We start from the raw sequence: 57,671 nt of genomic DNA on the forward strand, positions 1-57,671 counted from the left end.
GTACCAACACCTACCCCTACGCCAATACCAACACCTACGCCCACACCAGTACCGACACCTGAGCCTACGCCAGTACCGACACCTGAGCCTACGCCAGTACCGACACCTGAGCCTACGCCAGTACCAACACCTGAGCCTACGCCAGTACCAACACCTGAGCCTACGCCCACACCAGTACCAACACCTACGCCCACACCAGTACCGACACCTGAGCCTACACCAGTACCAACACCTGAACCTACGCCAGTACCGACACCAGTGCCGACACCTACGCCTACGCCAGTACCAACACCTACCCCTACGCCAATACCAACACCTACGCCCACACCAGTACCGACACCTGAGCCTACGCCAGTACCAACACCTGAGCCTACACCAGTACCGACACCTACGCCCACACCAGTACCGACACCTACGCCTACGCCAGTACCGACACCTGAGCCTACGCCAGTACCAACACCTCCCCCTACGCCAGTACCAACACCTACCCCTACGCCAGTGCCAACACCGACTCCTACGCCAGTGCCAACACCGACTCCTACGCCAGTGCCAACACCGACTCCTACGCCTGAAGTAAAAGCAGACTACGTCACACCATTTACCAATGCACAGCTTACCAAACCAACGTATGAGCGTAAAATTAATGCGGATTTGCAAGCCAGTCAGCCAAAACCAACCACAGGCACGCACACAGGCTATAGTACGATGGACTCTTACTATGCCGAAGTAGCACAAGACAAAGGTTTTAGTAAAAACTTAACAGAAAAATTCTATGGTGCAACCGAAGAAGCGTACGCTAAAAGTTTACAAAATTTGAGAAATACCATTGACTCACGTAATATCAGTATTGGTGTGGTGGATAGTGGTATTAATCGCAATAATAAAGGTCTAGTGGGTGCAAATGTCCATGACACCCAACTAAAACTTAATAGCTCTACTTCCGTGGGTGAGTATGCCACGACTTACGCTAGTGGTGACCACGGTTCTCAAATGGCAACCGTTGCAGCAGGTAATGATGGTTATAGCAATGCTAAAATCTATGGTAGTGATACGATTGGTGAAGGTACTAGAAATGGTAACCAATTCTTTGTAACCTCTGAGCTTAACAAACGCTATGGTGTTAAAATCTTTAATAACTCTTGGGGGTCAGATAACACTGACCAGTGGATTCGAGATGCCAAAAATTTAACCTATAATAAAGACACAGGTGCAGTCAAAGGAAACTCTAACATTATCAGCATTGCTGAACAAAACCTGCCTTATATCCACGATTTGATTCTAAATCGTGATGTCTTGATGCTAAAAGCAACAGGTAACGAGGGAAAAGACGATGCGTATGATGAAAACTTAGCCCCATTAATAAATGATAAGTTCAAACAAGGCTTTATTACCGTATCATCACCTCGAGAAGACTTTGATAAAGCCAACTATTGTGGACGTACAGCTGAGTGGTGTATCTCAGCCACTTCGACCACCAAAAATTTCAAAAACAATGGTGAATTAAGCGACTACCAAGGTACATCACCTGCGACTGCCCGTGTTACAGGTACAGCCGCACTGATTAAAGCCGCTTACCCTTGGATGAAAAATAAAAACTTAACAGAAACCCTGTTAGGAACAGCCAAAGATTTTGATGACATCATAAAAGCTTCGCCAACTTATCAAGGTGTCAGAAGAGTCAGTAATTTACCCTATAATTATCGAGATAATTACTTAACAGGCAGAGATCAAAACACAGGACAAACTTATTATCTTATTCCCGATGCGAATATGTCCTTTAAACCCCGTACTCCTGCCAAAGTTGGTGTCAATGGCAACATCAATGGTAAAAATATCACTTGGGAAAATGGCTGGGGCTTACTTGACCCAGAAACTGCCACCAAAGGCTACGGTGGTTTCTACTGGGATGACGTTGTTTTAGATACGGCAGGCACAAAAGAATCTGTATTCTACAATGACCTTAAAGGTGACAAAGGTTTTACCAAAAAAGGCGATGGTAAACTGGTCTTTATGGGCAATAACAGCTACAAAGGCGACAGCGTTATCGAAGGCGGTGTGCTCGAAGTCAATGGCAACAATGGCAACTCAGCCATGTTTATCACGGGTGGTGAACTCACAGGCTTTGGTAAAGTTAAAAGCGTCAACCAAACCAAAGGCTGGCTCAATAACGAAGGTAACCTTGCCATTGATGGGGATTATACGGTCAATGCCACTGACAAAGAAAACACAGGCTTTAAAGCCAAATTTGGCAACCTAACTACCGTCAACGGCATAGCAAGCTTGGGTGGCAAGCTTGCCCTAACAGGTGAAACCAAAGACGGTCTTATCACCGAAAAAGGCAATCGTATCACCGTATTACGAGCCAATGGTGGTATTACCAAACAATTTGATAGCCATGCCTCTATCAACCCCTTATTTGAGTTAACTAAAGTGGAATATACCCCACAAGTTAATGAGCAAGGTGAGCCACTAAATGCCAGTGACACCACCAATAAAGACGTACAAATCACTGCAAAACGTCTAAAAGCCAGCAATGTGGTTAGTAGTGTTGATAAACTAGCACCAAGCACCCAAGAAGTTGCTCAAAACCTTGACAAAGCCTTAAGTGAACTTGATGCCAAACAAGAAACTCGCACCTTAACCGACAGTGAAAAACAATTTGCCAATAATGTCATTGAGCATTTTGCAGGTAGTATTGATACTGATGCCACCCTCAAAGCAATGGCAACGAATAGTAATGCTAGCCCAGTGTTATCAGCCAAAGCCACCAATCAGCAAATTTATCAACTTGACCCAACAATTTATAGTAATAGTGCCGTCAATGCTGTCGAAGAAAGCTTTGAGCAAACCAATGACTTTAGCCAGCGTTTAGTTAAAAATGACCGTTTTTGGGCAGATACCCATCGCCAAGACTATGACCTAAAAGTTGGTGAAGCCTCAAGCAACCGTACCACCAATAACCAAACCATTGGTACAGGTCTGGCAATCAGTGACAGTATCAATTTGGCGATTCAAGCAGATATTGCTCAATTAAAAAATGACGAAGATGTGTATGGCATTCACAATACCAGTGATACCGACATGACTGCCATTACCGTGGGTATCAATAAAAACTTGAATCAAGATAGTTATCTCTTAGGTTGGGCAAAAGGAGCAACCCTTGAAACCAAAACCACACGTAGTAATACCAATAGTCACCAAGTTAGCCAAGATGGCAACTTATATGGGGCAGGTATCCAAGTAGGCAGTAATTATCAACTCAATGACCGCTTCAGCGTCAATCCGTATGCCTTGACCAGCTATCATCAATATAAAGCAGATAATATGGTCAATGATGGTGTCAACCAAATTAATGACCTTAATGTCAAACAATGGCAAATGGGTGTGGGGATGAATGCCAATTACCAAGTCAACCCTGCTTGGAAAGTCTATGGCGGACTGCAGTTCACTGAAGCTGTGGATAGAGATGCCAAACTCAATACCAACTATGTGGGTACGGAATCAGCCTTGCAATTCAAAGGCTGGGATACTGGTAAAGACAAACTCAAAGCAACAGTTGGTACATCTTACCAAATCAGTGACCGTAGTAGTGTGGGTGTAAGCTATGATTATATGGGTAGTGAGCATTCAGATAGCCAACGTGTGAACCTTGGCTTTACCAGTAAATTCTGATAAACCATCCGAAGTTGTTTAATAAAAAGGGATAATATAGATTGTCCCTTTTTTAACAATTTATATTTTTAACCATTCATTTTTGGCAATCTTTTTAACAAGATAAATAGCCAATAGTTAATCAACGCCAATAACCCAAAATCCACCAACCACACTGCCATTAAGCCCCACACTTGGCTAAAGCCGTGTTTCAAGGCGACCATGCCACTACCGCCTAGATAAATAAAAGTTATCATGCTAATCAACAGCAAGGCATAAGGGCTTTTACCTTTAACAATAAATGGCGTGGCAATAAAGGCAGGGATTAACCATAGCCCTTGCCATGCGATACCACCCACGATAGCAGGTTTGGTCGTAGTTAAAGCATAGGTCAAGATTACCACGAATAATAGGCGAAATATCAGCCACGCCCACCACACTATCTTTAGGCGTTGGTGAATGGGATACACAGGTTTTGGGGCAGAATTATTGGATTTTCTCATTATTGCAAGCCCATCAATGCGTGAGCGACTTTAGCAAGGCGTTGCCCTTGGGCTTTTGCCAAAGTTTTTTCATCAGCTGTCATCTCTTTATCATGGCTTGCCCCACTGACATGACTTGCCCCATACGGTGTGCCACCGCTTGTGGTGTGGTTAAGTACCGATTCGCTATACGGAATCCCCACGATGACCATGCCATGATGTAACAGCGGTGTCATCATACTGGTGAGCGTGGTTTCTTGTCCGCCGTGCATCGTGCCTGTACTGGTAAACACGCAAGCAGGTTTATTTTGCAAATTGCCTGCCAACCATAGCGTCACCGTATTGTCCCAAAAATACTTCATCGAAGCCGACATATTGCCAAAATGCGTTGCCGAACCCACCGCTAGCCCAACACAGTTTTTTAAATCATCCATCGTGGCGTACAAATCACCCTCATCTGGAATCGTAGGGGTAGTCTGCTCCGCCACGCTACTGACTTTCGGTACGGTGCGAATGCGAGCAGTAATATTCGTGCCACTTTCCTCAATGCCTTGAGCGATTTGGTAGGCAAGTTCTTTGGTCGAGCCGTTTTGGCTATAATATAAAACAAGGATATAAGGGGCGACTGACGTTGACATAATTGGTGTTCCATTTTTGGGGGATTTTTATATTAAACAATAGTTAAAACTAACAAAATTCCATCACAATTAACGCTAAATGAATAATTTAAATTGGCGAATATGATACCATACTTGCATTTAGCCATCGGCATTTTTTAAATCTCCCCCAACCCCCTCTTTACGAAAGAGGGGGCTTAAAATTAGAAGATTTACCCCACTACATTTTAACGGATTATCACAGTCGAATTATGAACGAATTACTTGCAAAATTAAAGAAACTGCCATTTCTACAATATAAATGGGTGCAATTTTTGGTGTATTTGGTCAAAAATTTTATTGATGATAACTGCACCCAAAAAGCCTCTGCCCTAACTTATACCACGCTGTTATCTATCGTGCCGATTTTAACTTTGGTGGTGGTGATTTTATCGTCCGTGCCAGAGCTTGCCAAGTTTAAAGAGCAAATCCAAGCATTGATTTTTAGTAATTTACTGCCCTCGACAGGCAGTCAAGTCAGCAAATACATCAATCAATTTGCCAGTAATTCATCCAATTTGACCTTGATTGGTGTGGGGATTTTGTTTTTTACCACTATCAGCACTTTGGTGACGATTGAAACCGCCTTTAATCAAATTTGGCGAGTGGATAAAAAAGAAAGTAGTTGGCTCAATTTACTTCGCTATTGGGCGATTATTACCCTTGCTCCTTTGATGCTTGGCACGGCATTTATTATCTCAAGCACCGTGCAAAGTTTGAGTTTTTTAAACCAAAAAATTGGTGGTTACGGGATTGATTGGGCGATTTGGGTGCAGATTGCATCCATCGGTGTGATGATGATGGGCTTAGTGGCGATGTATTGGTTTATTCCTCGTTGCCAAGTGCGGTTCAAACACGCCTTGATTGCAGGGGTAACAGTCGGCATTATTTTTGAGCTACTCAAGCTGTCATTTGGCTTAATTGTGGATAATTTCACCAGTTATAAAGCCGTGTATGGGGCGTTTGCGATTTTGCCGTTGTTTTTATTGTGGGTATATATTTCGTGGAATGTGATTTTATTGGGTGTACAAATCAGCTATTGTTTGACCATTTTTGAAACCAAAGAAGTCCATCCTCGCCATGCGTTGTTCAGCTTGATGGATATGCTCAACGTCATGTACCGTGAGCATAAAAAAGGCAATGCCGTGACCGAGGCTGGCTTGCGTGATGTATTGGGTCGGCAAGAAATGCCAAATTGGTACACTTATATCAGCTTTTTACAAGACAATAATTTGATTGCCACCAGTGAAAAAGATGAATATGTACTAAAACGCTCACTGAATGACTATAGTTTTTGGGATTTTTATAAAAACTTGCCCTACCCGTTACCGCATGAAAAAGACCTGCGAAAACTCAAAAATCACGCCCCTTGGACAGCCGATTGGATTACCACCTTAGCCAATGGCGAAGCGATGTTAAAGCATAATTTTGATATACCAATGTCAAATATCTTTGACCAAATCGCCCCACGCCAAACCCCAAATCCGCAAGATATCGAGCCGAATACAGGCAAAATCGGCAAAGGCAATCAGCTTGCCAGTAGCCGTGAAAAGTCAGGCTTATCTGGTGGTCAAGTCAGCGATGTGGTGAATGAAGATAAACGCATCAAAGAAACCGATGTCGAACAAGCCACTGGCTTTGATGGAACGCTAGATTTTAAAGGGCATGGCGGTAATGCTCAACCGATGGCTGGCAGTGATTTTAACCAAATCGGTAGTCATAACCATCAGCAAAATCAGCTTCAAAATAATCAGCAAAACCTTAATCAAAACAATAGGCAAAACAGCGGTCAAACCATCCATGCCTACCACCGTAGCAATCTTGGTAAACTAACGGCTACTGGCGTTGATATTGATGACAGCTTGAATAATGATAGCTTTGATAATGAATTGAAAAATGAGCATTTGGTGCAAGTGAAAAATGCTAATTTTGATAAAGTAGAACATGGTGATAATACAGGGACAATGGCAAAAATCCGCCAAATCGTCCCTGAAGCGGTGTTAAACAGTCGATTTAATCCGTTTAACATTATTAAAAATAAAATCAATCATCGTCTTGGAAATAAAGACCCTAGAATTATCACCGATAAAGATAAAACTTAGGCTAAATATAGTGGTTTAAAGTAAAAATAACACCGTTTGGTTGGGGCGTAATGCTTACGCCCTGTTTGAAATTTTAGACATTGGGCTTATGCCTTGCGAAACAGTGTTTCTCACCTACAATACGATATTTATTGGGATTGGGATTGGTATTAAACCAACTGTTTTTGCTTCATATTACGATACACAATAAACACGATGATGACATTCAGTACAAACAGTATCAAATGCACCCAGTCAAACGGCTTGGCAATGAGGTAATACAATTCCAACGGCAAAAACAACCCATAGCCTAAGACGCTCAACCAATAAGCCCAAATCTTATCTCGATATAAGCCATACGCCTCCACAAACCGCAATGACGCATAGCCTAACACCATCGCCAACATCGCCACCCAGTCTTGGTTGGCACGATTGGCAAGGGCATTGAGCGTGTCGATTTGGGTCGCCAAAAAACTCCCCATCACCTCATGCAAAAAATGGGTAAAGCGTCCAATCAACTGGGGTAATTGCTCATGCCAAACCGCTACCATCAAGGCAAACAATAAGGCAAAGCCTCCCTTTACCACCTCATAGATGGCAACCATCACGATGGATTGATTGGCGTGTGACGTGTGCGAAGCTTTAGTCAAAGAACACCTTTTCTACTTTACCCATCAATTCACTGTTGATAAATGGCGTATTTTTACCTTGAGAACCCATGTTTTCTTTAGTTACCGTCCAAGAAACTTTAGGATTTACCAATACCGCACCGCCTTTTTCGGCATAAAAATCGCCCATTTCACCATTCGATAAACCTGCGATTTTGGCAGGGTTTAGGCAGATTTTTTCGACCAGTTGTTCAGCGGTCAATACGCCATCTTTTACCAACTGGCACGCCAGCCCCATAAAGGTATCGAAGTTGCTAATGCCCGCTTTACACTCGGCAAAGGGGGCTTGTTTGGCGGTTTTGGCAAGTGGTTCGTGGTGGCTACAAATCGCATCAATCGTGCCATCCGCCAAGCCCTCGAGCAAGGCTTTTTTATCGGTATTGGAGCGTAATGGCGGTAGCACATACGCCAACGAATTAAAGCCAATCAAGGCATCATCTGTCAAATGCAACTGGTGCATGGCGACATCGCAGGTCACAGGCAAGCCCTTTTGCTTTGCCCATCGCATCAGGTCAATCGAGGATTTGGTGGTAAGTTGGCTAAAGTGGGCGGATACGCCTGTTTCTTCGACAATCAGCAGTTGCTTAGATAAAGCGACCGTTTCGGCAATCCACGGAATCCCTGCCAAACCATGATACGAGGCGATATAGCCGTCATGGGCTACGCCATTTTTGGATAAGCTTGGCTCGTCTGGGTAAAAAAACACTTTAATATCAAAGGTCGAGGCGTAATCAAGGGCTTGAAGCAGTACATCATCATTGGCAAATGGCTTGCGAGCATTACTCACGCCAATCGCACCACCTTGTTTTAGCCCTGCCATATTGGCGGGCATTTCACCTTTTAAGCCTGCGGTCATTGCCCCCAAAATTTGTAGGTGAATCCCTGCGTCATGGTAGGCACGTTCTTTTAAGCCTTTGAATAATGAACCGTTCTCTAACACAGGGTCGGTATCGGGTGGCATGACAACGTGCAAAAAGCCGTTTTGGTAGGCACTACTGCCTTCGGATTTGAGTGTGCCGTGGGATTGATGCCCCGGTTCACGCAGTCTAGCACATAAATCGACAAGGGGCGGTAATAGCCATTTGTCATTGGTGTCAATGTCGTCTAATTGGGTGAGGTCAAATTGCCAGTTGGGGGGGAGTAAATTTTTCATGGGTTGCCTTTTGATTTTCATTGATTTTTTAAATAGATTTTTCGTGTAGGTTGGGTAGAGCAAAGCGATACCCAACTATTTTACATTTTGAGTCCAACAGTTAGGGAGCATTTTCTACCCAACTTACGATATCATTTTGTTATAACATCACCTGCCCAATCGAGGTCAAGCACACCATTTCTAACATATTGATGAAACGAGGAATATTGCCAATCTTTGACTTGTTTCACCAAACCATGTTTAACAGGATTAATATGCACATAATTTACATGATGAAAATAATCAGCGTCATTTTTTATTTGGTGTTCCCAAAATCTTCTTTGCCAACCCCCTCGTTCATTTTTGGATTGTCGTGATACAATAATAGCCAAAAATTAAAATAGAATGTTGGGTATCGCTTTGCTCTACCCAACCTACAACCGTTATTTATCGGGTTTGAAATTATTTTTAATTCTCTCTCGCTTGTCTTTGCCCCTGCATTGCCAACGCCATCACCGCCATCCGCACGGCAATGCCATTATTTACCTGTTTTAAAATCACCGATTGCTCACCATCCGCCACACTGGAGGCGATTTCCACGCCACGATTCATCGGGCCAGGGTGCATCACAAGTGCATCCGATTTTGCCAATGCCAATCGCTCTGGGGTAATGCCATAGGCTTTGAAATATTCACTAGTTGACGGCAATAACGGCGAGCCAATTCGCTCATTTTGAATACGTAATCCGATAATCACATCGCAGTCTTTGACACCCTCATCAATATCGTTATATACGCTCACGCCATAGCGTTCGATACCTTTGGGTAGTAAGGTCTTGGGTGCGATGACACGGATATCCTTGACCCCAAGCGTCTGCAATGCCGAAATATCTGAGCGAGCAACTCGGCTATGCTTAATATCGCCAATAATCGCCACGCTTAAATCTTCAAATGGACGAGGACATTCACGGTAAATGGTCAGCATATCGAGCATGGCTTGGGTGGGGTGAGCGTGCCAGCCGTCACCGCCATTGATAATAGCGATATTGGGCGTGACTTCGGTCGCCATAAAGTGAGCCGCCCCACTCGCTGAGTGACGTACCACGAAGATATCAGCGGTCATGGCTTCAAGATTCCAAAGCGTATCACGGAGGCTTTCGCCTTTTGAGGTACTTGATTTGGCGATATCAAGGCTGACGACATTCGCTCCAAGACGTTTGGCAGCGACTTCAAAGGTGGTGCGGGTGCGAGTGGAATTTTCAAAGAACAGATTCATCACGGTACAGCCGTCAAGCTCATTACTGTTGCGGATTCGGCTTGGTTGTCCGTCTGGGGTGTTTTCGATATAGCCGTTGGCTTTTTCGATAATTGCCATGAGTTGGGCTTTGGTTAGCCCCTCGACACCGATAAAATGGCGAATACCGTCATTGGCTTTTTCGGGTTTTGCCATGGCTTGGTCGAGTTTGGTTTTGAGTTGGTCGTTGCTGAGGGTTTGGGTGGTGAGGATGTTCATGTTTTTACGCCTAAAAAAACAAATTAAGCTATTTTACCCCAAAATTCCGTTTTTTCACATTAAAAAAAGCACGCTCAACAAGCCCCCCAAAACGTGCTACAATCGCCTAAAATATTGACAGCTAACAGCAAGAACAGGACGAATGCCATGCAAATCAACCTAACCACCCTCACCGACTACCTCAACCACCAATGCCCTAACAAAGCCGTTGCCAGCACCATCAACACGGTTGCTAAAGTCGGTATCGAAATCAGCGAACTGCTCCGCCGTGGGGCATTAGCCGACATCCTAGGCGAGGCAGGCAACGAAAACGTACAGGGCGAAGAACAAAAAAAATTAGACGTGATTGCCAATGACCTCTTACTTGACCGTCTTAGCCAAAACCCTGTATGTGCAGGGGTCGCCAGTGAGGAACTAGACAACTCAACCCCAGCCAATAAAGACGGTGAAGTGTTGGTATTATTCGACCCACTAGACGGCTCATCAAATATCGACATTAATATGGCAGTGGGAACGATTTTCTCGATTTTGCCTTACCAAAATCAAGGTCAAACCGCCACTGACAGCGACTTTTTGCAAAAAGGCACTCAGCAACTGGGGGCAGGTTATGTCATTTATGGCACATCGACCATGCTCGCCTTGACCATTGGTAATGGCGTGGTAATGTTTAGTTATGACCCAAGTATTCATCAGTTTATCTTAATTAAAGACGGCGTTACCATCTCACCAGATACCAAAGAGTATGCGATTAATGCCTCAAATTATCGCTACTGGCTACCACCGATGCAACGCTATATTGATGAGTTTATCGCTGGGACAAATGGCGTGCGTGGCAAGGATTTTAATATGCGTTGGGTGGCGGCGATGGTGGGTGATGTACATCGAATTTTGGTGCGTGGTGGCGTGTTTAGCTATCCGTTTGACACCAAGCATCCTGACAAGGCGGGCAAACTTCGCTTGATGTACGAAGCCAATCCGATGAGTTTGTTGATTGAGCAAGCAGGTGGGGCGAGTACCGATGCGGTGAATCGTATTTTGGAGATTGAACCGACCAATATTCATCAGCGTGTGCCAGTGGTGTTGGGGGCGAAAAATGAAGTGGATTATGTCAAAAAATTGCATGAAGAAATGTTGTAATTAATGGAAACTCCCATAAAAAAGCCCAATCTATTAAGAATGGGCTTTTTAACTTTTATTAACCAATTACCAATTACCACGGCGATGGTTTGTTACCCAACGGTGCATACCTAAAACATTCAAGGTTTTCATGTTATTGAAGTTCGTCCAACTTTGTACTTCTGGACTAAATTTGACGTTACGATATAGTTGGTCCCAACTCATGCCTTGGCGAGTTAAATCCGTCACTTGTTGATGCAAATCGACCATATAACGGCGTAATGCCACTTGTTGCTCACGATTTGACAAACCATAATGTCCCACGTCAATTACATCCACATCTTGAGCAATAACCCAATCCAAAGTTTCAATCCAACCATCATAATAAAAATCTAAAAAATCATTGTATGGCATGGTTTTATTTTGACAAACATCGGTACATTGCAATGCTTTTTGGCGAGGGAATAATACCATCGTCATGCTATTTGAGTGGCTTGGTTCAACACGGTGTAACTGAACGACTTCATCACCAAGTTTAATTGTCATGTCTTTATCAAAAATCTTGTCAGGCAAGGCATATGGTAGTTTTTCACCAATAATTGGCTCAACGGCACGTTGATTGGCGACCACAATCGCTCCATGTTTTTGCCAAATTTCCGCCCCTGCAATATGGTCAGCGTGAGCATGGGTCAATACCACATACTTAATTGGTACATTAAAGCGTTTTTTGATTTCTGCCTCTAGCCAAGGGGCTGAACAAGTCGCTCCAGAATCGACCACTAATGCCCCTTCTTTGGTAATCATCACAAGACCGCTATGCGTAGCCAAGCCTTTGCCATTGGTATGGCGATACAGGTTATCTTTGATAAGTGTCAAAGTCGGTTGAGCTTCAGGCTCATCACACATATGTGCGGTAAAATCAGGCAAGGTTTCACGGTTGGCATATTTGGTGCGGTCAAACGCCGTGCCATCATCCCATGCACCGTGTGCCATTGAAAGTGACATCAATGTTCCCAACGCTAATCCAAATTTTAGCGAGGCTTTTTTAACATCTGCTTTTAGAGTCATACATTTTATCCTTATGAAATAAATAGTAAGTTGGTGTTACAAAACAATGGTAAAGTAGTTATAACGTTGTAATAATAACATAAAGGTTTTACTCATAAATATTAAAAAATGTGTAAAATATTTGTTTATTTTTAAATTTAATTAAAAAAATTGCTACACTTGACTAATTATAAGTAAAAATTTTTTATCATTGAGGCTTTTAGACTAAGCTTAGGATTAAAATCATTGATAATACAGAAATCGAATGGCAAAATGACATTAAATATCTTTACCCTTTAGTAATAACTTTTCCCCCATTAGAAAACCCATTAGCATAGAAGAAAACAATGACCTTATACAGCCCCACCATCACCTCAAAAGATAATCCCACCATTAAGACCGCCCACGCCCTACTCACCCAAGCACGGCAACGCAAAAAACTCGGACAAACCGTTCTTGAAGGTACGCACCTAATCGAAGCCTACCTGAACGCCAACCTCACCCCAAATACCATCATCATCAGCGAGGGTGGCTGGCAAAATAGAGAAATTAACATCCTACTCACTCGCCTTAAAAACGTCAAAACCGTAACCATTAGCGATAGTCTATACAAAGAAATCCGCAGTCTAGGCGAAGGGCTATCCATCATGGCAATCATTGACATTCCCTCACCTGCCTTGCCAAACGCCATCACCAGTGATTGCCTTATTATCAATGGCGTACAGGACAATGGCAATCTCGGCACGCTGTTACGCACCGCTTCTGCCGTTGGGGTGAAGACGATAATTTGTACCGCAGATAGCCACACAGCGACTGCTTCGGCTTGGTCGCCTAAGACCTTACGAGCAGGAATGGGGGCGAATTTTGGCGTGACGATTTATGAGGGTGTGACAGTTGAGCAAGTGCTTGAGGTAGTGAAAGTGCCACTATTTGCCACCAGTAGCCATACCGATACGCTGATTTATCAAACGGATTTAACACAGCCATTGGCGTTAATCATGGGGCATGAGGGACAAGGCGTGGATGATAGCCTAATGAGCCAAGCCATCCCTATCGCCCTACCCCAACCCAATGGGCAAGAAAGCCTAAATGTGGCGATTGCAGGGGCGTTGTGTATGTATGAAGTGTTACGGCAACGACACTACGTATAGAAAATGGCATAAAATGAATCGTAGAAAATTATTACTCGCAGGTCTAACGCTACCGTTGTTAATATCCTGTAGCAAACCTAAAAACGCCAAAATCCCAAGCGGAAGCAAAGTGATTGCGTTAGGTGATTCGCTCACCTTTGGCTATGGGGCAACGCCTGAAACCGCCTACCCTACTGTGTTGGCAAACAAAACGGGTTGGGAAGTCATCAATGAAGGGGTAAGTGGCGATACTTCTGAGGGCGTGTTAAAACGCCTTGATAAGGTAATTGAGGTAAATCCCAAATTGTTACTACTCGGCATTGGTGGCAATGATGTACTCCAACGAGTCGCACCCACCACAACAACTAGCAACATCAACCAAATTATTGATAAACTCAAATCCGCCAATATTCCGATGGTGTTAATCGCTGAACCGTACTTTAGCACCAGTGCATTGTTGGGCGTGGCAAGTGACAATCCGATTTATGAGCAGATTGCCAAAGATAAAGACGTTATTTTATTTGCCAAAGGGGATGGCGGTTGGTCAAAGATTTTATCCGATGAAAAGCTAAAATCCGACCAAATCCACGCCAACGCTGAGGGTTATGCCAAATTTGCTGAGAATTTATATGCGTTCTTAAAAGAACTAGGGTTTGTTTGATAAAACTCTTGCTAGACCTATTTTTTGACACAACATATCGTGGGTTACGCTGTGCTAACCCACGCTACTTAGGCGGTTAGAAAACGGTTTAATCTTTCTTTTTATCGTCACTGTCGCCTGGAATGATGGCTTTACCAACGGCGATTGTGCCTTTCGCCAACGCTTTGGTGGTTTTGTAGGCGACTTTGACAGGCACGGTGACGATTTTATGAACACAGCCTTGTAAGATAAAAGCGGTGGTAATAATAAGGGCTAAAGTGGTAAGTTTTTTCATTGATTAGCTCCGATAATCCGCATTAATTTTGACATATTCATACGACAAGTCACAGGTATAGACGGTGTCACTCGCCTGCCCTTGCCCAAGCTCAATATGAATGGTAATCTCAGGACGCTTCATCACCTCTGCCCCACGCTCTTCGGTGTAGCCATCCGCCAATCCGCCACGCTCACAAATCCGCACGTCATCAAGCGATACATTAACTTGGCTTTGGTCAAGCTCAATCCCTGCATAGCCCACCGAAGCCAAGATTCTGCCCCAGTTAGGGTCACTGGCAAAAAATGCCGTCTTCACCAATGGCGAATGAGCCACCGCATAGGCGATTTTGGCACAGTCGTCCGAGGTTTTGCCCCCAGTCACTTTGACGGTGATAAACTTGGTCGCCCCCTCACCATCACGCACAATCAACTGGGCGATACGCACCATCACTTTTTCAATGGCTTGATAAATAGCGGTATAGTGCGGATGATTTTCGCTATCTATCACTTCGCTACTAGCTTGACCTGTGGCGATAAGCGTACAGCAATCGTTGGTCGAGGTGTCACCATCAATAGTAATGCGATTAAAGGATTTATTGACCGTTTTAAGCAAAATATCCTGCAACACGGCTTTATCAATATTGGCATCAGTCGCCACAAAACCCAACATAGTCGCCATATTTGGGCGAATCATGCCTGCCCCTTTACTGATACCTGTCACCGTGTAAGTTACACCATCAATGTTAACTTGCTCGCTATGACCTTTTGGCGTGGTGTCGGTGGTCATAATGCTATGGGCGGAATTTAACCAATTATCTTCGCTTAAATTTGCCAACGCATTGTCTAACCCTGCGATAATCCGCTCACTTGGCAAGGCTTCACCAATCACGCCTGTCGAGTATGGCAACACAGATTCAACGTTTACCCCTGTTTTTTCGGCTAACGCTTGACACGTGGCGAAGGCTCGGTCTTTGCCATCTTGCCCTGTAGCGGCATTGGCGTTGCCTGTGTTGATGAGTAAATAGCGTGGGCTTTCGGCTTGGATAAATTCACGCACCAACTGCACAGGGGCAGCACAAAATTGGTTTTGGGTGGTGACGATGGCGGTATTGGCGTTTTCGCAGATTTCAAAGACGGTTAAATCTTTACGGTTTGGGTAGCGGACATGGGCTTCGGTGATACCGATTTTGATGCCTTTAATGGGTAACAATGGGACGAGGGTGACATTTCCGACTGGCATAGCGAACTCCTTGTTAACAGATTTTTGCAAGTTTACGCCTTTTTACCCCCCTAATACAAGGTCGATTTTGACAAAATCCTGCTTTGATTGGCACTCAACGATGAGATTTTAGCGTTGCCCTTAGCCAATCATAAAGCCAATAAAAGACAAACCCATACGCCAAAATCAGCACGGTTAGCCCAATATCCATCAGCAATGCTTGCCAAAACCCAATCTGCAACACCCACATCATCAAAGGCAAGGTAAACAGCAATAGCCCACCCTCAAAACCCACAATATGCCCCACTCGAAGCCATACCGAACGAGTCAATTTATCCCCTGTAAAAATCCTATCAAAGCCAAGGTTATAAATAAATGTCCATACCATCGCCACCAACGAAATCACAATCAGCATTGCCAACACTTTGCCAGTTGGTGCGACCACTGTATCGCTGTGATGGCTAAAAATTCGCACAAAAAAAGCCGAGAGTATCACGGCGATACTTTCAAACAACACGGCTTGAAAAATACGCTCTTTGATACCCATCGGCTGAATGGGTTTAGCAGTCGTGAACTTGGTATCTGTTAAATTAGCATCTAAATTAGCATCTAAATTGGCATCTGACAGTTTAGGCAACAAAATCCTCACCCAAATATACTTTTCGTACTTGCTCATGCTCAAGAATATGGCTTGGTGTGCCTTCGGCAATAATCGCCCCCTCTGACACAATGTAGGCTTTTTCACAAATTGCCAAAGTTTCTCGGACGTTATGGTCGGTAATCAATACGCCAATGCCTCGCTGTTTTAGCTTGGTAATGACGTCTTTAATATCGCCCACCGAAATGGGGTCAACCCCTGCAAATGGCTCATCAAGTAAAATAAATTTGGGATTCGATGCCAAACAACGGGCGATTTCACAACGCCTGCGTTCACCGCCTGACACGCTCATCCCCAACGAATGACGCACATGACCCAAGTTAAAATCCAATAATAATTGCTCTAATGCCTGTTGTTGTGCGGATTTATTCAGGTCAGCACGAGTTTGTAAAATGGCAAGGATATTTTGCTCGACTGTCAATTTACGAAAAATCGAGGCTTCTTGTGGTAGGTAGCCGATACCGACTTTGGCACGCTCGTGCATGGCAAGGGGCGAAATATCACGGCTTCCCAAATGAATTTGCCCTTTATCCATATTGACCAATCCCACCACCATATAAAAACTGGTGGTCTTGCCTGCCCCATTCGGTCCTAAAATACCGACCACTTGCCCTTGCTCAACGGAGAAAGACACGTCTTTGACCACCCAACGTTTACCATAACGTTTGGCGAGGTGTTGCATGACAAGATGTTCTGGGGCAGACATGAATGCTCCTTTATTAGTTATTAATTACGAATGCCAATACGGTTGCTACTTTGCGGTGGGAAGACCAATTCGACACGTTGGCTATTGCCTGCGGTGGCTTCGACATCGCCCATTTTTAGGCTATAACGAATGACATTGCCCGAAAAACTGCCCCCATTTTGGGTCAAACGGGCATTACCTGTGAGGGTCACAATGCCTGTTTTGACATTATAATCAATGCGATTGGCTTGACCTTTAGCAAGCCCTTTTTCTTGGGTCACGATTTGCTGAATAGTAGCAGGTCGCCCTGTGGCAACAGCACTGGCGATATCACGGCTGGGCGTGAGGTTGACGGTTAAATTATCCGCCGCCATTTTTAGCGTGCCTTGGGTGATGGTGACATTACCAGAATAAGTCGTCACGCCTGTGCTTTCGCTATAAGTGGCTTTATCGGCAAGCAGTCGGATGGATTGGTTTGCGTCTGATGGTAAGGCGTTGGCTAGCTCACTGGTGGTCGCTAATCCCAACAAGGCAACACTCACCACACCCACACGGCGAAGTGTGGCACGATTGAGCAAATGCGTGTTAAAAGAACCATTGCCTAAAAAAGATGCTTGTAAAGTGTTTTGTAAAAAAGAAATCTTCATCCATATTCCTTAATTGCTACAAGTGGGCATAAACGTCATACTCACTCGGTTAAATTGATAATCCCCAGTTGCCATATTGGCGGTTAATTGTTGGGATTCAAAGCTATTTTGCCCTTGCACCACGCTGACAGGCTGGTCACTGGTCACCATGTTAGTGGATAAATTACCGATAAAATCTTGCCCTTTGAGCGTAATTTTGGGGGCAGGACTGGACGTGGTTTCACTGGTCATTACCACATCATCTTTTAGGGTAACGATTTGTTTAACTTCATCAAGTTGAGCATTTTTTGCCACCAAAGTCACAGCTCGGTCAGCTTGGGGTCGCCACAAAATTTGGGCATTTTGCATCACGGCAGTTTTGGCATTAAGATAATGGGTGACTTTATCTGCGGTCAATTGATAATCGACTTGCCCTTGCTCATTGGTTTGCAGGGCTTTGACAGCCGTGGCTTGATAATCAATATCTGAGGGTTTGAGGTTGGGCTGGGTCAGTTTGGCATCGTTACTGGCATAAAAATATGCCGACACCAAAATACATACCAAACCCAAGACCATCAATACTTTGGTTGACACGAGTGTTTACACCTAATTTATTATCATTTTATGTTAAATATAGTTCGCCAACATTTTATCATAATGTCCTGTGGCTTTAAGAATCAAATCACACACTTCACGCACTGCCCCTTGCCCGCCTTGGCGAGTAGTGACCATCTGCACACGTTTAATCACTTCATTATGAGCATTGGCAACGGTTGCCGAAAATCCCACCGCTTGCAACGCTCGAATATCAGGTAAATCATCGCCAATATAAGCACAGTCTGCCAGCGTCAAGTCAAGATTGGCTAATAGCTCGTTTAAAGCAACGAGTTTATCCTCTCGCCCTTGCACGATATAATCAATACCCAATTCTTTGGCACGATTTGTCACAATGGTGCTATTTCGTCCTGTAATGATAGCGGTTTTGATACCAAATTGCTGTAAGCGTTTGATACCAAATCCATCTTGTACATGAAAACTTTTGGTTTCGACCCAATTGGCATCATAGGTGATTTTGCCATCGGATAGCACACCATCGACATCCATCACCAACAGCTTCACGTTTTTGGCTTGATTTAATAAACTTTGCATAATTATTTGACCCCTGCTTGCAACAAATCGTGAATACTTAACACCCCTGCCAACGTATTATCCGCATTTTCAATCAATAATTGGCTAATTTTCAATTCATTCATCAAACTTAACGCATCTGAGGCTCGCATAGTGGCTTTGACTGTTTTGGGATTTTTTGACATCACTGAATGAATGGGGCTGGTTAATGGTAATTGTTTTTCAAGGCTACGGCGTAAATCACCATCAGTAAATACCCCAACCACTCGCTTCTCATTATCCAAAATCACCGTCATGCCCAAACGTCCACTGGTCATGCTAAACAAGGCTTCATTGAGCGTGGCTTGCTCATCAATCACAGGCAAATCACTGACGTGCATCAAATCTTTGACTTGGGTCAACAATCTACGCCCCAACGCCCCAGCAGGGTGCGATAAGGCAAAATCTTCTGAGGTAAAATGCTTGCTATGCACCAACGCCACTGCCAACGCATCACCCAAAGCGAGGGTTGCTGTGGTGCTTGAAGTCGGTGCTAGCCCAAGCGGACAAGCCTCTTCGGATGCTCCCAAGGTCAATGCCACATCTGCTGATTTTGGCAACATCCCTCGTCTATCTCGGCTAATGCTAATCAGCGGAATGTTAAGCTGTTTGACCACAGGTAATAACATGCGGATTTCGTCCGATTCGCCAGAATTGGAGATTGCCAATAACACATCGCCTTCCACCAACATCCCCAAATCACCATGCCCTGCTTCTCCGGGGTGCATAAAAAATGAAGGTGTCCCTGTCGAAGCAAAGGTGGCGGCGATTTTTCGTCCAATGAGTCCTGACTTACCCATACCAGTGACCACCACACGACCTTGACAGTTTTCAATCAACTGGCATGCCATAACAAAACGCTCATCCAATTGCTCAATTAGCAAATCCAACGCTCGCTGTTCGGTGCGAATCGCCTCGATGGCATGGGTCAAATAGTCCACGGTTGGCGATTGTTTTGCTGTTGGTAACGGTGGTGTGGTAAGCTCTAACACGCTCATATTGTTATCCATCCTGTTAATGATGCCCTTATCATACCCTAAAACCCATATAATAAAAAACCCATCATGACAGATGGGTTAATTTTTAACGTAGGGTCACTAAGTGCTTAATTTGCCCTTAATTTTAGTCTTCTGATGGCTCATCATCAAATTTTTGTGGTTCGGCATGCGGTTCAAAGCCACGCTCATTGTCATAGCCATCAAAGCCACGCTCACCAAAACCACTGCGGTCAAAGCCATTGCCTGCAAAGCCGTTACTGCGTTGTTCTACGCCATAACCACGCTCACCTTCATAGCCACCGCCAAAACCAGCACGCTCTGCACCAAAACCAGCACGGTTAGGGAAGCCACCTGTTCTCGCCACGCCTGCACCATAGCCCTGAGGTTGGTCAAAACCACTTGGACGCTCAAAGCCCATATTACTAACTTGACCAAATCCGCCTGTCGCTGGCATTGTGCCTGCTGAACGAGGATTGCGAGCAGGAACAACGGTTGAAATGGCGTGTTTATACACCATTTGGCTCACGGTGTTTTTTAGCAATACCACATATTGGTCAAATGATTCGATTTGACCTTGTAGCTTAATGCCGTTGACCAAGAAAATAGACACAGGAATGCGGTCTTTGCGTAGTGAATTCAAAAAGGGGTCTTGTAAAGTTTGACCTTTTGACATGCTATATCTCCCAAAAATAATTGCATTAATTATTATCTAAATGATAAATGCCTAAATTAAAAAACCATTAAATTAACTATAATTATCCGTAAGGGTTTATTCTGCCTTTACTTGATTATGCCCGTCAAGCTTAGTTTAATTTTTTATATAATACTATGATGAATAGCTTATTATTTAAGCAGTTTTTTTACGTCACCAACACTAGACAATATTTGGATTTTGATTTTAGGTTGGGTGATTAACCGCCGTAACCATGTATATTGTCGTTTTGCTAGTTGCCTTGTGGCATATAATGCCTCATTTTGCATTGTTTGTCTAGCCGTCTGCCATTGAGGGGCGTTAAGATTTCGTTGTAGCTGTGTCATGGGTTGTTGCATAAAGTCATTAAATGTAAGGTTTTCGTCATTTTTTTGCCAAACTTCCGTTAAAAAATTCCATACTTGACGATAGCCAACACACCGCATGGACGGCATCTCTGCATGAAGCGGATATAGTTGCATCAAGCCAATCACCTCTGCAACAAAGCCTTGCTCCCACATCATTTGCAAACGTAAATCAATACGTTGATGAAGCCATGCTCTATCTGGCATAATGGCAAAAACCTGCCAATTCTGGACAGGATTATCAGCTAGAGCGACTAACGGTTTCTCGTGCCACTTGCTTAGGGGATTTTCCGTTTGGATAAATACTTCTACCGCTCGTCCGATACGTTGGGTGTCATTGGATTTTAGGCGTTCGGCAGTGATGGGGTCAATTTGGTGTAAGTATTGATGGACACGCTCAATCCCATCATTGGCTATCATCGCCATGACTTGCTCACGCACCTGTGGCTCAGTGGCAGGAATGTCATTCATACCCTCAAGCAACGCCATGTAATACATCATCGTACCACCGACCAATAACGGTGTTTTGCCAATACGGTGGGCAAAATCGATTTCACGCTCTACATCTTTGACAAACTGAGCCACACTGTAGCTTTCGGTGGGGTCGATGATATCAACAAGGGCATGGGGATATTTTGCCAACTCCTCAACGGTAGGCTTGGCTGTACCGATATTCATGTTACGGTAAATAAGAGCAGAATCGACCGAAATCAGATGATAGCGACCTGTGTCGTAAAGCTCGTAAGCGAGGGCGGTTTTTCCGCTGGCAGTGGGGGCGATTAGGCAAATAACGTCTTGTTTCATGGTTAAAGGCGATAGCAATAGAATCATCATATGATACTTGCTAAACCGCTTTATTACCATACAAAAACACAAACGCCTTTCATGGAAAGGCGTTTTTTTATGCAATTTTTTGGGTATAATGCCACCGTCATTTTTACTGTGAAAATGATGGCGGTTAAAGTTAGATTTAACAGAGCCGTTGGGCTGAAACCCCAAAACAGCAAAAAATCTTATTTAAAAGATTTTTTCTTGCGAGCCTAAAATTGCAATGCAGTTTTTTAACGGCTCTCAGGAGAAGAACCATGCGTCACTTCAAAGCCATGATTCTTGTATTACTGTTGTTAGTGGCGGTTAACGCTTATTAACAACACACCTAAGGGTTATTCGCAGTAACCTATGGTGCGGTTAAGGGAAACCTTAACCCTCTCCTTATCCATTATGTTATAAAATTTTGCTGGCAAAATCAATGTTTGATTGTAAACGCTCGTAGTGTCATGTAGGCAAAATCACATGATAAACCCATGTCACGGTAAAAGTGGTAAGTTTTAAAACATCCAACGTAAGGTGCGTTCCACGCACCCTTCAAAATCAACATCTTCAATTGGTGCGTATGCCGCACCTTACACTTGTCAAAACTTACTGTTGATACCCTACCAAATCCATCATTAATTTATCAGAATTTTTTAATAAACTTTCAAACTTATTTTTATCTTCCAAAACTGCTTTTGTAATCAAAACCAATTCCACCAAATAAAAATCCTCTTGCCAAAAAATCAGCCCTTGTGTGCCGTTTTCCATAAGTTTTAAAAACTTCGGTGAATCGTCAAATAACTGGGTTGGGGAAAATTGGCTTTCTTTAAAATCATCAAACTGATAATCAAATTGACGCTCATTAACCCCATGATTTTTTTCTATACCATTTGGATACGGTAAATTTTCTGCATTGTTAAATGCTTGAAATGGTGCATTTTTTGATGGTTTTTGGACAATATTTTTGGATGATGAAACTGTAGTTTGAAATTGTGGTTGTTGCAGGTCGCTTGCTTGCGATTTTGCTTTTAAGGTATCCACTACCGCTTGATTAAGCCACGCCAGCATATTGGTAAGCGGTTGGATTTTGACCTGTTGCTTACTGGGGTGAATATTGATATTTATCCACTCGTTTGGCAAATCAAAAAACAACGCATAGCCCAATCCCTCAACATCCGCTTGCCGTGCTGACTTTGACAAGGCTTGGCTAATCGCAAAATCCGTCACCAAGCGTTGATTGATATATAAAAGGCGTGGCACAGTTTGGTTAAAATACTGCGGAATAAACAACCAACCATTAATACTCGCTGATTGTTGATTGTCGCTTTTTTGTAGGTCATTAGCGGTTTGTAGTGGTTGTAATGATAAATAAAAATCATGGGCTATCGGCTGTAATTCGGTGTTTAACGCTTGTTCAAGCCGTGTTAAAGCAGTGGTGTTTTTGGTTTCAGAAATAGCGTTACTGCTTAGGCTAAATCGTAATTTATTTTGATGATACAGGCTGATTTCGACATGGGCAAAGCTAATGGCGATTTTTTGAATCACCTGCTCAATATGGCTAAACTCAGTAGCAATCGACTTGAGATGGCTACGTCTAGCAGGAATGTTAAAGTACAAATCTCGCACGCTGACGGTCGTGCCACGGTTTTTTACCACAGGTGTGATGGTGGCATGGCTGGCATCGCTACCGCTCAATGCTAATTGCCGACCTATGCCACTGTCATCATGGCTACTGGTAAGGGTGAGATGCGACACCGCACAAATACTGGCAAGTGCTTCCCCTCGAAAGCCAAGGCTGTCAATGCCTGTGAGTTCACTGACATCGGCAAGTTTACTGGTAGCGTGGCGAGTGACGGCAAGGGTCATGTCGTCTGGGTGAATGCCTTGTCCGTTGTCGATGACTTGAATCAGCCCCAGTCCGCCTTGCTCTATATACACGCTGATGCAGTCTGCCCCTGCGTCAATGGCGTTTTCGATAAGTTCTTTAACGACTGAGGCAGGGCGTGTGACGACCTCGCCAGCGGCGATTTGATTGATGATGAGGGGGGATAATTTGGCAATTCGATTTTGCATTAACTAATTGAAACTTCTCTATCGTCATTATCAAGGCGTTTGATATCAATGGTGATATTCGGTTTTGGCAAATAACCTTCCGCTCGGCTCGCCCACTCAATAATCACTAAACTATTTGGCTCATCAAAATACTCATAAAACCCCATTAATTCAAGCTCTTCAGGGTCATTGAGCCGATACAAGTCCGCATGAAACACAGGCTTGAACGTACCGTCATTTTGGGCGATGGCATACGGCTCGACAAGGGTAAAAGTCGGGCTTTTCACCGCCCCTGTATGTCCCATTGCTTGCAATAGATAGCGTGTGAGCGTGGTCTTGCCTGCCCCCAAATCGCCCGATAGCCATAAACTGCCTGTTAAATTCATATCGGCAAGCTGTTTGGCAAGGGTTTGGGTGTCGGTTTCGGATTTTAAAATTAAAGTTTGATTTATCATGTGGAATTTTCGCTACAGACCGTAGGCTGGGCTTTAGCCCAGCTTTTGAAATATTATACAGTTTATGCTGGGCTAAAGCCCAGCCTACAAGTGATAGGAATTTTAAATGCTAGACCAAAATCACAACACATAAACCAACAATTAATCATAATCCAACTTAATTAAGGCAGGAGAAACACCACCTCCCCAATCTTCATCGTAAATACCTTGTTGTACAAATCGATGAAAAGTTGAAAATTGCCAGTCTTTGGGTGAAAGTGAATAGCCATGTTTGACAGGGTTATAATGAATATATTCAACATGATGCAAAAAATCGACATCATCACGAATTTTATGTTCCCAAAATCGCCTTTGCCAAATACCGCTTTCTCTCTTTTTTTGTCGTGAATGTGAAGCGTTTGAATCAAAGTTTAATAAATTCATTTGCCTTGAAAAATGACTTTTTAGGCTTGAAACAATGACAGAAAAATTATCACTGTCTTTTGCCAAAGTTATCATTAAATGAATATGGTCTGGCATTAATACCATTGCTTCAAGTGTAAAATCATGATTTTGCTTGGTAATTTTGTAGGCATTACGAAATAAACCCACATTTTCAATCAATATGTTTGATTGGCGGTTTTCAAGACATAACGTCAAAAAATAGCAACCGCCTTTGGTTTTATCTCGGATGTACGTTCGCATAGTTTTTGCTAATTTTTTTAAAAGGCTTTAGTCCAGCTTTTTAGATTTCATAATTTTGCTGGGCTAAAGCCCAGCCTACATCATACCCTATCAAAGTTTATTTGACTTGCAAAACCACATTCGGATTGACAAATTTTTCCCCTTTTATCAATTTTTCATACATCAAAGGGTCGTGCCATTCCGCTTTTACCTGCTCACTAAAATCAAAGTCCACCAACCTTAACGTCCCCATTTGCTCATTTTCCACGTCCTCAAGGAAGCATTGAGCATAGCCAGTCGCCGTTTCGTGAGCAATCACCGAATACACCCGCACATCCGCCTCACCATTTTGCATTTGGGTTTGCTTTAAGATTTCATTCGCCCAAAAGAAAATAACCCGACTAAACTGCTCGGCAGAGGGCGATACAGGCAGACTTATCCAACGGCTACTGAATTTTTTGCACGCCTCGATATACTCAGGGTCGTCTTTATCCCAAAAGCAAATCGCATGGTCAAAACTGTCAATGATGTCCTTAATGGACGATTTTAACAGCCCAAAATCATACACCATTTGACCGTGGTCAAGGCGATTGGCTTCAAGGATTAACTCAATTTGGTAACTATGCCCATGAATGGAAAATTTGCAACGGTCAGAGCTACAGTTGCGGACGATATGGGCGTTTTCAAATTTAAACAGTTTTCGGATTCGCATAATTTGCCATAATTTCAATCTTTTAATGAAAGGCTATTATAAAGGGTTTGGGGAAATTTCGCCATTTTTTAGCCATAATTGCCTTAATAATTCCGATTAAAATACTCGGATTTTTTATCCAATATTTTGCGTTTGGTTTGACAGCGAATCAGCATTCCAATCCCCAAAAAATGTGCTAAGATAGGATTTTTAGTGATATAAATTTTGGTATTTTAAGGGGCAATTGATGATAAAAGTATTGGTGGTCGATGACCATGATTTGGTACGCATGGGCATTAGTCGAATGTTATCCGATAGCCAAGATATCGAGGTCATTGCTGATGCCGATAATGGGGAAACGGCGATTCAACTTGCCAAACAGCTCAAGCCTGACGTGATTTTGCTTGATGTCAATATGCCGACCATTGGCGGACTGGAAGTCACCAAACGCCTATTGCAAAATGACAAAACCACCAAGATTTTGGCGGTCAGCTCCCTTGCGACTCAGCCCTACCCTTCGCTACTGATTAAGGCAGGGGTCAGCGGTTATATCACCAAAGGCACGCCCCTTGATGAGATGATAAAAGCGATTAAAAAAGTCGCTCAAGGGGGGCGTTATTTTAGTGCTGATGTTGCCGAACAGCTTGCCGATGTGCTATTGGCAGAAAAAGCCGACTCGCCTTTTGAGAGCTTGAGTGAGCGTGAAATGCAGGTGGCAATGATGGTGGTTAACTGTCAAAGCCCCCAACAAATTGCCGACAATTTGTTTGTCAGTGTCAAAACGGTGAATACTTATCGTTATCGAATTTTTGAGAAATTGGGCATTGATAGCGATGTCAAGCTCACCCATTTGGCAATGCGACATGGCTTGATTCAGCCTTAAGTTGAGAAACCCATGATTACCAATCCTGCCTTTTCTTCCTTATTTGATGACCGACACATAGCGGATAAAACCCAACAAGTTGGCAATGTGTATAATGGGTATCGCATTCTAATTTCGACATTTTTGTCGATGAATTTTTTATTGGCAATGCGAGGTACAAGCCAAAGTTTATGGACGCTCATCAATGTATTACCAACAGTTGGCTATTTTTTATTAAGTTTATTGCTATTTTTGGGTTATTTCTTTTATCCCAAAAATACACTATTAATGATTGGTTTGGTAGTTGATGTTTTAATTCTCAGTTTTTCGCTGTATTTTAGTGGGGGTACGGATTTACAGACCATTTTATTATTTTTAGTCACGGTGGCTGCCAGTTTTATGCTGGTACGGACGCATCAAGCAATTTTGATTACCGCCTTTGCCATTACGTTGGTGATTTATCAACAGTTTAATCCGCTACAAAAAGAAGTCACTTACAGCATGATTAGCAATGGTGGCTTGATGGTGCTAAGTTTTATTGGGGTCGCCTATTTAAGTCACACCATTGCCAAACGTTTGTTATTGGTTGAGCGTTTGTCATTACGCCAAACTCGTGAGGTCAATGCCCTCAATGCGATTAATGATAAAATCGTACAAGTGCTTGACCAAGGCGTATTAATCATCACCCATCAGCTTGAAATCTTGCTTGCCAGTAATATTGCCATTCAACAATTGAACTTACCCACGCCATTATCCAGTTATTTTTTACCCTTGATAGCCCCCAATTTAGCTGAACAAATGATTGATTTTTGTACTCAAAATGAGCAATCTTTAGTTGTTAGATTATCCAACCCCGAACAAACCAACGACAAGAGTAAACTTGACTCACTGGTTTATAATGAATTTCGTTTACGAGTGTCGCAATTAGGCAATGGTCATGCCCTTATTTTGATTGAAGATTTACGCCGTGAACAAGCCCATGCCCAACAATTAAAACTGGCTTCGTTGGGGCAATTATCTGCCAGTATTGCCCATGAAATTCGCAACCCACTTGCCGCCATCAGCCAAGCCAGCGAGATGTTACTGGAAGAAAGTCAAAGCAGTGACACGCACTTATCCGAAGATGACCAAGTATTATTTGAGATGATTTTTAAGCAAACCAAACGAGTAAATCAAATTATTGAAGATGTACTAAACTTATCTCGCCAACAAAAGCCCAATCAAACCATTATTAATCCTTGTTCATGGATACCTGAATTTATCAAAGAGAACTTTTCATCACACGATGTGTTTTTTCATTGCTCCACCCAATTCACATTTAATTTTGACCCCTATCAACTCGAGCAGGTTTTGGTTAATTTGGTCAATAATGGGCTACGATTTTGTAGTAAAGTGCATCCTCATGCTTATGTCACCATCGAAGTCTATGATACTGATAAATATATTTATATTGACGTGATTGATACTGGGGCAGGCGTTACCCAAGGGGATGAAGATAGTTTGTTCAACCCATTTTTTACCACTGACCATGAAGGCACAGGACTGGGGCTTTATTTGTCACAAGCGTTTTGTCAAGCCAACCATGCCAATTTGCTGTACATCCCCAACCATGAACATACTTGCTTTCGCATTGCCTGTGATAAAAAGTTGGGATAAAATTGTATTTTTTTGAGTGTATGGATGTTCACTTTAGAGCAATTTTCGGCTAAAATAACATCATACCAAAGTGAATTTTGACTGGCTATTAGCAAAATTCACTATTCTTTCTTCGGCTATGATTTTAATAGACCGTTATCGTTAGGACGTTGTTATGACTGACACCCTTTCGCCTAAAAACGAAGCGTTTGAACACGCACCCATTAACTGGATTCCTGCCATTGTCTTGATTAGCACGCCTATTCTTGCCTTATTTTTAGTACCTTATTATTTGCTAAATCATAGTGTTAGCTGGCAAGTATGGGTAATTTTTGGCTTATTTATGGCATGGAATGGGTTGAGTATTACTGTAGGCTATCACCGTTTATGGGCTCACCGAGCTTATCAAGCCCACCCAATTGTTAAATGGTTCTTTTTAATCGGTGGCACATTAGCCGTCCAAAGTTCGGTATTTGACTGGTGTAGCGGTCACCGTGTGCATCATCGTCATGTCGATGATGTGTATGAAGACCCCTACTCTGCCAAACGTGGTTTTTGGTTTTCGCACATCGGTTGGATGCTTCGCAATTACCCCAGTGGTAAATTTGATTACAAAAATATCCCTGACCTAAAAGTCGACCCTGTTTTGGTGTTACAACATGAATATTATGGGCTATGGGTGGTGTTAGCCAATCTTGGCTTGCCTGCATTAGCAGGTTGGTTAGTTGGCGATATCGCAGGCACGATGGTGTTAGCAGGTTTATTACGTTTGGTATTAAGCCATCACTTTACCTTTTTTATCAATTCATTATGTCATATGTATGGCACACGACCTTACACTGATACCAATACCGCACGTGATAATCCCATTTTGGCACTATTCACATGGGGCGAGGGTTACCACAACTACCATCACTACTTCCAATACGACTACCGTAATGGGGTAAAATGGTGGCAATATGACCCATCAAAATGGATTATTTACGGCTTGTCAAAAGTTGGCTTAACGTGGGATTTAAAACGTGTACCTGATGTCACCATTCAACATGCCCAAACCGAAATGGCATTCAAACGTGCTGAGAAAAAAGTTGCCATGTTTTCAGGTAATTTGACCACCGATTTTCAGATGGTCAAAGAACGTTTAAACACCGAACAACAAGCCTTTAAACAAACCCTTGCAGAATGGCAAGCCCTAAAAACCCAAGCCATTGAACTGAAAAAGACTGAATTTGCCCAACGTCTAAATGAAGTCGATGAGAAGATGAAAGACCAATTTCAAGCGATTGAGCAGAAGCTTAAAGCCCATAGCCAACAAATTGAATTAACATTGGCTCAACTCAATGGTAAACACGCTTAACACAATATCAAAATCAATAAAAAAGGTTGGTACAATGCCAACCTTTTTTATTTAATCTTCTGCATTAGCCATCCGTCAAAGGATAGCTAGCCGTTGAAAATGGGTCAATCAATTCAATCAGTGGACGCTCATAGCACTGCCCACGCCAAATAAAATGTACTTTTGCTTCGCTAAAGGGCTTGTCATCAAACCACAAAAACACCCCTTCCATCATCTTGGGCCAATCGTCCCAATCAATCGCAGTTACGCCCATCATCACCGCCAAAAAAGCGGATAATAAAGTATCATGGCTAACTGCCAATAGCAAATGCCCATGTTGCGGTTGATGTTGGAAAAATAATGCCAATAAATCCAGTCCGCCTTTATGCGGTGACTTTATCCCTGCCAAATCCTCTGCCAAAAAACGATTGATAAAATTTAACGCCCCAATCTCTTTAAACACTTTCCCTACTTCTTCATGGTCAACCACCAAACTGCCAGGTTCGACCAATAATGCTTGATGGGACACATTACGGTCAATCCCTGCCCCTGCCTGCATCAAAATAGCGGTGTCAATACACCGTTGAATGGGACTGCTAATACTATCCACATCCATCGAATAGGGTAAATGGGTAGCAAGCCAACGCCCCCAAGACTCTGCCAATACTCGACCTTTGGGGGTTAATGGTAACGCATAACTGGCAAAGCCATTACCATCCGACAGTTCACGCAATGAATGTCGAGTGAATAAAATGAGGCGGACATTTTTGGGCAGGAGCTTGACAGAGTCTATCATGCTGGGGGGTAGATGGGCTGGCATATCAGTAATGGATTTTATCATGGTTGCACTCATTCCTTTTTACAACGTCCAATAGTTAGCTTGCCTGCCTCTAAATAAGAAAAAATGATAGTGCATTAAATCAGAAATTATACTTTGAGGTATTGGGCATATGCAATACGCCCCTACAGAACCTGTCTTATGGCTAATTTAAACGACTATATTTATAAAAGTAAATTTAAGCCAACGAATCCATAATCAATTGCAATTTTGCCAATGGGTCTGGGGCATGGGTAATCGACCGACCAATCACCAAATAATCCGAACCATTTGCCAATGCCTCGCTGGGGGCACAAATGCGGTTTTGGTCATTAGAAGCATCTTCAGGCATCCGAATGCCGGGCGTAACAAGCAAGAAATCCTGCCCACACAAGGCTTTAAGCATTTTGGCTTCTTGAGCGGAACACACCACCCCATCAAGCCCAGTTTGTTGGGTCAATAAAGCAAGACGTTTAACATGATTATCAAGGCTATCATTCACCCCAATATCCACCAAATCCTGCTGGCTCATCGAAGTCAACACAGTCACCGCAATCACCAAAGTCGAATAATCGCCCTCAACCAATCGCTGTTTGACCGTCTGCATCGCAGTACGCCCACAACTGGCATGCACATTGACCATCCACACGCCCAAATCAGCAGCAGCTCGCACGGCTTGTGCCGTGGTATTGGGGATATCATGGAACTTCAAATCCAAAAACAGCTCAAAATCACGCTGATGTAACTGCTGAATAATAGCTGTGCCATATTTGGTAAATAACTCTTTACCCACTTTTAGACGGCAAAGATTTGGGTCTAATTTATCTGCCAGTGCCAATGCTTGCTGGTCATTCATATTGTCCAATGCCACGATAATGGGCGACTGGACATGGGTATTACTGGCAGTCATAAACCATCCTTACTTTATTTCTTGGTCTTATTTAACGCTCGAATCACTTCAATCAGACAGATAATGTCATCACACCGGTGGTAATGCATTATTTTGGTTGGTATTGATTGGCAATCCTGTATCTTTATGTTGAAGCATATATTGTTCAAGATTATGCTGAGATTGCATGAGTTTTTCTTGGGTTTGCTTTAGCTCTTTATTCAAGCGTTGGGTTTCAAGTTTCATCTGTAATACACGGAATAAAATCAAACCCAATAATAGCCCAGCAACGACCCCTAATACGATACAAATAATCAATAGCAGACCCAAATTCATTTGTGGAGCGTTGCTAAACAATAAATTAACATCAACTTGTTGGTTGTTAACAATCACCAACATCAACGAATAACCAAAGACTAAAAATAATAAGATTGTAATTAAGAAACGCATGATTGTACTCCATGGCTTATTTTTATAATGAATTAAATCAGCAATAACACTATAAGATTTTGGGCGTTGGCAATACACCCTACAAATTCTGTCTTATTTCTAATTTAAACTATAATCTGACTTTTGTGGGTTACGTTTTGCTAACCCACGCTACGAGATTGAGTATTATAAGATAATTATGTGTTGACACTTATAAATTAAATAGTTAATCTTTTGATGAATATTTCAAAAAAAAGGTGGAATCAAGTCCACCTCTTATGACATAACCTTGTTTATCAAATCATGTGTCATAGCCATTAATCTGACTATGATATAAACCACATCATTTGCCAGTAACTTGATTCATCATCACAACACATAAGCCATAAACTCAACTAGTAACTAGCTCAATCCTTGGTGTTGATTCACGGATTCTCGCAGTGCTTTACCTGGCTTAAAATGCGGAATGGCAGTTGCATCGACCTTGACTTGCTCACCTGTTTTAGGATTGCGAGCCACTCTTGATTGCCGATGATGTAATGAAAAGCTACCAAAGCCTCGCACTTCCACTCGACCATCTTGTGATAGTGTGTCTACCATTAAGTCAATGATTTGCTTGGTTGCTTCTTCAACCATTTTTTCTGCCAGCGTATCACATTCGCTTGATAGTCTAGCAATCAAATCAGATTTGTTCAATACTTTTTCCATGTTACCTCTAAACCTTACTTAGGTATAATTGTATCCCTTGTATTCATATAGTAATTAATAAATCACTCATTAGATGCTACAGAAGGACTTTGCTCACTGATGCAATTCACCACCCATACCCCATGTGCAGTTGATAGATTAAGCATACAATCAATTGAGTATACAAACGCACTTGGATTACATTTCATTACTTATTGTCTATTTATTATAACAAAAGCAAAATTTAAATACTGCAATTTTTTCTAAAAAATCAACAATAAAAAAAGACAACCCGAAGGTTGCCTTTTTGTTGACTAACAACAATCAATATTGATGGGTCAATTATTGATTTTGTTGTTGTTCCTTAATCAAATCACCAATGGTTTTTGGCTGTGCTTCTTGAGCGGTGTTGGCACTCAAGGCTTTGATAGCGTCACGTTGTTCAGCTTCATCTTTAGCACGGATTGATAGGTTGATACCACGTGATTTACGATCAATGTTGATGATTTTAGCTTCAACTTCATCGCCCACGTTTAGTACAGTGGTTGCATCTTCAACTTTTTCTTGTTGAATTTCTGAGGCACGAAGGTAGCCTTCGATATCGTCAGTCAATTTAACTTTTGCACCTTTGGCATCAACTTCAGTTACTGTACCTTTAACAATCGCACCACGGTCATTTGCCGTCACGTATTCGTTAAATGGGTCGCTGTTTAATTGTTTGATACCTAGGCTGATACGGTTGTTTTCTGCATCAACTGATAGGATTTGAGCTTCAACGCTATCGCCTTTGTTGTAGTTACGAATGGCTTCTTCGCCTGCTTCGTTCCAAGAAAGGTCAGACAAGTGAACTAAGCCGTCAATACCGCCATCAAGACCGATAAAGATACCAAAGTCGGTGATTGATTTGATTGTACCTGTTACTTTATCGCCTTTTTGATGGTTTTTATCAAACTCTTCCCATGGGTTTGGCATGGTTTGTTTGATACCTAGGCTAATACGGCGGCGTTCTTCATCAATATCAAGGATTTGAACCATGATTTCATCGCCCACTTGTACAACTTTTGATGGGTGGATGTTTTTGTTGGTGTGATCCATTTCTGATACGTGAACAAGACCTTCGATGCCATCAGCGATTTCAGCAAAACAGCCATAGTCAGTCAAGTTGGTAACACGGGCTTTAACGTTTGTGCCTTTTGGATAGTTGTTAAGAACGTCTTGCCATGGGTCAGTGCCTAGTTGTTTTAGACCTAAGCTAACACGGTTACGTTCACGGTCGAATTTCAATACTTTAACTTTTAATTCTTGACCGACTTCAACCACTTCTGATGGGTGTTTGATACGACGCCATGCCATATCAGTGATGTGCAATAGACCATCAATACCGCCTAGGTCTACGAATGCACCGTAATCAGTAAGGTTTTTAACCACACCAACCACTTCTTGACCTTCTTCTAGGTTAGAAAGTAGGGCTTCACGCTCTGCTGAGTTTTCAGACTCCATGACTGCACGGCGACTGACAACCACGTTGTTGCGTTTTTGGTCAAGTTTGATGACTTTAAATTCAAGCTCTTTGCCTTCAAGGTGAGCTGTGTCACGCACTGGACGAGTGTCAACCAATGAACCTGGTAGGAACGCACGAACTGAACCGATATCAACGGTGAAACCGCCTTTAACTTTACCAGAGATAAGACCTGTAACAATCTCATTGTTTTCATAAAGTTTTTCAAGGACGTTCCAAGTTTCGACACGTTTGGCTTTTTCACGTGACAATAGGGTTTGACCCATACCGTTGTCAACAGCGTCAACCACGACTTGAACTTGATCGCCAACTGCTACTTCAAGCTCGCCTTGTTCATTCAAAAATTCTGAACGAGCAACGATACCTTCTGATTTTAGACCTGTATCAACAGTAATCCAGTCGCTGTCAATCGCAACAACTTGACCAGAGATTACCGCACCACGTTCAACGTCTAACGCTTGGCTTGCTTCAAACAGTTCAGCAAATGATTCCATCATAAATTTTACCTTTATATAGCCGTAGCCTGTCCAGTACAGTACGGTTCAAATGATGATTTTTTATAAACAAGTGACTGGTTTTATGGTTTATAAAAAATCAGAAAAATCGTTAAGTTATACCAAACCTCGTTGTTGGCATAATTGCCACACTTGGTCAAATACTTGGTCAGCCGTGAGGCTAGAACTATCTATCACCACCGCATCTTCCGCAGGCTTGGCAGGTGCGACACTGCGTCCACTATCTCGCTCATCACGAGCGATAATCTGTGCCAAAATCTCAGCGTAATCTGCCGTTTGTTGGGCATTTTGTAATTGCTTGACACGGCGTTCGGCTCGTGCTTGGGGCGATGCCACTAAATATACTTTGACTGGGGCTTGGGGAAAGACCACCGTTCCCATGTCACGCCCATCCGCCACCAAACCTTTGGTTTGTGGGAATGGATTGGCGGATTGTGTGTCTATTTTTAAAGCTGGTTTTAAAGCTGATTCTAAAGCGAAATTTGTTGGGCTGGGCTGTGCCATCATGTGTTGTAAGCCCAATAACGCCTGTCGTACTTTGGGCAATACTGCCACTTTAGACGCATATTCACCCACTTGCTCGGTGCGAATGGCTTGGCTAATGTCTTCGCCATTGACCAATACGGTCACATGTTCTGAGCCTTGTTTGGCAGGTAAAAACACAATATTCAGTGATTGCGTTAGGGCTTCGAGGGCAGTTTCATCCAAAGCTGTGGTATTTAACAAACCTTGTCGTTGTGCCATCAAACCAACAATACGGTATAACGCCCCAGAATCTAACATGGCATAACCCAGTTGATTCGCCAAACGACTGGTCAGCGTGCCTTTTCCAGCACCACTTGAACCATCAATGGTGATAATCGGCAACAGAGTCGCTGAAGACAGGGTTGCTGAAGATAGTTGGGTGGATTGGGTCATGGTGGGAATGGCAAATTTCTCAATATTTATTGGTTATAGTCGTTTAAAAATTAGTAATTAAGACAGGTTTTGTAGGGGTGTATTGCATACGCCCAAAGTTGTACCGTATTATTTCCAATTTAATCAACCATACCAGTTACGAACAGATGTTTCATAAAATATGGTTTTATCAATGCCTTGTTTTTTGGCATAAAAATAGGGCTGTATTATACTGGATAATCAGCCCAATCGCAACAGCTTTAGCAAAAAATGTTGGTAAAACGTTATAGTGTAAAGGTTGGTTTATCTGAGCTAATGCTACCTGCCAACAAGCGTTCTACTTCGTTTTTGATACGCAAGCCTGCTTCATCTTTGCCAAACTGCAATGCAAACCCTGCAGGACGTTGTCCTTGGGTGCGATGATGTACCCACACCACTTTACCATTCAATGGCATACGTTCACTACTACCTGGCAAGGTGATGGCAACGAAGGCTTGTGAGCCAAGCTGTTGTTGTTGGTTACTGGGAATAAAAATTGCCCCATTTTGAATAAAAGGTAAGTAACTGGCATACAGTTTTTCAACCGTGTCATAATTAATCGTGGTAATACCACCTCGAGCAGGCATCGCCATAGCAAGTTCCTTATTAATTGTTTATTATTGGATAAAATCTTTTAGCTTTGTTGTAAGGCATACATTAGCTTATCATAACATAGTTTATCTTGGATGTGTTGTCGTCTATCCTGCACAATTTGGCGGATAAGCTGTTGTAATTGCAAAATCGCCGATAAGGTTGAGCGTGGGTTTAGCTTTTGATAGTCAAGGTCTTGTTGTGACACCATCAAATTTGATAAATGATTGGCAATTTCAACCAGCATCAGTTGGGATAAATATAAAAAGTCGGTCAAACTCAAGGTTTTTTGCCAATAATCACTGGCTTGTACAGGGCTACGTTGATGAGAACGCAACGCTTGCCAACTATTAATCCATGTTTGACGGTGTTGATACCACTGACTTTGCCACATATCAAGGGCGACAAATGGGGCATACCCTGACAAGGCATTGACTTGGGTAAGGTCTTGCAAATTTGGTTCGGCACTGTCACCATTTTGGTGTTGATATTGGTTGGCAATACCTTGAGTCAAGTCTTGTTGCAACTGGGCTTGCATAAATTCAAGCGATTGTTGTGGGGTTAACTGGCTAACCGCCATACTTTGCAGACGTGAACGAATGGTCGGTAATAGCTGAGAAGGCGTGTCACTGATTAATAACATCAATACATTCTCAGCAGGCTCTTCAAGGGTTTTGAGTAAGGCATTACTTGCCCCTAACGTCATCAAATCGGCTTGATGAATCACCACCAAACGGATGCCATCACTGGATTGCTGAACAAACGGCTGAAGCTCTCGAATGGTATCAATTTTGATAATCGCAGAATGAGCATGGGTGGGACTTTGGTCGCTTAATTTGGCTTTACTTTTGCTGTTAGGTTTGGTGATATCGCTCGACTCACTGGCAATATTAATGGGCGGAATTTGGTATAGATTGGGATGCGTGTGTGCCATCAGCCATTGGCAACTGGGGCATTCACCACAAGCGGTTGCCACGCCTTGATGATTGATGGTTTTGGCGTGACACAATGCCCACGCCACAAAACGATACACAAACGCTCGCTTGCCTGTTCCTGCATTGCCTGCAAATAACATGGCATGGGGCAGGTTGGGAAAATGCTCAGTCATATACGCCCAAGCGGTGTGTTGCCACGGCAATAAGTCGGCAAATAACCACGATTGCATCACCGAATGTGGGACAGGGTCTGGGTAAAAATGTTTAGTCGTGGTCGGTAATACTTGGTTTTCAGTCGTCATGTTATGCTTTGTTGCAAAAAATTAATGGATTTTGGGGCGAAATTCGATTAAGTTGCTCACTTTAATCGGTATTAAAATAAAAATTGTACCCCAATTTTAACCTCACTAGGGAAATTTCTTTTACTGTAGGACTAACGCAAAAGACACTGGATTCCTGCATTCGCAGGATGAGAGCCGTTAAAGCAAAACATCGTTTTGCAGGCTCGCAAGACGAGGGCTATGCCCGAAGTAACGACAAAGATTTTGATTACTCGTCACCCCTGCGTAGGCAGGGGTCTAGCGTCTTTATTTAACCTGAGCTCGGGATAAGAAGTATTAACATTTTACCTATAATCCCCCTAAATCCCCCTTTTTCAAAGGGGGACTTCACCTCCGTTTTAGTCTAAGTTATGGAGGTATAGCCCCCTCTTTCGTAAAGAGGGGGTTGGGGGAGATTTAAATGATAGCAATAGCTTACAATTTAGCTTAACCCAAACTCAGGTAATTTCAACAACTAAAAAATGTAGGTGTTTCACACGCACCTACGATTGTCAAACTTTATATTTTCTTCACTATCTTTTATGTGAAATTTGAATAAAAAACAAAAAGGTACTTAAATGCAGGATAATGACGGACTAAAAGTGATGACCCCGTTGTCAGAACGTTTGGCAGAATTATTGACCACCATCAGCAAACTTCGTGACCAACCTGACGTTGAGGTGTTTAAATGCCTACTCGATACCTTGCGAGAGCGTGCCGATGATGAAGCCACTGCCAATCAGCATATGGATATTTTGCTTAGGCTATTAAAGGGAAAACCCTCATGGGCGGAAGGTCTATGCGTGTTTATATTGACCTTAATCAGCCAATACCGTCAAGTGTCTTTGTACACTGATATGGGGATTTTATCCGATACCAGTTTCCTTTCCCAGTTTCATGCGTTAGTCGGCTCTCGCTTACTCCCACCCACACCAGATAGCCAAGACTTGACGTATTTATTTCATGTATTATTTGCCACGCCACAAACTCGCCAATGGGTGACGTTGGTCGATGACCGCAAATGGATGGCATTGGTGTTATTGTTGCGATTGCCCAAGTCATCACCACATAAAAAATCTAACCAACACAAAATCTTAATTAATGAACTAAAGTCGCATGTATTAAAAGCCATTACCATTTTGGCTCATCGTATCAGTGGCATTGGCTTGCATCCAGATATGCTCAAAGCCTTCCCCAATCCGACAGAAAATCAAGAAACTTTTATTGAGCTAAACCAAGAGGTTAGGGATTTTATTCAGCAATATCAAGCCAATTATTTGACTGCTTCTGAAGATACCCAACTGCCCTTGCCCGAAGTGGATAGTAGCCAAATTTTTGTGTTGACTGACCAAGCCGAACAGATGGTGCTAAACATCCGTAAACGCATTCATAAAACAGGCATTACCATTCGCACGACCAATATGTTGGTTCGTTTAGAGCAAACCTTGCAACGCCTTGAGCTACTGCTATCACTATTGGCAACCGATTCACATACCCAAAAATCGGCGGTGATAACCTTGTTAAAAGTATTGTATGAAGGCTCACACAATCGTAATAGTTTTCGTTATTTATTTGGGGTAAATACCGAACTTTTATCAAGAAAAGTTACCGAAAATGCCAGTAAAGTTGGTGAACATTATATCAGTACCGACAAATCAGGCTATCGCCGTATGTACCTCAAGGCGGCTCGAGGGGGTGTGCTGATTGGCTTTATGGCAACGCTAAAAATTTTGGGCAAATATCTTGCGTTAGCACCGATGGGCGTGGCGTTTTTGAATAGTATGATTTATGGCTTGGGCTTTGTGCTGATTCATATTATTGGCGGTACGGTCGCCACCAAACAGCCTGCAATGACGGCAGCGGCGATTGCCTCAACGATTTCGGAGGTCACTGGACGCAATAAAAACACCCAACTCTCCAAATTGGCAGAACTGGTGGTCGATATCATGCGTACCCAATTTATTGCGATTATGGGGAATATTTCGATTGCCATGCCTGTGGCGTTATTGATATCGAGTTTTTGGCTGTACGGACTCGGCAAACCCTTGACTTCGCTGAGTACCGCCGACCATTTATTGCATGATTTAAACCCTTTTACCTCACTTGCGATACCGCACGCCGCCATTGCAGGGGTATATCTGTATATTTCTGGGTTAATCGCAGGCTATTATGACAATTTGGCAGTGCATAACCAAATTGGCGAGCGTATCCGCAATCACCCTCGCTTACAACAATGGATGTCCACCGAGCGTTTGCAACGCTTTAGTGACTTTGTCGAACGCAACCTTGGGGCAATTATGAGCAACTTTATTTTTGGTTGCTTTTTGGGCAGTACGGCAACCATTGGCTTTATGTTTGGCTTACCGCTCGACATTCGTCACATTGCCTTTGCCTCTGCCAACTTTATTCATGGTATTTTTAATATTTTTGCCAATACTGGGGAAATGCCAGAATTAAGTTTAATTTTAGTCAGCCTATTGGGCGTGGCGGTGATTGGCATGATAAACTTACTGGTCAGCTTTTCGCTTGCCTTAATTACTGCCCTACGAGCCAGAAATGTCAAAATGTTTGAATGGAAATACCTGTTTGGTTTGGTGTATTCGCATTTGATGAATCAGCCATCCGACTTTTTTGTGCCACGTAAACAACCAATGAAATACGCTTTAATTGACAGTGACGGCAACATTATTTATGACGATAAACCCATCGAAAAATCCAAAAAAACCGCCCCACCGCCAGCCGTGCCAAGCGAGCCGTTGACCCCTGCGGAAAAATTGGCTCAAGTAGAAAAACTCACGCCTGCCGAAATTGAAGAGAAAAAACAAGCCATTAAAGATAAAGTTGCTGATAAAAAACCTGATAATGTAAATGATACCGCTAGTAAATTGCCGAAATAATTATTGTTAGGACTTAAGCAAATTTTGAGTTTATCTTGTTGATTAAAGACGCTAGACCCCTCTTTCGTAAAGAGGGGGTTGGGGGAGATTATAATACCAAATCCAAAAATTAACGTTGTAGGGGCGTAATGCTTACGCCCTATTTGAAATTTTAAATATTGGGCTTATTCAATAAGCCCCTATAATACACTTCAATAATTCGATAAACAGGAACACTTTCATGCCTTTAACTGCCCCCTCACCCCTTACTCCCACCGCCCTTGCCGATTGGATTAATCAATTATTGGAAGTCGATGCGTTTCAAGATTACTGCCCCAATGGGCTACAAGTCGATGCCGACCAACCGATTCAAAAAATCATCACTGGGGTCACGGCGTCACAAGCCTTGATTGAACACGCCATCGAAGCAAATGCCCAAGCAATTTTGGTACATCATGGCTATTTTTGGAAAGGTGAAACTGCCCCACTCATCGGCATGAAAGGCAAGCGGATTCGGCTACTGATGCAACATGGCATTTCACTATTGGCATATCATCTGCCACTCGATGCTCATCCAACGCTCGGTAATAATACCCAACTCGCCAAGCAACTGGGCTTCACCCTTACCGAACCACTCTATCCCCATGAGAAAAAACCTGTTGGCAATATTGCCAACTTAGCCCAAGCGATAGATATTGATGAGTTACGGCAAAATATCGCCCAACAACTGGGGCGAGAACCACTACATTTGGCAGGTGGTAATGCCCAAGTCAAGCGGATTGGCATTTGCACAGGTTCGGCTCAAGATATGTTGGAGCAAGCGGTGACGCAAGGCTGTGATGCGTTTATTTCTGGTGAAGTGTCCGAACGTACCACGCATATCGCTCGTGAGTTGGGCATTGAATATTTGGCGTGTGGGCATCATGCGACCGAGCGGGGCGGTGTTAAAGCATTGGGCGAGCATATTGCCCAACAGTTTGGGCTAACGGTGGAGTTTGTGGATATTGATAATCCTGTATAAGATTTTTTGGTATGAATCGTCATTTAACAAATATGACAAAAACCATATCTGCTAAACTTATGTCTTTGATTGACGCATTTCATCCCATTTTTTTCATCGTTTATAGCATCACTTTATGGGGAAAATTTAGACAAAATAAATATAAATTGGCTAATTTTTTCCGTTTAGGTGGTTTTTAGTTAGTTTTATCGAGATTTTAGCCTGTTATGCAAATGATTGCATGACGTAAAAAATATTTTATTTTAAAATGCTCAACCATAAGCAATTGTATTGCCATGCTTTGCCAAAACAACCGCATGACATACGTTGATGAACGTTAAATTTTCTAGTGGATTAGCAACACCAGATTGTATAGTCGTTTAAATAAGAAATAAGACAGAACATGTAGGGACTGACATACGCCCAAAATCTTATCGTGTTATTTCTGATTTAATTTATTATATATGAGCAAATCCCTAGCGACCGTAATACGGTATTTTTTAATTTTTTATGATTGATGGTATTTTTGTGCAAGACAGGAAGCCATCACCGTCATAGGTATAAGAAGAGGTAACCAGTTTTACCTCTTTTTTTAGCGTTGGATTAAGACGACCTATTTTGGATGAGAGCAATTTTTGGATAGTTGAAGTTATCCGTGTTTGTGGCTGTTAATTGTTAATTCATAAGACAAAGAATGAATCAGATAAGCCCTACCACCTTGTATAACCCAACGACTAGTTTCATTAACCGTTTTCATTTGGCATAGTCAACTATCGTATTAATTTAACGCAAGCAACGTGTGTGTGCCGTGGAGTAGTCACACATGCAACCCAATGGATTTTCATTATTTCAGCATCCATTACGTGTTCCGCTATTATTGACAAGGTTTGAACGTTTAGTATTTCACCCTGTGTCCCCTGCTTTTGCCTCGAACGCCTCTCATCTTGTGCGTTTGGTGCGTGGTAGTCATGGGTGTCAGCCTGTCGTTAGCGGTGCAGTAGCCCCAAATTTTAGCTCAACCCATTTTTCTCAAATCACCCTATCGCCTGTCGGTTCGCTAGGACAGCCTCGTTGGCGTGCATTAATCGCCAATCGTGTGCGTTGCCTATCCTTTGGTGCAAAGGTATTGGGAATTTTGAGCTTGATGTTACCGTTGGCGTATTTTGGTGTCAAATCAACGTTAAGTATGCCAGCAACAGCCAGCCAAGCTTCAGCCAATCAGCCCATGCCCAATGTGGTGCTAAAACCATCAGCAACTAACTTGCCGACTGCCAGTTTGGTGAGCTTGCCTACCCCAATGCTCGCCTCAAAGACCCTTGACCACATTCAAGCCAGCCATACATTACGGGTTGCGACTGTGGTCAATGGAACGACTTATTTTGCTAAAGATGGCTTTGAGCATGGCTTTGGACATGATGTATTGCAGAGTTATGCCCATCATCTCAAGGTCAATATGGTCACACAAGTGTTTGCCAATGAAGCCTTGGCTTTAGAAGCCGTAAAAGCAGGAAAAGTGGATATGGCGTTGACCACCCAAACCATTCAGCCTGCCTATTTGGATGGTCGCCATTTGACAGCCGCCAATGACGATACGCTGAACCAAATCAATTTAAACTGTGGTAAAGACTACTTGAGTACCTATGGGCTTAACCCAAATGTCAGCTTACAAATGCGTGCGTCTGACCAAAGTTTATTGCAAAATAGCCAGTCGTTTTTGTGCCAACCCAATACCTTGAATACCAATCAGCATTTGGCGAAATTCTATACCCAGCAAGTTTTTGATACTGATTATAGCGAACAACATTTTAGCAAAATCATCAAAACAAACTTGCCAATGTATCGTACCGCCTTTAAACAAAATGCCAAAACCCATGACCTTGACTGGCAGTTATTGGTGGCAATGGGCTATCAAGAATCCCACCTTAACGCAGAAGCCACCTCACCAACAGGTGTACGAGGCATTATGATGCTGACCAATGATACTGCTGAAGCGATGGGTGTAACTGACCGTATTGATGCCCAACAAAGCATCGAAGGCGGGGCGAAATACCTCAAAAAAGTACAACAACAGTTTGGCAATATGCCTAATTCTGATAGGCTGTGGTTTACCTTGGCGGCTTATAATATGGGGCCTCAAGCCATCAAAAATATCCAAGCCACCCTACAACAAAGTGGGCGTAATGCCAATAGTTGGGCAGAGGTATATCGTTATATGGCAGAAAATGCTTCAACGAACAGCCGTTATGTACAATGTATGGACTATGTGACCAATATTCGTGGCTATCTTGAACAGCTAAAACGCTCACCTGCCAAGTATAAAAAAGTCGCTTAACTGCCGATTGCTTTGGTAACAAAAAAGAATGGTTTGCTACCATTCTTTTTTTTGTGTTATAACAGGGATAAGAAGACAAATGAATGAAAAAAGGGAAATTACTATGTCACAAGACAAAGCTATTTTTAACACGGAGTATCGCATTTATCTTGAAGACACGGATGCAGGTGGGATTGTGTATCATGCCAATCACCTAAAACTATTTGAACGCTGTCGCCGTGATTGGCTTCGTTCACTTGGCATGACCAGTTATTTTTATCGCAGTCATTCACAAAATAAGTCGCAAAATCAGCAGGATAACGGTTTGCCAGACATTCAATTCGTGGTGAGTAAAGCCAATATTCGTTACCTTCGACCGATTTTATTGGATAGTTTAGTCAAGGTAAACATTGCGGATTTGACGGTTAAAAATACGTCTTTATTATTGGTGCAACAGATTTGGCTAGATGATGTGTTACTCAGTGAAGCGGATATAACCATTGCTTGCGTGGCAACCTCCAAAAATGACAAAGGGCAAACCGAAGTCCGCCCTACACGATTACCGAGGGATTTTGTGAAATTATTTGAAATTTAAAGGTTATTTCATTTTACAACTTTGGCAAAACACTTTCCCATCCCCCAACCGATACGCCATCAATCCCCCACCCCACACACAACCTGCATCGGTGGCTCGTGCGATATTGGTATCGACTTTGGCTTTTAACGCCGCCCAATGTCCAAAGAAAATTTGGCGTTCTCTTGGTACTTGCCATGCAAACCAAGGGCGAAAGCCATCTGGCATTTTATCATCAAGGCTGGATTTAAAGCTAAACTCAAGCGTACCATCGGCTAGACACAACCGCATCCGAGTAAAGTAATTGCAAATACTTCGCATTCGCACATAGCCTGTCAGCATATTGGACCAAGGCACAGCCTCTGAGCTGTATAAGTTGGGTAATAAGCGGTCAAGTTGCCATAGGCTACTTTGTAACTGGGTTTCTAGCTCAGTGGCGTACATTTTGGCTTGGCTAATCGTCCAATTCGGCGGAATCCCTGCATGCACTAGCACGGTTTTATCATCAGGCAGTAGCAACAACGGCTGTTTGCGTAGCCAATTCATCAACTCATTGCAATCTGGGGCATCAAAAATGGCTTGGGTTTTGTCTTTTTTCTTGATTTTGGTCGCCCCACGCCACACAGCTATCAAATTGATATCGTGATTCCCCAGCACCGTTTCGGCACAGCCTGCCTCGCACAGGCGTTTGACCAAGCGTAATGAGGCAAGTGAATCTTCACCACGAGCGACAATATCGCCTGCAAAATATAGCTTGTCTTGGCTTTCATCAAAATGAATCAACTTTAGCAAGGCTTTTAAATCACTATAACAACCTTGAATATCGCCAATTATATACTGGTGTCGAAACGCCATATGCCCTCTTTTACCTAACTATTATTATTTATTAAAATACAAAAAACAGGAATAAAAGGGCGTATTCAATACGCCCCTACCTGTTTTTTTGTTAAATTACATAGGGCTTACGCAAAAATGCCATTTTTTGTAGGTTGGGTGGAAGAATGACACCCAACATAAACCATTCAAATTGTTGGGTATCGCAAGCCCTACCCAACCTACGATTTGGTTAAATGCGTCAGTCCTATTACAATTATTTTTCTAAATCCGCCATACCATTACTCAGCGTGACAAAATCCACTACGCTTAATGTTTCTGGACGAGCCATTGGATTAAGTCCCCAGTCAATGAGTTGTTGCTCCGTCACCGCAGGCAAAATCGGTGATTTTTTAAAAATCGCTCGCAAAGTCTTACGGCGATGATTAAACGCCTCTCGCACCACCAAGGCAAACAATTTTTCATCATTTGCTACAATCGGTTTTTGCTCAAATGGTGTCAAACGAAACACAGCACTGGTGACTTTGGGTGGTGGATTAAATGCCCCATTCGGCACGGTCAACAGATAATCGGTTTCACAAAAATACTGCATCATCACCGATAAACGCCCATATTCGCCTGTATTGACCTCAGCCGTGATACGGTCAACCACTTCTTTTTGGAGCATAAAGTGCATATCTTGAATCACATCGGCAAACGTCAATAAATGAAACAATAATGGCGTGGAAATGTTATACGGCAAATTACCCACAATCCGCATTTTTTTCTCAGTTTTATCACTATTAACTTGTTGATAAAGCTCACGATAATCCACATCCATGGCGTTGGCTTTGACGATGGTTAAGCCTTCGTTACTATTTGCCCCAATGCGAATGCGTAACGTGTCCGCCAAATCAGTGTCGAGTTCGACCACAGTCAAACGGTCAACTTCGGCAAGCAAGGGTTCGGTAATCGCTCCCATACCCGGCCCAATTTCGAGCATCAAATCATCACGATTGGCATGGATACTGTCGATAATTTGGCTAATAATAGACTTGTCATGTAAAAAATTTTGCCCAAAGCGTTTGCGTGGCTGATGAGCCATAAAAGGGGAAACGGTCACGTTGCAGTTCCTAAACTTGGCGAAAAAAAGAGAAGCCTATGATTATAACATAGCTTGACGGATGAATATGACAGTTTAATGACAATGTGCTTTTAGAGCGTATTAAAGACAAAAAGATGACTGCAAAATATGCCTACCCAATAAATTGCAAGCAAGCTATCACAAATTTTGTTAAAATGTCTGCCAATTTTATAAATCAAACAGAGAGAACATTATGGGCTTTAACTGTGGCATCGTAGGCTTGCCAAATGTCGGCAAATCCACCCTTTTTAACGCACTCACCAAAGCAGGTATCGCTGCCGAAAACTTCCCTTTTTGTACCAAAGACCCAAACACAGGTATCGTCCCTGTGCCAGACCCACGTTTGAAGCAACTGGCAGACATCGTCAAACCTGAACGTGTCCTCCCCACAGCAATGGAGTTTGTCGATATCGCAGGCTTGGTCGCAGGGGCGAGTAAAGGCGAAGGCATGGGTAACCAGTTCCTTGCCAATATCCGTGAAACTGATGCGGTCGCCCACGTTGTCCGCTGTTTTGATGATGACAACGTGATTCACGTTGACGGACGTGTCAATCCACTGTCAGACATCGAAACCATCAATACCGAACTTGCGTTGGCAGACCTTGAGGCGGTGAGCCGTGCTATTATCAATGTTGGCAAAAAAGCCAAAGGTGGCGATAAAGATGCCAAAGCGATGGTGGATATTTTTAACAAAATCGAGCCATTACTCGCCGATGGCAAACCTGCTCGCATGGCAAATCTTGACGAAGACGAGAAAAAACTGATTCGTAGCTACGGTTTAATCACGCTAAAACCTGTGATGTATATTGCCAACGTGGCGGAAGATGGCTTTGAAAACAACCCTTATCTTGACCAAGTACGTGAATTTGCCGAAAAAGACAACGCCATTGTCGTACCACTGTGTAACCAAATCGAATCGGAAATCGCCCAATTAGACGATGACGAAAAAGCCGAGTTTTTGGAAAGTATGGGGATGGCAGAGGCAGGGCTTGACCGTGTGATTCGTGCAGGGTATGAGCTGTTAAATATGCAAACCTACTTTACCGCAGGGGTCAAAGAAGTGCGTGCATGGACGGTGAAAGTCGGTGCTACTGCCCCTGAAGCTGCTGGTGTGATTCATACCGACTTTGAACGTGGCTTCATCCGTGCTGAAGTCATTGCCTTTGATGATTTTATTCAATATCAAGGTGAAAAAGGGGCTGCCGCTGCGGGTAAATCTCGCCTAGAGGGCAAAACTTATATCGTGCAAGATGGCGATGTCATGCACTTTAGATTTAACGTTTAATAACAAACCCAATAAATGTCGTACTGTAGGTGAGAAGCACTGCTTCGCAAGGCATAAGCCCAATATTTTAAAACTTTAAACAGGGCGTAAGCATTACGCCCCTACGACTGTAAATTTTAGATTTGGTGTAATTTAATACTTAAAGGCTTTTATATGAATGGGTGCGTTAAATGCACCTTTTTTATTTTCATCAATTTATTTTATCCAAAACCCCTAATGACATATTGCAACAATCGCATAAAGCCCATATAATATGCGTTCGTAATTTTGAGAGCCCTCGTTTCCCAGACAATCACTCTCAACTATTAACTCAAAAAGGTTTTTTAAACATGAAAACTATCAGTGCTAAACCACATGAAGTGACACACGATTGGTACATCGTCGACGCTGAAGGTAAAACGCTAGGCCGCTTGGCGAGTGAAATCGCATCACGTTTACGTGGTAAGCATAAGCCTTCATACACCCCACACGTTGACACTGGCGATTATATCGTTGTTGTTAATGCTGAGAAAATTGCCGTTACTGGTAAAAAAGCTCAAGATAAAAAATACTACCGTCACACTGGTTACCCAGGTGGTATCAAAGAAACCAACTTTACCAAACTTATCGCTCACAAGCCAGAAGACGTGCTTCAAAAAGCGGTAAAAGGTATGTTGCCAAAAGGTCCACTTGGCTATGCCATGATTAAAAAGCTAAAAGTGTACGCAGGTACTGAGCATCCACATACTGCTCAACAACCTCAAGTGTTAGATATCTAAGGAGCAAACTATGGAACGCAATTACGGTACAGGTCGTCGTAAAACTTCAACTGCTCGTGTATTCTTGTCAGCAGGTTCAGGCAACATCGTTGTGAACGGCAAGCCACTTGACCAATACTTCGGTCGTGAAACATCGGTAATGGTGGTACGTCAACCATTAGAACTACTTGATGTTGCCACTAAATTTGATATCTACGTTACTGTTAAAGGTGGCGGTATCAATGGTCAAGCAGGTGCAATTCGCCACGGTATTACTCGTGCATTAATCGAATCTGACGAAACGCTAAAACCTGCTCTAAAAGCAGCTGGTTTTGTGACTCGTGACGCTCGTGAAGTTGAACGTAAAAAATTGGGTCTTCGCAAAGCACGCAAACGCCCACAATACTCAAAACGTTAATTTTAGTTATACGTTTTTACAAAAATGCCCTTGTATCTTACAAGGGTATTTTTTTTATTTTCGATTAGGAATTTATTTTATGACAAAAATAGCATAAAATAGCAATATTAGCGAAATTTAGGCACAGCTAAGGTGGCTTTTAAAGAATAACTGATTTAAAATAGCCATAAACCTAATGTGGGAATATTGTTACCCATGTAACCAAAGTCATTTTGATGGTTGATACCTCTCTCCCCCTTTTACTAAAGGCTGTTATTGAGTTAAGGAAAGGATTGAAACATTAATCTGGAGGAATTGTTAATGAGCCATGCCGAAGGCGTTGATATGAAACGCCGTAGAGTATTAATCGCTTCCACTGCCGCCCTAGGTGCGGTAGGTGTTGCAGCGGTTGCCACGCCATTTGTGCGTTCTTGGTACCCTAGTGCCAAAGCAGAAGCTGCGGGTGCACCTGTGACTTATGATACTGCGTCAATTGAAGCAGGTCAGATGGTCGTAGTGAAGTACCGTGGTAAACCCATTTATATTGTCAAACGTACCAAAGAAATGATGGACAATTTGGCAAAATTTGAACCCCAGTTGGCTGACCCAAAATCTGAAGCCTCTCTACAACCTGAATATTGCAAAAACCCTTCTCGCTCAAAAGACAATTCAGACTTGTTAGTGTGTGAGGGTGTTTGTACCCACTTGGGTTGTGCTCCTGCCTTCCGTCCAGAAGTGGGTGCGGCTGATTTGGGTGGTAGCAGTTGGTTGGGTGGTTTTTTCTGTCCATGCCACGGTTCAAAATATGACCTTGCAGGGCGTGTTTTAACTGGTCAACCTGCACCTCGTAATCTGCCTGTCCCTGACTATAGTTTAAGTGCAACAATTTTAACGGTGGGGGTAGCTTAATATGAGTATGGGACAAAAATTAATGCATTGGGTGGACGCACGCTTTCCTGCGACTGAAACCTATGAATACCATATGTCAAAATATTACGCCCCAAAAAATTTCAATTTTTGGTATTTTTTTGGCGTATTGTCAATGGTGGTATTGGTCAACCAGTTAGTGACTGGTATTTGGCTAACCATGATGTTTAACCCAAGTGCTGAGGGAGCGTTTGCTTCTGTTGAATACATCATGCGTGATGTTGAAGGTGGTTGGTTAATTCGTTATATGCACTCGACTGGGGCTTCGGCATTCTTCGTGGTGGTGTATCTACATATGTTCCGTGGTTTACTCTATGGTTCATATCAAAAACCTCGTGAGCTTGTATGGCTAATCGGTATGGGTATTTATCTATGCTTGATGGCAGAAGGCTTCTTTGGTTACTTGCTACCTTGGGGTAATATGTCGTTTTGGGGTGCTCAAGTTATTTTGAACCTACCTGCGGCGATTCCTTTTATTGGTGATGCGTTAGGCGAATGGGTCAAAGGTGACTATATCATTTCTGGTATTACCCTTAACCGTTTCTTTGCTTTACACGTTGTGGCAATTCCTTTGATTTTGGTTGGTTTGGTATTTGTTCACTTGGTGGCATTGCACCATGTTGGTTCAAACAACCCAGATGGTATCGACATCAAAAAACTAAAAGACAAAAATGGTGTACCCCTTGATGGTGTGGCATTCCATCCTTACTATACTGTGCATGACTTGGTTGGTATCGTGGTGTTCTTTATGGTGTTCTTTGCCGTGGTATTCTTCTTCCCAGAAGGTGGCGGTTTCTTCCTAGAACCACCAAACTTTGAAGCAGCCAACCCATTAAAAACCCCTGCACACATTGCCCCAGTTTGGTATTACACGCCATTCTATGCGATGCTTCGTGCGACACCATCTATGTTTGGCTCTGCCCTACCTGGTGTGATTGTAATGGGTGCTTCGATTGCGATTCTATTCGTGTTACCTTGGCTTGATAAATCACCTGTACGCTCAATTCGCTACAAAGGTACGTTATCAAAAATCGCTTTGACTATTTTCGTGATTAGTTTCTTGATTTTAGGTTATTTGGGTGTGATTCCATCAAGCGATACAGCAACCTTGGTCGCTCGTATTTGTACGGTTCTTTATTTCTTGTTCTTCTTATTGATGCCGATTTATACGTCTATCGAAACGTGTAAACGTCCACCTGAACGTGTTACTGGAGGTCACTAATGAAAGCTGTTAATAAGATTATCGCTGGATTGGGCTTGACCTTAGCACTAGGGCTTGGGGCGACTACCGCTCAAGCCAGTGGTGGCGGTGGCTGTGGTACTTACAAGACTGTTGATGGGAAAGATGAGCATTTGGCGTGTGAAGTTGCCCCTGTAGACTTGACCAATAAAGCGTCAATCCAACGTGGTGCATCCATGTTTATGAGTTACTGTGTTGGCTGTCACTCGGCTCAATATGTACGTTATTCTAAAATGTACAAAGATTTGGATATCCCTAAAGAGTTAGTCGAAAAATACCTGATGGTAACGACTGACCAAGTGGGTGACCATATCACTGCTGGTATTGACCCAGAGCAACAAAAAGCATGGTTTGGTGCTCAACCACCTGACCTATCGCTAGAAACTCGTCTACGTGGTAATGATTGGGTATATACTTACCTGCTCGCTTTCTACGAAGACCCTAGCCGTCCTTGGGGTGCAAACAACATGGTGTTGCCAAACGCAGCCATGCCTCACGTGTTGCATGATATGCAGATGAACACCTCAAAAGAAGAATACCGCCAAAATATCGGAGATATCGTCAACTTTATGGCGTGGATGGCAGAGCCACAAGCTCACCAACGTAAAGTGTATGGATTTTGGGTATTGCTATTCTTAGCTGCCTTATTAATCCCTGTGTACTTATTGAATAAAGAATTTTGGAAAGATGTGAAATAATCCGTCATTTTGACAAAGTTCATAATAAGACACATAAAAAAGGTAGCTTAGGCTACCTTTTTTGTTGTATGGCTTCACCAAAATACCATTTGTCAGATAGGATAACGCATACCCAACCCAATTTATTGACAATAAATTGACAACAAAATGGTATATAATAAATCCATAACTTCAAAAATACGTTGATATTCACAATATGCTAACCCCCCAAGCGAATACACTGGTACTTTATGCAGATGATGGTTATTTGAGCCATCAAGTGCGTTTGGCATTATGTGTCAAAAAAATTGAGTTTAATGAAATTGATATTCGCCACGATTGGGAACAACTGGAAGATTTGGCAGATATCAATCCTTATAACACATTACCTGTACTAGTACAGCGAGATTTGATATTATACCGTAATACGGTGATTTTTGAATATTTAGAAGAACGTTACCCACAGACCAAACTGTTACCAGAAACGCCCATTGAACGTGCCAATTATCGGCAATTATGTTGGCGGATTGAACATGACTGGGTCAAATTAGCAGATATTTTATTAACCCATCCCGATACCTTGGATATTCAACAAGCCAAAAAAGCTCGCCAACAACTTACCGACTCATTGGTGACTTTATCGCCATTATTCGCTCATCAAAGTTATTTTTTATCAGATAAATTTGGGCTGTGTGACTGTATTTTGGTGAGTATTTTATGTCGTTTATCCTTGATGCAGATTGATTTACCTAAGCATTTGACACGCCCCTTATTACAATATATGGATCGAATTTTTGCCTTACCGAGTGTCAAAAAGAGTATGTCGCCATTAACGCTTTAAATGAATAGTTTAGAAAAATTCGTACTTTTTTACAAACTGTTACAGTATGGTAAGTTTTTATGTAAGTTATTGTGTTATGTTGATAGTAAGCGATTTTATCGTTTGATAGTGATTTGAAATATCGACAATTTTCTAATTGTTACTTGATGGTTAAGGTGTTAATTCTTGAGTGTTAATAAAATTATTGCAACAATTATGTAAGAGAGAATGACCATGACACAGCCTACCCCACAACTCAGCCCAACTCGCCCCTATATGATTCGTGCGATTTTTGAATGGCTTGAGGACAATCAACTGACCCCTTATCTGATGGTTGATGCCACTCAACCCAATGTGGTTGTACCTGTGGAATATGTGCAAGAGGGTCGGATTGTGCTGAATATTGCCAGTCGTGCTACAGGCAATCTACATATTGATAATGATTATATTAATTTTCACGCACGGTTTGGTGGGTTGTCCAAAGAAATTTGGGTACCGATGCAGGCGGTGCTAGGGATTTATGCCAAAGAAAATTCGCAAGGGATGTTCTTTGACCCCAGTGAATACGAGCATTATCAAACCGAACAGGCTTCGCATAGCACAAAACCCAAATCTGCACGTCCTAAACGTGAAAATAAAGCAGGGCTGAAAGCGCTGTAAATTTGGGCATAAGTATTTACAGCAAAATTTAAGTAAGCTAAACTCGGGATAAGAAGCATTAGCATTTTCCATATAATCCCCCTAAATCCCCCTTTTTCAAAGGGGGACTTGTCCACCGTTTTAGTCTAAGTTATGGGGGGATAGCCCCCTCTTTTGTAAAGAGGGGGTTGGGGGAGATTTAAATAATAGCAATATCAATGAGTTATAATTTCTCTTAACGCAAACTCAGGTTAAGTAAACTTGTAGGGTGGGTTAATCCATCATTTCGGACGTAACCCACCAATTTTAATACAGAACTAGCTTTACTGAGAAACTTCAACTATTGCTAGTGTTTATCCCAAAATTTTGTTAAAATCACCTATTCACTTTTTTATTTTGATGAGGATTATACACTCATGGCACGTGTCACTGTCGAAGATTGTTTAGATAATATCCATAACCGTTTTGATTTGATTTTGGTGGCAAGCAAACGAGCTCGCCAGTTAGCTCGTGGCGTGTCTGAGCCATTGGTTGAGCGTGAAAACGACAAACCCACGGTATTGGCATTGCGTGAGATTGCGGAAGGCTTGGTGACCAAAGATATTTTGAGCCAACCAGAACGTGAGTTGCCTAATAAATTCCATCACATGGATTTGAGTTTATCAAGCGGTCACGGTTTCTAATACCTTTGTGTATTAAGTCGGCTCACGCTGATAATTGACTGTTTAACAAAAGCCACCTTCGGGTGGTTTTTTGCGTCATAAGTTTGTAACATTTTATTACATAATTTTTGGGTGATTTGGGTTGTATTTTTCTTGAAAAAATGTTCTATTTGAGATATCTTTTTTGATAATATTTTACGTTAAGATGTATTTGTGTGCTTGTTTATGATGAATTTTTTAGAACATTTTTTATGAATCGTTAACCATGTGGCTAATATTGAGCGATGTCAAACTTTATCGATGATAACCACGCCTTTTTGATAGGGTTAGGCATAAACAAGCGGATAGCTGACTTTGAGTCAGCTATTTTTATCATAGGTAAGCAAAAATTAACTTTCGTGGGATTTATTTAACTTTGCGAACAGGGGCAACGCATGAATCGTTTTGAATTGACCAAGATGAGCCATCCAGATGTTGATATTGCACGCTTTGAGCTGGTGCGTGTATTGGATTATTTGAGCGTGGCAGATAAAGAAAAGGTGTTACGAGCCTGTGATTTTGCCGATAAGGCTCATATTAAGGATTTTCGCAAGTCAGGTGAGCCGTATGTGACGCATCCGATGGCGGTGGCTGAGATTTTAGCCAGTTTTCGCATGGATGTGGATACACTGGTGGCTGCCCTATTACATGATACCGTTGAGGATACGGAGGTCACTGATGAGGATGTGACTCGTGAGTTTGGCAAAACCGTGGCTCAAATCGTCAATGGCGTGACTAAGTTAAAATCCTCTGACCAAAAACACGTCAATAAGGCAACGACCTTTTATAAGATTATCACGGCAACGTTAGAAGACCCAAGGGTTTTGATTGTCAAGCTTGCTGACCGCTTGCACAATATGACAACGATTGGGGCAGTGCCTGAGTATAAGCAACAAGCCACTGCCCAAGAAACGCTGGATTTTTATGTGCCATTTGCTCGAATTTTGGGCTTAAATGATTTGGCGGATTATATTGAGATTTTGTGTTATCGCAGTCTGAATGTCAAAATGTACACCAAGCTGGAAGATAAGCTGATGCAACATGGGCTGGGGCGTGCGTTTCAGCAAGAGCGGATTCACAATTTTCTGAATGTGATATTGTATAATTTGGCTGTCAAAGGCTATGTCAAAGATGTGGATAACCGTGTTACGCTGTACCGACAATTTTTCAAAAACCGTGGTGAAATCAAAGATTTACTTTGGCAATATGAATTTATGTTGGTGATGGATGACATCGAAGACTGTGAAAAAGTTGCCAAATATTTGATTGAAAAATACCAAATTCCCAGTAATTATATTGAAGATAGCATTCGCAAACCTCGTGCAGGTGGGAATCAATCACTGACTTTAACCTATAAAAGTGCCTCAGATAGCGTCAAAGTTATTATTTTGACCAAAACCATGCTTAAAACCACCCGTTTGGGTATTTTGATGGGTGAAGAAGCCACGCCTCTTAGCCGTACGGTAATTCAAGCTTCATTACAAAACTTACAAACCCTTATCAGCGACCACGAAGTCAACTATCAAAAACCCACCGATGCGGTGGCAGTCGTGGATAAACTGATTAATTACCTCCATGAACGCAAAATCATTTGTTTTACCCCCAAAGGTGATGCCTACGAATTGCCTCGTGGCTCAACGGCATTGGACTTTGCGTTTGCCATTAACACAGGGCTTGGGCGTATCAGCACTGGGGCGGTTATCAATAATAAAAATGCCAAACTCGGCACGGTGCTAAAATCAGGGGATGTGATTCATATCGAGTCCGATAGCCATGCTCAACCCAAAGCGGAATGGCTTGGGTTTGTCGCCACCAACAAGGCTCGCCGTAGCTTATTTGACTGGCTCAAAGGGTTAAGCTCAGACGAACGCCAATTGCAAGGACAAGCTGCCTTTGCTAGAGCGTTGCAAAATCAAGGTGTGACCCTTGATGAAGTGACCGAGCATCAGTGGCAAACCTTACTTGAATGGCGAGGCCTAAAGCAACGCAGTGAATTATATGAAGAATTGACCACAGGCAAGCTATTGCCCCAAATTGCAGTATCTCGCCTGCTCACGCCAGAACAGCTTGCCAAAAATCAAGCCGAAGCCCATGCCGAACACCATCCGCAAAGCCTTATCGCTGATGCTGCCAATATGGAAATGACCTTTTCTAGCTGTTGTCACCCTGTATATGGCGACCAAATTGTTGGGCATTTGTCTAAAAATGGCTTGGTGGTGCATCGTCATAAATGCTTCTCGATTGAAGAAATTCGCAAAATTAATGATTACCAAGTCATTCCCCTGCACTGGCGACAATCCACCAGTGATGATGAACTGTCAAAACGGATTTATTTTGATGCAGGGCTAAAAATTAATCAAACCCTCACCGCTGACCAAATCAGTGATGTGATTTTTATTGTCAAAGACGTGCAAGCAGGCTTTGAATTTATTGACCATCGCAACGGCTATACGTTACTATTTGTGGTGGTGCAAAGTCGTGACCAAATTGCTACACTCATTCAGCGATTACGCAGTCAGCTAAATTACCCAAATATCGTCCGTTTATATCAATGGAATGATGAAGTACCTCAGCAAAACAAAAATACCCAACCCATTGCCAATTAAATAAGGAAATCTTATGAGCCGTGAAATTGTCCATACTGACGATGCCCCAGCCGCCGTTGGTACGTATTCGCAAGCCGTGAAAGTCGGTAATACCGTATATCTATCTGGTCAAATTGGGCTAGACCCAAAAACCATGCAATTGGCAGATGGCTTTGAAGCCCAAGCCGAGCAAGTGATGTCAAACCTTGAGGCGGTTTGTAAAGCCAGTGGTGGTAGTCTAGCCGATGTGGTGAAATTTAATGTATCGCTGACTGATTTGGCGAATTTTAATGCGTTAAATGAGATTTTTGTCAAACGCTTGACCGCTCCCTATCCTGCTCGTGCGGCGGTGCAAGTCGCTGGTTTGCCAAAAGGTGCAGTGGTGGAAATTGAGGCGATTTTGTTTATTGAATAAATGTACGCCCAAATCGCCCTACCCGTCCCTATCGATTCGGTTTTTGATTATGCCCTTGAGCCGAGCTTGCCCCTACCCATTATCGGTAGCCGTGTGCTTGTACCGTTTGGCAGTCGCAAGCTGATTGGCATTGTCGTGGGGCTGATTGAACACACCGACATTCCAAAAAATAAAATCAAAACTATCCTTGAAGTCATTGATAATGAAGCGATTGTCGATAGCCACTTGCTAAAACTCGCAAATTGGCTATCCAATTATTACCATTATCCACTTGGCGATGTATTGGCAGTAATGCTACCGACCTTGATTCGGCAAGGCAAACCACTCACCCAACCGCAAACCTTTTGGCGAGTGTTACGAAATGCTCAAGATGGTGACTTCTCCGCCACTGCCAAAAAGCAAAAACAACAATTCGCCTTGATTGAACTCAATAACGAATTAAACCGTTTTCATCATCAATCTGAAATTGCCGAAAGCCAACTTCTCGCTCATGGGGTGGAAAAAGCCTTTTTGACTAAATTTGCCGAAAAAGGCTTGGTTGAAAGTTTTAGCCAAATCGTTGAGCCTACGCCACCGCCCCCTTTTGCCCTAAATCAAACCAATTTAACCCTCAATGACGAACAACAAATCGCCGTCAGTCACATTCACCAAGCCATTACCAATCAAGCCTATCAAGGGTTTTTGTTAAATGGTGTGACAGGCAGTGGCAAAACCGAAGTGTATCTGCAAGCCATGCAACCTGCCCTTGAACAAGGCAAACAAGTGCTGATTCTTGTGCCAGAAATCGGCTTGACTCCACAGACCGAACGGCGGTTTAGCGAGCGGTTTTCGGCAAATGTGCTGATGCTCCATTCTGGGCTGAATGACACGATTCGGCTACAGGGGTGGCAAGCCTGTCGTGACGGCTCGGCTCAAATTATCATCGGCACACGCTCAGCGATTTTGTATCCGTTTGCGGATTTGGGTCTAATTATTGTCGATGAAAGTCACGACCAATCCTACAAACAGCAAGACAGCCTACGCTATCACGCCACCGATGTCGCCTTGTATCGGGGTTTTAGCAATAAAATCCCTGTGGTGCTTGGTACGGCAACCCCTTCGCTTGAAAGTCTGCAATTGGTGAAACAAGGCAAACTCACGCCTTTGACATTGAGCCAACGAGCAGGCACGGCAAAACCTGCCAAAATGCAACTGATAGACGCTCGCCAACAAAAATGGCAACACGGTCTGACCGAAAGTCTGCTCAAAGCCATGCAAGCGACTTTGGATAAAGATGAGCAAGTCTTGGTTTTTTTGAACCGTCGTGGCTATGCACCGATTTTGATGTGTGATAGTTGCGGTTGGCAAGCGGACTGCCCTCGCTGTGATGCTCATTTGACCGTGCATTTTTCGCCTGTTGCCATGCTTAAATGCCACCACTGCGACTGGCAGAACGCCATTCCCAAAACCTGTCCAGACTGCGGTAGCGCAAACCTTGACCCTGTCGGTATAGGGACGGCTCGCTTGACTGAGGGCTTGGGCGAGTTGTTTCCTGATGTGCCGTTGATTCAGATTGACCGTGATACCACTCGGCGTAAAGACAGTT

54 protein-coding genes (1 of these 54 running past the window's edge) are annotated in these 57,671 nt (G+C 42.8%); 24 read left to right on the forward strand and 30 right to left on the reverse strand.

Translation table 11 applies throughout. The annotated features are described in order from the left end of the window. A partial coding sequence (locus ACK1U4_RS07255) for a S8 family serine peptidase (protein WP_419421667.1) occupies positions 1–3,672 on the forward strand: 3,672 nt, incomplete at its 5' end. Positions 3,673–3,740: 68 nt separating this feature from the next. On the opposite strand, the gene ACK1U4_RS07260 is transcribed toward ACK1U4_RS07255, so the two are convergent. Together ACK1U4_RS07260 and wrbA are read right to left on the reverse strand one after the other, a co-directional pair. Continuing rightward, positions 3,741–4,154 carry a hypothetical protein gene (locus ACK1U4_RS07260; protein WP_419400565.1) on the reverse strand — a complete coding sequence of 138 codons (414 nt, stop codon included), beginning with the start codon at positions 4,152–4,154 and terminating at the stop codon, positions 3,741–3,743. After that, a complete protein-coding gene (gene wrbA, locus ACK1U4_RS07265; protein WP_419400566.1) occupies positions 4,154–4,771 on the reverse strand; it encodes an NAD(P)H:quinone oxidoreductase in 618 nt (205 codons plus the stop codon). The genes ACK1U4_RS07260 and wrbA overlap by 1 nt, the downstream gene beginning before the upstream one ends. 230 nt (positions 4,772–5,001) lie before the next feature. On the opposite strand from wrbA, the gene ACK1U4_RS07270 reads away from it, so the two are divergent. Beyond that, positions 5,002–6,891 carry a YhjD/YihY/BrkB family envelope integrity protein gene (locus tag ACK1U4_RS07270; protein ID WP_419400567.1) on the forward strand — a complete coding sequence of 630 codons (1,890 nt, stop codon included), beginning with the start codon at positions 5,002–5,004 and terminating at the stop codon, positions 6,889–6,891. Between the two features lie 149 nt (positions 6,892–7,040). On the opposite strand, the gene ACK1U4_RS07275 is transcribed toward ACK1U4_RS07270, so the two are convergent. The 3 genes from ACK1U4_RS07275 to ACK1U4_RS07285 form a co-directional block, all read right to left on the reverse strand. Further along, the gene (locus ACK1U4_RS07275) at positions 7,041–7,520 is read right to left on the reverse strand and encodes a DUF2127 domain-containing protein (RefSeq protein WP_419400568.1); all 480 of its coding nucleotides are present in this window, start codon (positions 7,518–7,520) and stop codon (positions 7,041–7,043) included. Then, positions 7,513–8,691 (reverse strand): dihydroorotase, encoded by a 1,179-nt coding sequence (locus ACK1U4_RS07280; protein ID WP_419400569.1) that lies wholly within the window; start codon positions 8,689–8,691, stop codon positions 7,513–7,515. Before ACK1U4_RS07280 ends, ACK1U4_RS07275 begins: the two co-directional genes overlap by 8 nt. A 447-nt stretch (positions 8,692–9,138) precedes the next feature. Next, a complete protein-coding gene (locus ACK1U4_RS07285; protein WP_419400691.1) occupies positions 9,139–10,119 on the reverse strand; it encodes an aspartate carbamoyltransferase catalytic subunit in 981 nt (326 codons plus the stop codon). Between the two features lie 210 nt (positions 10,120–10,329). Between ACK1U4_RS07285 and ACK1U4_RS07290 the strand changes: the two genes are divergently transcribed. Next, the gene (locus ACK1U4_RS07290; protein WP_419400570.1) at positions 10,330–11,319 is read left to right on the forward strand and encodes a class 1 fructose-bisphosphatase; all 990 of its coding nucleotides are present in this window, start codon (positions 10,330–10,332) and stop codon (positions 11,317–11,319) included. 66 nt (positions 11,320–11,385) lie between these two features. On the opposite strand, the gene ACK1U4_RS07295 is transcribed toward ACK1U4_RS07290, so the two are convergent. Further along, on the reverse strand, positions 11,386–12,366 hold the full coding sequence (locus ACK1U4_RS07295; protein WP_419400571.1) for an MBL fold metallo-hydrolase: 981 nt from the start codon (positions 12,364–12,366) through the stop codon (positions 11,386–11,388). 326 nt (positions 12,367–12,692) lie between these two features. On the opposite strand from ACK1U4_RS07295, the gene ACK1U4_RS07300 reads away from it, so the two are divergent. Together ACK1U4_RS07300 and ACK1U4_RS07305 are read left to right on the forward strand one after the other, a co-directional pair. Further along, positions 12,693–13,496, forward strand: coding sequence for a TrmH family RNA methyltransferase (locus ACK1U4_RS07300; protein WP_419400572.1), 804 nt, complete (start codon positions 12,693–12,695; stop codon positions 13,494–13,496). Between the two features lie 13 nt (positions 13,497–13,509). Further along, complete coding sequence (locus tag ACK1U4_RS07305; protein ID WP_419400573.1) at positions 13,510–14,136, forward strand: GDSL-type esterase/lipase family protein; 627 nt, start codon at positions 13,510–13,512, stop codon at positions 14,134–14,136. Between the two features lie 88 nt (positions 14,137–14,224). Here the strand turns inward: ACK1U4_RS07305 and ACK1U4_RS07310 are convergent, their stop codons facing one another. The 14 genes from ACK1U4_RS07310 to ACK1U4_RS07375 form a co-directional block, all read right to left on the reverse strand. Beyond that, complete coding sequence (locus tag ACK1U4_RS07310) at positions 14,225–14,410, reverse strand: NF038104 family lipoprotein (RefSeq protein ID WP_419400574.1); 186 nt, start codon at positions 14,408–14,410, stop codon at positions 14,225–14,227. A gap of 3 nt (positions 14,411–14,413) precedes the next feature. After that, entirely contained in the window at positions 14,414–15,631 is a 1,218-nt protein-coding gene (argJ, locus tag ACK1U4_RS07315; protein ID WP_419400575.1) for a bifunctional glutamate N-acetyltransferase/amino-acid acetyltransferase ArgJ, read from the reverse strand. Positions 15,632–15,725: 94 nt separating this feature from the next. Further along, entirely contained in the window at positions 15,726–16,247 is a 522-nt protein-coding gene (locus ACK1U4_RS07320; RefSeq protein ID WP_419400576.1) for a PACE efflux transporter, read from the reverse strand. Beyond that, the gene (gene lptB, locus ACK1U4_RS07325) at positions 16,240–16,974 is read right to left on the reverse strand and encodes an LPS export ABC transporter ATP-binding protein (protein WP_419400577.1); all 735 of its coding nucleotides are present in this window, start codon (positions 16,972–16,974) and stop codon (positions 16,240–16,242) included. The genes ACK1U4_RS07320 and lptB overlap by 8 nt, the downstream gene beginning before the upstream one ends. A 20-nt stretch (positions 16,975–16,994) precedes the next feature. Continuing rightward, the gene (gene lptA / locus ACK1U4_RS07330) at positions 16,995–17,600 is read right to left on the reverse strand and encodes a lipopolysaccharide transport periplasmic protein LptA (protein ID WP_419400578.1); all 606 of its coding nucleotides are present in this window, start codon (positions 17,598–17,600) and stop codon (positions 16,995–16,997) included. A gap of 9 nt (positions 17,601–17,609) precedes the next feature. After that, positions 17,610–18,173: an LPS export ABC transporter periplasmic protein LptC gene (gene lptC, locus ACK1U4_RS07335; RefSeq protein WP_419400579.1), complete on the reverse strand. Its 564-nt coding sequence runs from the start codon at positions 18,171–18,173 to the stop codon at positions 17,610–17,612. 33 nt (positions 18,174–18,206) lie between these two features. After that, the gene (locus tag ACK1U4_RS07340; protein ID WP_419400580.1) at positions 18,207–18,728 is read right to left on the reverse strand and encodes a KdsC family phosphatase; all 522 of its coding nucleotides are present in this window, start codon (positions 18,726–18,728) and stop codon (positions 18,207–18,209) included. Between the two features lie 2 nt (positions 18,729–18,730). After that, positions 18,731–19,744 carry a KpsF/GutQ family sugar-phosphate isomerase gene (locus ACK1U4_RS07345; RefSeq protein ID WP_419400581.1) on the reverse strand — a complete coding sequence of 338 codons (1,014 nt, stop codon included), beginning with the start codon at positions 19,742–19,744 and terminating at the stop codon, positions 18,731–18,733. A 124-nt stretch (positions 19,745–19,868) separates the two neighbouring features. Further along, positions 19,869–20,417 (reverse strand): RNA chaperone Hfq, encoded by a 549-nt coding sequence (gene hfq, locus ACK1U4_RS07350; protein ID WP_419400582.1) that lies wholly within the window; start codon positions 20,415–20,417, stop codon positions 19,869–19,871. A gap of 170 nt (positions 20,418–20,587) precedes the next feature. Then, positions 20,588–21,634: a tRNA (adenosine(37)-N6)-dimethylallyltransferase MiaA gene (miaA, locus tag ACK1U4_RS07355; protein WP_419400583.1), complete on the reverse strand. Its 1,047-nt coding sequence runs from the start codon at positions 21,632–21,634 to the stop codon at positions 20,588–20,590. A 585-nt stretch (positions 21,635–22,219) separates the two neighbouring features. Beyond that, the gene (gene mutL / locus ACK1U4_RS07360) at positions 22,220–23,686 is read right to left on the reverse strand and encodes a DNA mismatch repair endonuclease MutL (protein ID WP_419400584.1); all 1,467 of its coding nucleotides are present in this window, start codon (positions 23,684–23,686) and stop codon (positions 22,220–22,222) included. Continuing rightward, entirely contained in the window at positions 23,686–24,120 is a 435-nt protein-coding gene (gene tsaE / locus ACK1U4_RS07365) for a tRNA (adenosine(37)-N6)-threonylcarbamoyltransferase complex ATPase subunit type 1 TsaE (RefSeq protein ID WP_419400585.1), read from the reverse strand. The genes mutL and tsaE overlap by 1 nt, the downstream gene beginning before the upstream one ends. 141 nt (positions 24,121–24,261) lie before the next feature. Next, on the reverse strand, positions 24,262–24,804 hold the full coding sequence (locus ACK1U4_RS07370) for an REP-associated tyrosine transposase (RefSeq protein ID WP_419400586.1): 543 nt from the start codon (positions 24,802–24,804) through the stop codon (positions 24,262–24,264). 97 nt (positions 24,805–24,901) lie between these two features. Next, positions 24,902–25,495: a 6-pyruvoyl trahydropterin synthase family protein gene (locus ACK1U4_RS07375; RefSeq protein ID WP_419400587.1), complete on the reverse strand. Its 594-nt coding sequence runs from the start codon at positions 25,493–25,495 to the stop codon at positions 24,902–24,904. 226 nt (positions 25,496–25,721) lie between these two features. Between ACK1U4_RS07375 and ACK1U4_RS07380 the strand changes: the two genes are divergently transcribed. The 3 genes from ACK1U4_RS07380 to ACK1U4_RS07390 all read left to right on the forward strand — a co-directional run bounded on the left by ACK1U4_RS07380 (position 25,722) and on the right by ACK1U4_RS07390 (position 29,328). Continuing rightward, positions 25,722–26,357, forward strand: a complete 636-nt coding sequence (locus ACK1U4_RS07380; protein WP_419400588.1) for a response regulator — start codon at positions 25,722–25,724, stop codon at positions 26,355–26,357. Positions 26,358–26,369: 12 nt separating this feature from the next. After that, entirely contained in the window at positions 26,370–27,992 is a 1,623-nt protein-coding gene (locus ACK1U4_RS07385; protein WP_419400589.1) for a sensor histidine kinase, read from the forward strand. 154 nt (positions 27,993–28,146) lie between these two features. Further along, complete coding sequence (locus tag ACK1U4_RS07390; protein WP_419400590.1) at positions 28,147–29,328, forward strand: fatty acid desaturase; 1,182 nt, start codon at positions 28,147–28,149, stop codon at positions 29,326–29,328. Between the two features lie 64 nt (positions 29,329–29,392). On the opposite strand, the gene ACK1U4_RS07395 is transcribed toward ACK1U4_RS07390, so the two are convergent. The 8 genes from ACK1U4_RS07395 to ACK1U4_RS07430 form a co-directional block, all read right to left on the reverse strand. Next, positions 29,393–30,148, reverse strand: coding sequence for a histidine phosphatase family protein (locus ACK1U4_RS07395; RefSeq protein ID WP_419400591.1), 756 nt, complete (start codon positions 30,146–30,148; stop codon positions 29,393–29,395). Between the two features lie 175 nt (positions 30,149–30,323). Beyond that, positions 30,324–31,034: an orotidine-5'-phosphate decarboxylase gene (gene pyrF, locus ACK1U4_RS07400; protein WP_419400592.1), complete on the reverse strand. Its 711-nt coding sequence runs from the start codon at positions 31,032–31,034 to the stop codon at positions 30,324–30,326. A gap of 69 nt (positions 31,035–31,103) precedes the next feature. Then, positions 31,104–31,463, reverse strand: coding sequence for a LapA family protein (locus ACK1U4_RS07405; RefSeq protein WP_419400593.1), 360 nt, complete (start codon positions 31,461–31,463; stop codon positions 31,104–31,106). Between the two features lie 381 nt (positions 31,464–31,844). Next, positions 31,845–32,150, reverse strand: a complete 306-nt coding sequence (locus ACK1U4_RS07410) for an integration host factor subunit beta (RefSeq protein ID WP_419400594.1) — start codon at positions 32,148–32,150, stop codon at positions 31,845–31,847. Between the two features lie 321 nt (positions 32,151–32,471). Next, positions 32,472–34,142, reverse strand: coding sequence for a 30S ribosomal protein S1 (gene rpsA / locus ACK1U4_RS07415; protein ID WP_419400692.1), 1,671 nt, complete (start codon positions 34,140–34,142; stop codon positions 32,472–32,474). A 117-nt stretch (positions 34,143–34,259) separates the two neighbouring features. Next, entirely contained in the window at positions 34,260–35,081 is an 822-nt protein-coding gene (locus ACK1U4_RS07420; RefSeq protein ID WP_419400595.1) for a (d)CMP kinase, read from the reverse strand. Positions 35,082–35,344: 263 nt separating this feature from the next. Then, entirely contained in the window at positions 35,345–35,692 is a 348-nt protein-coding gene (locus ACK1U4_RS07425) for a PilZ domain-containing protein (protein ID WP_419400596.1), read from the reverse strand. Between the two features lie 41 nt (positions 35,693–35,733). Next, complete coding sequence (locus tag ACK1U4_RS07430; protein WP_419400597.1) at positions 35,734–36,927, reverse strand: DNA-directed DNA polymerase; 1,194 nt, start codon at positions 36,925–36,927, stop codon at positions 35,734–35,736. Between the two features lie 596 nt (positions 36,928–37,523). On the opposite strand from ACK1U4_RS07430, the gene ACK1U4_RS07435 reads away from it, so the two are divergent. The 4 genes from ACK1U4_RS07435 to ACK1U4_RS07450 all read left to right on the forward strand — a co-directional run bounded on the left by ACK1U4_RS07435 (position 37,524) and on the right by ACK1U4_RS07450 (position 43,727). Next, on the forward strand, positions 37,524–39,842 hold the full coding sequence (locus ACK1U4_RS07435) for a site-specific recombinase (protein WP_419400598.1): 2,319 nt from the start codon (positions 37,524–37,526) through the stop codon (positions 39,840–39,842). Between the two features lie 220 nt (positions 39,843–40,062). Further along, complete coding sequence (locus tag ACK1U4_RS07440; protein ID WP_419400599.1) at positions 40,063–40,842, forward strand: Nif3-like dinuclear metal center hexameric protein; 780 nt, start codon at positions 40,063–40,065, stop codon at positions 40,840–40,842. An 802-nt stretch (positions 40,843–41,644) separates the two neighbouring features. After that, positions 41,645–43,153: a transglycosylase SLT domain-containing protein gene (locus ACK1U4_RS07445; RefSeq protein ID WP_419400600.1), complete on the forward strand. Its 1,509-nt coding sequence runs from the start codon at positions 41,645–41,647 to the stop codon at positions 43,151–43,153. A gap of 103 nt (positions 43,154–43,256) precedes the next feature. Continuing rightward, positions 43,257–43,727: a hotdog domain-containing protein gene (locus tag ACK1U4_RS07450; protein ID WP_419400601.1), complete on the forward strand. Its 471-nt coding sequence runs from the start codon at positions 43,257–43,259 to the stop codon at positions 43,725–43,727. A 3-nt stretch (positions 43,728–43,730) separates the two neighbouring features. Here the strand turns inward: ACK1U4_RS07450 and ACK1U4_RS07455 are convergent, their stop codons facing one another. Both ACK1U4_RS07455 and rsmA read right to left on the reverse strand, forming a co-directional pair. Then, positions 43,731–44,561, reverse strand: coding sequence for a symmetrical bis(5'-nucleosyl)-tetraphosphatase (locus ACK1U4_RS07455; protein WP_419400602.1), 831 nt, complete (start codon positions 44,559–44,561; stop codon positions 43,731–43,733). 235 nt (positions 44,562–44,796) lie between these two features. Next, positions 44,797–45,624 (reverse strand): 16S rRNA (adenine(1518)-N(6)/adenine(1519)-N(6))-dimethyltransferase RsmA, encoded by an 828-nt coding sequence (gene rsmA / locus ACK1U4_RS07460; protein ID WP_419400693.1) that lies wholly within the window; start codon positions 45,622–45,624, stop codon positions 44,797–44,799. Between the two features lie 232 nt (positions 45,625–45,856). Here rsmA and ychF point away from each other — a divergent pair, with 232 nt between their 5' ends. The 12 genes from ychF to ACK1U4_RS07520 all read left to right on the forward strand — a co-directional run. Next, complete coding sequence (ychF, locus tag ACK1U4_RS07465) at positions 45,857–46,948, forward strand: redox-regulated ATPase YchF (protein ID WP_419400603.1); 1,092 nt, start codon at positions 45,857–45,859, stop codon at positions 46,946–46,948. A 329-nt stretch (positions 46,949–47,277) separates the two neighbouring features. Further along, positions 47,278–47,706 (forward strand): 50S ribosomal protein L13, encoded by a 429-nt coding sequence (gene rplM / locus ACK1U4_RS07470; RefSeq protein WP_419400694.1) that lies wholly within the window; start codon positions 47,278–47,280, stop codon positions 47,704–47,706. Positions 47,707–47,716: 10 nt separating this feature from the next. Then, positions 47,717–48,103 carry a 30S ribosomal protein S9 gene (rpsI, locus tag ACK1U4_RS07475; RefSeq protein WP_419400604.1) on the forward strand — a complete coding sequence of 129 codons (387 nt, stop codon included), beginning with the start codon at positions 47,717–47,719 and terminating at the stop codon, positions 48,101–48,103. A gap of 300 nt (positions 48,104–48,403) precedes the next feature. After that, positions 48,404–48,991, forward strand: a complete 588-nt coding sequence (petA, locus tag ACK1U4_RS07480; RefSeq protein WP_419400605.1) for a ubiquinol-cytochrome c reductase iron-sulfur subunit — start codon at positions 48,404–48,406, stop codon at positions 48,989–48,991. A gap of 7 nt (positions 48,992–48,998) precedes the next feature. Further along, positions 48,999–50,231 (forward strand): cytochrome b, encoded by a 1,233-nt coding sequence (locus ACK1U4_RS07485; RefSeq protein WP_419400695.1) that lies wholly within the window; start codon positions 48,999–49,001, stop codon positions 50,229–50,231. Further along, the gene (locus ACK1U4_RS07490; RefSeq protein WP_419400606.1) at positions 50,231–50,947 is read left to right on the forward strand and encodes a cytochrome c1; all 717 of its coding nucleotides are present in this window, start codon (positions 50,231–50,233) and stop codon (positions 50,945–50,947) included. The genes ACK1U4_RS07485 and ACK1U4_RS07490 overlap by 1 nt, the downstream gene beginning before the upstream one ends. A gap of 196 nt (positions 50,948–51,143) precedes the next feature. Beyond that, a complete protein-coding gene (locus ACK1U4_RS07495; RefSeq protein ID WP_419400607.1) occupies positions 51,144–51,767 on the forward strand; it encodes a glutathione S-transferase N-terminal domain-containing protein in 624 nt (207 codons plus the stop codon). A gap of 213 nt (positions 51,768–51,980) precedes the next feature. Beyond that, positions 51,981–52,406 (forward strand): ClpXP protease specificity-enhancing factor, encoded by a 426-nt coding sequence (locus ACK1U4_RS07500; RefSeq protein ID WP_419400608.1) that lies wholly within the window; start codon positions 51,981–51,983, stop codon positions 52,404–52,406. Positions 52,407–52,801: 395 nt separating this feature from the next. After that, positions 52,802–53,068, forward strand: coding sequence for a DNA-directed RNA polymerase subunit omega (gene rpoZ, locus ACK1U4_RS07505; protein ID WP_419400609.1), 267 nt, complete (start codon positions 52,802–52,804; stop codon positions 53,066–53,068). Positions 53,069–53,481: 413 nt separating this feature from the next. Next, a complete protein-coding gene (locus tag ACK1U4_RS07510; RefSeq protein ID WP_419400610.1) occupies positions 53,482–55,692 on the forward strand; it encodes an HD domain-containing protein in 2,211 nt (736 codons plus the stop codon). Between the two features lie 13 nt (positions 55,693–55,705). Next, the gene (locus ACK1U4_RS07515) at positions 55,706–56,086 is read left to right on the forward strand and encodes a RidA family protein (RefSeq protein ID WP_419400611.1); all 381 of its coding nucleotides are present in this window, start codon (positions 55,706–55,708) and stop codon (positions 56,084–56,086) included. Next, positions 56,087–57,671 carry the 5' portion of a primosomal protein N' gene (locus ACK1U4_RS07520; RefSeq protein WP_419400612.1) on the forward strand. Its footprint extends 650 nt past the window's final position, so 1,585 of the gene's 2,235 nt are visible here — the first part of the coding sequence; it begins with the start codon at positions 56,087–56,089; its stop codon lies off the right edge, out of view. It begins immediately after the preceding gene.

This window comes from Moraxella sp. TY6 (genome assembly GCF_048551375.1).
GTDB lineage: Bacteria > Pseudomonadota > Gammaproteobacteria > Pseudomonadales > Moraxellaceae > Faucicola.

Excerpts from the sequence above, each read along its gene's own strand:
- wrbA (WP_419400566.1), bottom strand. The coding sequence starts at position 4,771 with ATGTCAACGTCAGTCGCCCCTTATATCCTTGTTTTATATTATAGCCAA.
- ACK1U4_RS07390 (WP_419400590.1), top strand. The coding sequence starts at position 28,147 with ATGACTGACACCCTTTCGCCTAAAAACGAAGCGTTTGAACACGCACCC.
- ACK1U4_RS07305 (WP_419400573.1), top strand. The coding sequence starts at position 13,510 with ATGAATCGTAGAAAATTATTACTCGCAGGTCTAACGCTACCGTTGTTA.
- argJ (WP_419400575.1), bottom strand. The coding sequence starts at position 15,631 with ATGCCAGTCGGAAATGTCACCCTCGTCCCATTGTTACCCATTAAAGGC.
- tsaE (WP_419400585.1), bottom strand. The coding sequence starts at position 24,120 with ATGATAAATCAAACTTTAATTTTAAAATCCGAAACCGACACCCAAACC.
- ACK1U4_RS07500 (WP_419400608.1), top strand. The coding sequence starts at position 51,981 with ATGACACAGCCTACCCCACAACTCAGCCCAACTCGCCCCTATATGATT.
- ACK1U4_RS07485 (WP_419400695.1), top strand. The coding sequence starts at position 48,999 with ATGGGACAAAAATTAATGCATTGGGTGGACGCACGCTTTCCTGCGACT.
- pyrF (WP_419400592.1), bottom strand. The coding sequence starts at position 31,034 with ATGACTGCCAGTAATACCCATGTCCAGTCGCCCATTATCGTGGCATTG.
- ACK1U4_RS07510 (WP_419400610.1), top strand. The coding sequence starts at position 53,482 with ATGAATCGTTTTGAATTGACCAAGATGAGCCATCCAGATGTTGATATT.
- ychF (WP_419400603.1), top strand. The coding sequence starts at position 45,857 with ATGGGCTTTAACTGTGGCATCGTAGGCTTGCCAAATGTCGGCAAATCC.
- ACK1U4_RS07425 (WP_419400596.1), bottom strand. The coding sequence starts at position 35,692 with ATGGCGATGCCTGCTCGAGGTGGTATTACCACGATTAATTATGACACG.
- ACK1U4_RS07375 (WP_419400587.1), bottom strand. The coding sequence starts at position 25,495 with ATGCGAATCCGAAAACTGTTTAAATTTGAAAACGCCCATATCGTCCGC.
- ACK1U4_RS07295 (WP_419400571.1), bottom strand. The coding sequence starts at position 12,366 with ATGACTCTAAAAGCAGATGTTAAAAAAGCCTCGCTAAAATTTGGATTA.
- ACK1U4_RS07270 (WP_419400567.1), top strand. The coding sequence starts at position 5,002 with ATGAACGAATTACTTGCAAAATTAAAGAAACTGCCATTTCTACAATAT.
- ACK1U4_RS07300 (WP_419400572.1), top strand. The coding sequence starts at position 12,693 with ATGACCTTATACAGCCCCACCATCACCTCAAAAGATAATCCCACCATT.
- ACK1U4_RS07370 (WP_419400586.1), bottom strand. The coding sequence starts at position 24,804 with ATGCGAACGTACATCCGAGATAAAACCAAAGGCGGTTGCTATTTTTTG.
- ACK1U4_RS07450 (WP_419400601.1), top strand. The coding sequence starts at position 43,257 with ATGTCACAAGACAAAGCTATTTTTAACACGGAGTATCGCATTTATCTT.
- ACK1U4_RS07495 (WP_419400607.1), top strand. The coding sequence starts at position 51,144 with ATGCTAACCCCCCAAGCGAATACACTGGTACTTTATGCAGATGATGGT.
- rplM (WP_419400694.1), top strand. The coding sequence starts at position 47,278 with ATGAAAACTATCAGTGCTAAACCACATGAAGTGACACACGATTGGTAC.
- ACK1U4_RS07345 (WP_419400581.1), bottom strand. The coding sequence starts at position 19,744 with ATGAGCGTGTTAGAGCTTACCACACCACCGTTACCAACAGCAAAACAA.
- ACK1U4_RS07445 (WP_419400600.1), top strand. The coding sequence starts at position 41,645 with ATGCAACCCAATGGATTTTCATTATTTCAGCATCCATTACGTGTTCCG.
- rpsA (WP_419400692.1), bottom strand. The coding sequence starts at position 34,142 with ATGGAATCATTTGCTGAACTGTTTGAAGCAAGCCAAGCGTTAGACGTT.
- ACK1U4_RS07435 (WP_419400598.1), top strand. The coding sequence starts at position 37,524 with ATGCAGGATAATGACGGACTAAAAGTGATGACCCCGTTGTCAGAACGT.
- ACK1U4_RS07405 (WP_419400593.1), bottom strand. The coding sequence starts at position 31,463 with ATGCGTTTCTTAATTACAATCTTATTATTTTTAGTCTTTGGTTATTCG.
- ACK1U4_RS07410 (WP_419400594.1), bottom strand. The coding sequence starts at position 32,150 with ATGGAAAAAGTATTGAACAAATCTGATTTGATTGCTAGACTATCAAGC.
- ACK1U4_RS07280 (WP_419400569.1), bottom strand. The coding sequence starts at position 8,691 with ATGAAAAATTTACTCCCCCCCAACTGGCAATTTGACCTCACCCAATTA.
- ACK1U4_RS07440 (WP_419400599.1), top strand. The coding sequence starts at position 40,063 with ATGCCTTTAACTGCCCCCTCACCCCTTACTCCCACCGCCCTTGCCGAT.
- ACK1U4_RS07395 (WP_419400591.1), bottom strand. The coding sequence starts at position 30,148 with ATGATAAAATCCATTACTGATATGCCAGCCCATCTACCCCCCAGCATG.
- lptB (WP_419400577.1), bottom strand. The coding sequence starts at position 16,974 with ATGTCTGCCCCAGAACATCTTGTCATGCAACACCTCGCCAAACGTTAT.
- ACK1U4_RS07290 (WP_419400570.1), top strand. The coding sequence starts at position 10,330 with ATGCAAATCAACCTAACCACCCTCACCGACTACCTCAACCACCAATGC.
- rsmA (WP_419400693.1), bottom strand. The coding sequence starts at position 45,624 with ATGGCTCATCAGCCACGCAAACGCTTTGGGCAAAATTTTTTACATGAC.
- ACK1U4_RS07490 (WP_419400606.1), top strand. The coding sequence starts at position 50,231 with ATGAAAGCTGTTAATAAGATTATCGCTGGATTGGGCTTGACCTTAGCA.
- ACK1U4_RS07340 (WP_419400580.1), bottom strand. The coding sequence starts at position 18,728 with ATGCAAAGTTTATTAAATCAAGCCAAAAACGTGAAGCTGTTGGTGATG.
- hfq (WP_419400582.1), bottom strand. The coding sequence starts at position 20,417 with ATGTCAAAAGGTCAAACTTTACAAGACCCCTTTTTGAATTCACTACGC.
- rpoZ (WP_419400609.1), top strand. The coding sequence starts at position 52,802 with ATGGCACGTGTCACTGTCGAAGATTGTTTAGATAATATCCATAACCGT.
- mutL (WP_419400584.1), bottom strand. The coding sequence starts at position 23,686 with ATGCAAAATCGAATTGCCAAATTATCCCCCCTCATCATCAATCAAATC.
- miaA (WP_419400583.1), bottom strand. The coding sequence starts at position 21,634 with ATGATGATTCTATTGCTATCGCCTTTAACCATGAAACAAGACGTTATT.
- ACK1U4_RS07515 (WP_419400611.1), top strand. The coding sequence starts at position 55,706 with ATGAGCCGTGAAATTGTCCATACTGACGATGCCCCAGCCGCCGTTGGT.
- ACK1U4_RS07455 (WP_419400602.1), bottom strand. The coding sequence starts at position 44,561 with ATGGCGTTTCGACACCAGTATATAATTGGCGATATTCAAGGTTGTTAT.
- ACK1U4_RS07380 (WP_419400588.1), top strand. The coding sequence starts at position 25,722 with ATGATAAAAGTATTGGTGGTCGATGACCATGATTTGGTACGCATGGGC.
- rpsI (WP_419400604.1), top strand. The coding sequence starts at position 47,717 with ATGGAACGCAATTACGGTACAGGTCGTCGTAAAACTTCAACTGCTCGT.
- petA (WP_419400605.1), top strand. The coding sequence starts at position 48,404 with ATGAGCCATGCCGAAGGCGTTGATATGAAACGCCGTAGAGTATTAATC.
- ACK1U4_RS07260 (WP_419400565.1), bottom strand. The coding sequence starts at position 4,154 with ATGAGAAAATCCAATAATTCTGCCCCAAAACCTGTGTATCCCATTCAC.
- ACK1U4_RS07430 (WP_419400597.1), bottom strand. The coding sequence starts at position 36,927 with ATGACGACTGAAAACCAAGTATTACCGACCACGACTAAACATTTTTAC.
- ACK1U4_RS07285 (WP_419400691.1), bottom strand. The coding sequence starts at position 10,119 with ATGGCAAAACCCGAAAAAGCCAATGACGGTATTCGCCATTTTATCGGT.
- ACK1U4_RS07385 (WP_419400589.1), top strand. The coding sequence starts at position 26,370 with ATGATTACCAATCCTGCCTTTTCTTCCTTATTTGATGACCGACACATA.
- ACK1U4_RS07420 (WP_419400595.1), bottom strand. The coding sequence starts at position 35,081 with ATGACCCAATCCACCCAACTATCTTCAGCAACCCTGTCTTCAGCGACT.
- lptA (WP_419400578.1), bottom strand. The coding sequence starts at position 17,600 with ATGAAGATTTCTTTTTTACAAAACACTTTACAAGCATCTTTTTTAGGC.
- ACK1U4_RS07310 (WP_419400574.1), bottom strand. The coding sequence starts at position 14,410 with ATGAAAAAACTTACCACTTTAGCCCTTATTATTACCACCGCTTTTATC.